At 40.2% G+C, this 57,348-nt stretch carries 66 protein-coding genes, 1 pseudogene and 1 other annotated feature (1 of these 68 only partly in view); of the genes and pseudogenes, 52 read left to right on the top strand and 15 right to left on the bottom strand.

All coding sequences use genetic code 11. The features are described from left to right. The 9 genes from V7L95_RS00335 to V7L95_RS00295 all read left to right on the top strand — a co-directional run. On the top strand, positions 1-899 hold the 3' portion of the coding sequence (locus V7L95_RS00335; RefSeq protein ID WP_017358099.1) for an acetyl-CoA C-acyltransferase. The gene continues 190 nt to the left of window position 1, outside the view; only the last 899 of its 1,089 coding nucleotides appear in the window; its start codon lies beyond the left edge, outside the window; the stop codon is at positions 897-899. 73 nt (positions 900-972) lie between these two features. Beyond that, the gene (mltG, locus tag V7L95_RS00330; protein ID WP_017358098.1) at positions 973-2,055 is read left to right on the top strand and encodes an endolytic transglycosylase MltG; all 1,083 of its coding nucleotides are present in this window, start codon (positions 973-975) and stop codon (positions 2,053-2,055) included. A 212-nt stretch (positions 2,056-2,267) separates the two neighbouring features. Next, a complete protein-coding gene (locus V7L95_RS00325; protein WP_008342672.1) occupies positions 2,268-2,933 on the top strand; it encodes an O-methyltransferase in 666 nt (221 codons plus the stop codon). Beyond that, positions 2,930-3,859 carry a peptidase U32 family protein gene (locus V7L95_RS00320; RefSeq protein WP_007501439.1) on the top strand — a complete coding sequence of 310 codons (930 nt, stop codon included), beginning with the start codon at positions 2,930-2,932 and terminating at the stop codon, positions 3,857-3,859. Before V7L95_RS00325 ends, V7L95_RS00320 begins: the two co-directional genes overlap by 4 nt. Positions 3,860-3,879: 20 nt before the next feature. Next, positions 3,880-5,148: a U32 family peptidase gene (locus tag V7L95_RS00315; protein ID WP_017358097.1), complete on the top strand. Its 1,269-nt coding sequence runs from the start codon at positions 3,880-3,882 to the stop codon at positions 5,146-5,148. Positions 5,149-5,155: 7 nt separating this feature from the next. Next, positions 5,156-5,788, top strand: a complete 633-nt coding sequence (udk, locus tag V7L95_RS00310) for a uridine kinase (RefSeq protein ID WP_007501435.1) — start codon at positions 5,156-5,158, stop codon at positions 5,786-5,788. 650 nt (positions 5,789-6,438) lie between these two features. Continuing rightward, the gene (greA, locus tag V7L95_RS00305) at positions 6,439-6,912 is read left to right on the top strand and encodes a transcription elongation factor GreA (RefSeq protein WP_007501433.1); all 474 of its coding nucleotides are present in this window, start codon (positions 6,439-6,441) and stop codon (positions 6,910-6,912) included. Between the two features lie 50 nt (positions 6,913-6,962). Continuing rightward, positions 6,963-8,705, top strand: a complete 1,743-nt coding sequence (locus V7L95_RS00300) for a penicillin-binding protein 2 (RefSeq protein ID WP_017358096.1) — start codon at positions 6,963-6,965, stop codon at positions 8,703-8,705. A 67-nt stretch (positions 8,706-8,772) separates the two neighbouring features. After that, a complete protein-coding gene (locus V7L95_RS00295; RefSeq protein ID WP_017358095.1) occupies positions 8,773-9,438 on the top strand; it encodes a YrrS family protein in 666 nt (221 codons plus the stop codon). Between the two features lie 141 nt (positions 9,439-9,579). Here V7L95_RS00295 and V7L95_RS00290 read toward each other — a convergent pair whose 3' ends face one another. Continuing rightward, positions 9,580-9,786 carry a YrzA family protein gene (locus V7L95_RS00290; protein ID WP_026050117.1) on the bottom strand — a complete coding sequence of 69 codons (207 nt, stop codon included), beginning with the start codon at positions 9,784-9,786 and terminating at the stop codon, positions 9,580-9,582. Between the two features lie 187 nt (positions 9,787-9,973). On the opposite strand from V7L95_RS00290, the gene V7L95_RS00285 reads away from it, so the two are divergent. From V7L95_RS00285 to V7L95_RS00255, 7 genes are all read left to right on the top strand, one after another. Further along, positions 9,974-10,615, top strand: coding sequence for a class I SAM-dependent methyltransferase (locus tag V7L95_RS00285; protein WP_017358093.1), 642 nt, complete (start codon positions 9,974-9,976; stop codon positions 10,613-10,615). Positions 10,616-10,630: 15 nt separating this feature from the next. Further along, positions 10,631-11,326, top strand: coding sequence for a 5'-methylthioadenosine/S-adenosylhomocysteine nucleosidase (mtnN, locus tag V7L95_RS00280; protein ID WP_007501428.1), 696 nt, complete (start codon positions 10,631-10,633; stop codon positions 11,324-11,326). A 46-nt stretch (positions 11,327-11,372) separates the two neighbouring features. Continuing rightward, positions 11,373-12,296 carry a cysteine synthase family protein gene (locus V7L95_RS00275; RefSeq protein WP_007501427.1) on the top strand — a complete coding sequence of 308 codons (924 nt, stop codon included), beginning with the start codon at positions 11,373-11,375 and terminating at the stop codon, positions 12,294-12,296. Between the two features lies 1 nt (position 12,297). Next, the gene (locus V7L95_RS00270) at positions 12,298-13,446 is read left to right on the top strand and encodes a bifunctional cystathionine gamma-lyase/homocysteine desulfhydrase (RefSeq protein ID WP_017358092.1); all 1,149 of its coding nucleotides are present in this window, start codon (positions 12,298-12,300) and stop codon (positions 13,444-13,446) included. Positions 13,447-13,518: 72 nt separating this feature from the next. Next, entirely contained in the window at positions 13,519-13,749 is a 231-nt protein-coding gene (locus V7L95_RS00265; RefSeq protein ID WP_340967761.1) for a YrhC family protein, read from the top strand. A 445-nt stretch (positions 13,750-14,194) separates the two neighbouring features. Continuing rightward, complete coding sequence (locus tag V7L95_RS00260; protein WP_008342648.1) at positions 14,195-14,329, top strand: YrzI family small protein; 135 nt, start codon at positions 14,195-14,197, stop codon at positions 14,327-14,329. 165 nt (positions 14,330-14,494) lie between these two features. Further along, positions 14,495-14,650, top strand: a complete 156-nt coding sequence (locus tag V7L95_RS00255; RefSeq protein WP_223255651.1) for a hypothetical protein — start codon at positions 14,495-14,497, stop codon at positions 14,648-14,650. Positions 14,651-14,693: 43 nt separating this feature from the next. On the opposite strand, the pseudogene V7L95_RS00250 reads toward V7L95_RS00255, so the two are convergent. After that, positions 14,694-14,768, bottom strand: a pseudogene (locus tag V7L95_RS00250) (YjcZ family sporulation protein); the annotation flags it as partial. Between the two features lie 318 nt (positions 14,769-15,086). Here V7L95_RS00250 and V7L95_RS00245 point away from each other — a divergent pair. Next, a complete protein-coding gene (locus tag V7L95_RS00245) occupies positions 15,087-15,689 on the top strand; it encodes a methyltransferase domain-containing protein (protein ID WP_017358090.1) in 603 nt (200 codons plus the stop codon). 428 nt (positions 15,690-16,117) lie between these two features. Then, entirely contained in the window at positions 16,118-17,332 is a 1,215-nt protein-coding gene (gene fdhA, locus V7L95_RS00240; RefSeq protein WP_017358089.1) for a formaldehyde dehydrogenase, glutathione-independent, read from the top strand. 98 nt (positions 17,333-17,430) lie between these two features. Here the strand turns inward: fdhA and V7L95_RS00235 are convergent, their stop codons facing one another. Further along, positions 17,431-18,324: a LysR family transcriptional regulator gene (locus V7L95_RS00235; RefSeq protein WP_017358088.1), complete on the bottom strand. Its 894-nt coding sequence runs from the start codon at positions 18,322-18,324 to the stop codon at positions 17,431-17,433. 130 nt (positions 18,325-18,454) lie between these two features. On the opposite strand from V7L95_RS00235, the gene V7L95_RS00230 reads away from it, so the two are divergent. The 6 genes from V7L95_RS00230 (at position 18,455) to V7L95_RS00205 (ending at position 25,700) form a co-directional block, all read left to right on the top strand. Beyond that, entirely contained in the window at positions 18,455-19,897 is a 1,443-nt protein-coding gene (locus V7L95_RS00230) for an alanine/glycine:cation symporter family protein (protein ID WP_251185780.1), read from the top strand. Continuing rightward, entirely contained in the window at positions 19,894-21,051 is a 1,158-nt protein-coding gene (locus V7L95_RS00225) for an iron-containing alcohol dehydrogenase (protein ID WP_017358086.1), read from the top strand. Before V7L95_RS00230 ends, V7L95_RS00225 begins: the two co-directional genes overlap by 4 nt. Before the next feature lie 234 nt (positions 21,052-21,285). Continuing rightward, positions 21,286-22,035 carry a glucose 1-dehydrogenase gene (locus V7L95_RS00220; protein ID WP_017358085.1) on the top strand — a complete coding sequence of 250 codons (750 nt, stop codon included), beginning with the start codon at positions 21,286-21,288 and terminating at the stop codon, positions 22,033-22,035. Between the two features lie 78 nt (positions 22,036-22,113). After that, positions 22,114-22,354: a binding site (T-box leader), on the top strand. A 55-nt stretch (positions 22,355-22,409) separates the two neighbouring features. Then, on the top strand, positions 22,410-23,630 hold the full coding sequence (locus V7L95_RS00215; RefSeq protein WP_017358083.1) for an MFS transporter: 1,221 nt from the start codon (positions 22,410-22,412) through the stop codon (positions 23,628-23,630). Between the two features lie 70 nt (positions 23,631-23,700). Then, positions 23,701-24,741, top strand: coding sequence for a 2,3-butanediol dehydrogenase (locus V7L95_RS00210; RefSeq protein ID WP_017358082.1), 1,041 nt, complete (start codon positions 23,701-23,703; stop codon positions 24,739-24,741). Positions 24,742-24,869: 128 nt separating this feature from the next. Then, positions 24,870-25,700, top strand: a complete 831-nt coding sequence (locus V7L95_RS00205) for a manganese catalase family protein (protein ID WP_007501404.1) — start codon at positions 24,870-24,872, stop codon at positions 25,698-25,700. 35 nt (positions 25,701-25,735) lie between these two features. Here V7L95_RS00205 and V7L95_RS00200 read toward each other — a convergent pair whose 3' ends face one another. From V7L95_RS00200 to V7L95_RS00185, 4 genes are read right to left on the bottom strand one after another with little or no spacing between them, the layout of a single operon-like run. Beyond that, the gene (locus V7L95_RS00200) at positions 25,736-26,449 is read right to left on the bottom strand and encodes an amino acid ABC transporter permease (protein ID WP_008342619.1); all 714 of its coding nucleotides are present in this window, start codon (positions 26,447-26,449) and stop codon (positions 25,736-25,738) included. 12 nt (positions 26,450-26,461) lie between these two features. Further along, positions 26,462-27,160: an amino acid ABC transporter permease gene (locus V7L95_RS00195; RefSeq protein WP_008342617.1), complete on the bottom strand. Its 699-nt coding sequence runs from the start codon at positions 27,158-27,160 to the stop codon at positions 26,462-26,464. Beyond that, entirely contained in the window at positions 27,157-28,017 is an 861-nt protein-coding gene (locus V7L95_RS00190; RefSeq protein ID WP_017358081.1) for an amino acid ABC transporter substrate-binding protein, read from the bottom strand. Before V7L95_RS00190 ends, V7L95_RS00195 begins: the two co-directional genes overlap by 4 nt. Next, a complete protein-coding gene (locus V7L95_RS00185) occupies positions 28,014-28,802 on the bottom strand; it encodes an amino acid ABC transporter ATP-binding protein (protein WP_285850567.1) in 789 nt (262 codons plus the stop codon). The genes V7L95_RS00190 and V7L95_RS00185 overlap by 4 nt, the downstream gene beginning before the upstream one ends. A 120-nt stretch (positions 28,803-28,922) precedes the next feature. Here V7L95_RS00185 and V7L95_RS00180 point away from each other — a divergent pair, with 120 nt between their 5' ends. The 20 genes from V7L95_RS00180 (at position 28,923) to V7L95_RS00085 (ending at position 42,581) form a co-directional block, all read left to right on the top strand. Beyond that, positions 28,923-30,092, top strand: a complete 1,170-nt coding sequence (locus V7L95_RS00180; RefSeq protein WP_017358079.1) for an acyl-CoA dehydrogenase family protein — start codon at positions 28,923-28,925, stop codon at positions 30,090-30,092. Positions 30,093-30,190: 98 nt separating this feature from the next. Then, positions 30,191-30,997, top strand: a complete 807-nt coding sequence (gene blaBPU / locus V7L95_RS00175; RefSeq protein ID WP_285850613.1) for a BPU family class D beta-lactamase — start codon at positions 30,191-30,193, stop codon at positions 30,995-30,997. Between the two features lie 262 nt (positions 30,998-31,259). Further along, positions 31,260-31,916 (top strand): hypothetical protein, encoded by a 657-nt coding sequence (locus V7L95_RS00170; RefSeq protein ID WP_017358076.1) that lies wholly within the window; start codon positions 31,260-31,262, stop codon positions 31,914-31,916. Between the two features lie 51 nt (positions 31,917-31,967). Then, on the top strand, positions 31,968-32,726 hold the full coding sequence (locus V7L95_RS00165; RefSeq protein WP_017358075.1) for an Imm26 family immunity protein: 759 nt from the start codon (positions 31,968-31,970) through the stop codon (positions 32,724-32,726). Positions 32,727-32,773: 47 nt separating this feature from the next. Continuing rightward, positions 32,774-33,016 carry a DNA-binding protein gene (locus tag V7L95_RS00160; protein WP_017358074.1) on the top strand — a complete coding sequence of 81 codons (243 nt, stop codon included), beginning with the start codon at positions 32,774-32,776 and terminating at the stop codon, positions 33,014-33,016. Between the two features lie 65 nt (positions 33,017-33,081). Continuing rightward, positions 33,082-33,465, top strand: a complete 384-nt coding sequence (locus V7L95_RS00155; RefSeq protein WP_017358073.1) for a DUF2750 domain-containing protein — start codon at positions 33,082-33,084, stop codon at positions 33,463-33,465. Positions 33,466-33,489: 24 nt separating this feature from the next. After that, a complete protein-coding gene (locus V7L95_RS00150; protein WP_041090861.1) occupies positions 33,490-34,119 on the top strand; it encodes a hypothetical protein in 630 nt (209 codons plus the stop codon). A gap of 56 nt (positions 34,120-34,175) precedes the next feature. After that, positions 34,176-34,784: a hypothetical protein gene (locus V7L95_RS00145; RefSeq protein ID WP_136944785.1), complete on the top strand. Its 609-nt coding sequence runs from the start codon at positions 34,176-34,178 to the stop codon at positions 34,782-34,784. Between the two features lie 23 nt (positions 34,785-34,807). Then, positions 34,808-35,491, top strand: coding sequence for a hypothetical protein (locus V7L95_RS00140; RefSeq protein ID WP_340967748.1), 684 nt, complete (start codon positions 34,808-34,810; stop codon positions 35,489-35,491). Positions 35,492-35,530: 39 nt separating this feature from the next. Next, a complete protein-coding gene (locus V7L95_RS00135; protein WP_017358069.1) occupies positions 35,531-36,007 on the top strand; it encodes a hypothetical protein in 477 nt (158 codons plus the stop codon). A 47-nt stretch (positions 36,008-36,054) separates the two neighbouring features. Further along, a complete protein-coding gene (locus V7L95_RS00130) occupies positions 36,055-36,453 on the top strand; it encodes a hypothetical protein (protein WP_017358068.1) in 399 nt (132 codons plus the stop codon). Positions 36,454-36,681: 228 nt separating this feature from the next. Continuing rightward, complete coding sequence (locus tag V7L95_RS00125; RefSeq protein ID WP_265785379.1) at positions 36,682-36,858, top strand: YxiJ family protein; 177 nt, start codon at positions 36,682-36,684, stop codon at positions 36,856-36,858. Positions 36,859-36,876: 18 nt separating this feature from the next. Then, positions 36,877-37,254 (top strand): hypothetical protein, encoded by a 378-nt coding sequence (locus V7L95_RS00120; RefSeq protein ID WP_008342582.1) that lies wholly within the window; start codon positions 36,877-36,879, stop codon positions 37,252-37,254. A 53-nt stretch (positions 37,255-37,307) separates the two neighbouring features. Beyond that, positions 37,308-38,177 (top strand): alpha/beta hydrolase, encoded by an 870-nt coding sequence (locus V7L95_RS00115; RefSeq protein WP_035390910.1) that lies wholly within the window; start codon positions 37,308-37,310, stop codon positions 38,175-38,177. Positions 38,178-38,266: 89 nt separating this feature from the next. Next, on the top strand, positions 38,267-38,605 hold the full coding sequence (locus V7L95_RS00110) for a winged helix-turn-helix transcriptional regulator (RefSeq protein WP_034646559.1): 339 nt from the start codon (positions 38,267-38,269) through the stop codon (positions 38,603-38,605). 338 nt (positions 38,606-38,943) lie between these two features. Next, positions 38,944-39,576: a 3-hexulose-6-phosphate synthase gene (gene hxlA, locus V7L95_RS00105; RefSeq protein ID WP_024718772.1), complete on the top strand. Its 633-nt coding sequence runs from the start codon at positions 38,944-38,946 to the stop codon at positions 39,574-39,576. Then, entirely contained in the window at positions 39,573-40,130 is a 558-nt protein-coding gene (gene hxlB, locus V7L95_RS00100) for a 6-phospho-3-hexuloisomerase (protein WP_052321112.1), read from the top strand. Before hxlA ends, hxlB begins: the two co-directional genes overlap by 4 nt. A gap of 148 nt (positions 40,131-40,278) precedes the next feature. Next, entirely contained in the window at positions 40,279-41,004 is a 726-nt protein-coding gene (locus tag V7L95_RS00095) for a DsbA family oxidoreductase (protein ID WP_144610320.1), read from the top strand. A gap of 94 nt (positions 41,005-41,098) precedes the next feature. Next, on the top strand, positions 41,099-41,554 hold the full coding sequence (locus V7L95_RS00090) for a MarR family transcriptional regulator (protein ID WP_340969079.1): 456 nt from the start codon (positions 41,099-41,101) through the stop codon (positions 41,552-41,554). A gap of 10 nt (positions 41,555-41,564) precedes the next feature. Then, a complete protein-coding gene (locus V7L95_RS00085) occupies positions 41,565-42,581 on the top strand; it encodes a serine hydrolase (RefSeq protein ID WP_186365186.1) in 1,017 nt (338 codons plus the stop codon). A gap of 5 nt (positions 42,582-42,586) precedes the next feature. Here the strand turns inward: V7L95_RS00085 and V7L95_RS00080 are convergent, their stop codons facing one another. After that, complete coding sequence (locus V7L95_RS00080; RefSeq protein ID WP_017358061.1) at positions 42,587-43,699, bottom strand: GntR family transcriptional regulator; 1,113 nt, start codon at positions 43,697-43,699, stop codon at positions 42,587-42,589. A 272-nt stretch (positions 43,700-43,971) separates the two neighbouring features. Between V7L95_RS00080 and V7L95_RS00075 the strand changes: the two genes are divergently transcribed. The 4 genes from V7L95_RS00075 to V7L95_RS00060 all read left to right on the top strand — a co-directional run bounded on the left by V7L95_RS00075 (position 43,972) and on the right by V7L95_RS00060 (position 49,159). Continuing rightward, complete coding sequence (locus tag V7L95_RS00075; RefSeq protein ID WP_019743624.1) at positions 43,972-45,597, top strand: FGGY-family carbohydrate kinase; 1,626 nt, start codon at positions 43,972-43,974, stop codon at positions 45,595-45,597. Then, positions 45,591-46,295, top strand: a complete 705-nt coding sequence (locus tag V7L95_RS00070; RefSeq protein WP_017358058.1) for an L-ribulose-5-phosphate 4-epimerase — start codon at positions 45,591-45,593, stop codon at positions 46,293-46,295. Before V7L95_RS00075 ends, V7L95_RS00070 begins: the two co-directional genes overlap by 7 nt. A 17-nt stretch (positions 46,296-46,312) precedes the next feature. Beyond that, the gene (araA, locus tag V7L95_RS00065) at positions 46,313-47,734 is read left to right on the top strand and encodes an L-arabinose isomerase (protein WP_017358057.1); all 1,422 of its coding nucleotides are present in this window, start codon (positions 46,313-46,315) and stop codon (positions 47,732-47,734) included. An 84-nt stretch (positions 47,735-47,818) separates the two neighbouring features. Continuing rightward, a complete protein-coding gene (locus V7L95_RS00060) occupies positions 47,819-49,159 on the top strand; it encodes a sugar porter family MFS transporter (protein ID WP_007501378.1) in 1,341 nt (446 codons plus the stop codon). A gap of 36 nt (positions 49,160-49,195) precedes the next feature. Here the strand turns inward: V7L95_RS00060 and V7L95_RS00055 are convergent, their stop codons facing one another. Both V7L95_RS00055 and V7L95_RS00050 read right to left on the bottom strand, forming a co-directional pair. Then, positions 49,196-49,417, bottom strand: coding sequence for a hypothetical protein (locus V7L95_RS00055; protein ID WP_224558471.1), 222 nt, complete (start codon positions 49,415-49,417; stop codon positions 49,196-49,198). 27 nt (positions 49,418-49,444) lie between these two features. Beyond that, entirely contained in the window at positions 49,445-49,762 is a 318-nt protein-coding gene (locus V7L95_RS00050; RefSeq protein ID WP_340967732.1) for a hypothetical protein, read from the bottom strand. 183 nt (positions 49,763-49,945) lie between these two features. Between V7L95_RS00050 and V7L95_RS00045 the strand changes: the two genes are divergently transcribed. Next, the gene (locus V7L95_RS00045) at positions 49,946-50,239 is read left to right on the top strand and encodes a CotD family spore coat protein (RefSeq protein WP_017358055.1); all 294 of its coding nucleotides are present in this window, start codon (positions 49,946-49,948) and stop codon (positions 50,237-50,239) included. A 52-nt stretch (positions 50,240-50,291) separates the two neighbouring features. Here the strand turns inward: V7L95_RS00045 and V7L95_RS00040 are convergent, their stop codons facing one another. The 5 genes from V7L95_RS00040 to V7L95_RS00020 form a co-directional block, all read right to left on the bottom strand. Then, positions 50,292-50,960, bottom strand: a complete 669-nt coding sequence (locus V7L95_RS00040) for an ABC transporter ATP-binding protein (RefSeq protein WP_017358054.1) — start codon at positions 50,958-50,960, stop codon at positions 50,292-50,294. After that, a complete protein-coding gene (locus V7L95_RS00035) occupies positions 50,953-51,498 on the bottom strand; it encodes a hypothetical protein (RefSeq protein ID WP_017358053.1) in 546 nt (181 codons plus the stop codon). Before V7L95_RS00035 ends, V7L95_RS00040 begins: the two co-directional genes overlap by 8 nt. A gap of 21 nt (positions 51,499-51,519) precedes the next feature. Continuing rightward, entirely contained in the window at positions 51,520-52,020 is a 501-nt protein-coding gene (locus tag V7L95_RS00030; protein ID WP_017358052.1) for a stage II sporulation protein M, read from the bottom strand. A gap of 1 nt (position 52,021) precedes the next feature. Then, on the bottom strand, positions 52,022-53,560 hold the full coding sequence (locus tag V7L95_RS00025; RefSeq protein WP_234932479.1) for a hypothetical protein: 1,539 nt from the start codon (positions 53,558-53,560) through the stop codon (positions 52,022-52,024). Between the two features lie 299 nt (positions 53,561-53,859). Further along, positions 53,860-54,186 carry an uberolysin/carnocyclin family circular bacteriocin gene (locus V7L95_RS00020; RefSeq protein ID WP_017358050.1) on the bottom strand — a complete coding sequence of 109 codons (327 nt, stop codon included), beginning with the start codon at positions 54,184-54,186 and terminating at the stop codon, positions 53,860-53,862. A gap of 288 nt (positions 54,187-54,474) precedes the next feature. Between V7L95_RS00020 and V7L95_RS00015 the strand changes: the two genes are divergently transcribed. The 3 genes from V7L95_RS00015 to V7L95_RS00005 all read left to right on the top strand — a co-directional run bounded on the left by V7L95_RS00015 (position 54,475) and on the right by V7L95_RS00005 (position 57,152). Next, complete coding sequence (locus V7L95_RS00015; protein WP_017358049.1) at positions 54,475-55,077, top strand: GNAT family N-acetyltransferase; 603 nt, start codon at positions 54,475-54,477, stop codon at positions 55,075-55,077. Further along, on the top strand, positions 55,031-55,585 hold the full coding sequence (locus V7L95_RS00010; protein ID WP_017358048.1) for a hypothetical protein: 555 nt from the start codon (positions 55,031-55,033) through the stop codon (positions 55,583-55,585). The genes V7L95_RS00015 and V7L95_RS00010 overlap by 47 nt, the downstream gene beginning before the upstream one ends. Before the next feature lie 154 nt (positions 55,586-55,739). Beyond that, positions 55,740-57,152, top strand: coding sequence for a polysaccharide deacetylase family protein (locus V7L95_RS00005; RefSeq protein WP_017358047.1), 1,413 nt, complete (start codon positions 55,740-55,742; stop codon positions 57,150-57,152). Positions 57,153-57,348 lie beyond the last annotated feature (196 nt).

Here is a 57,348-nt window from a genome sequence, read left to right as displayed (position 1 = left end):
AAGCAGGGCTTTCATTACATATTCCGGGTATGACCATTGATAGGCAGTGTGCTTCCGGTCTTGAAGCCATTAGAACAGCGTGCATCATGATTCAGTCGGGGGAGGGATCAATATATATCGCTGGTGGAACGGAAAGCATTTCTCGGTCACCAATGAAAGAAAGGGCCCGCTTTTCTCCAGAGTGGATAGGGGACCCTCATATGGGGGAAGCGGCAGAGCTGACGGCGTCGAGATTTTCAGTTGCGAGACAAGAGCAAGATGACTATGCACTTTTAAGCTGGGAACGAAGTATAACCGCATTCAAGCAAGGAACGTATTCAGAAGAAATTGTTCCGATTAGCGGGATGAGTACAGATGAAGCGGCAGCTAAAATAAGACCGATTGCAAGCTTGATAAAGCGGGCAAAACCTGTCTTTTTACCAGGCAAAGGTACTGTGACTGTGACCAATAGCTGTAAAGAAGCAGATGGTGCAGCTGCCGTCGTTGTGATGGAAAGAGCGGAAGCGGAGGCAAAAGGCTTCAGCCCTATGCTGCGGTATATCGGGAGTGCCGTGACCGCTATGGACCCGCATTATCCTGCTGCTTCACCAATTGATGCAATCAAGAAACTTTTACATAAAGAACAAGTGAAGTTAGAAGATGTTGCACTTTTTGAAATCAATGAAGCGTTTGCGCTCAAAGTAGTGCTCATTGCCCGGACACTAGGTATTCCTTATGACCGTATTAATAAAAGAGGCGGTGCGCTTTGTCTTGGGCATCCATATAGCGCCTCGGGAGCTGCTATGATGGTGAGACTGTTTTACGAAGCCCGCGCCTTACCGAATGGAAGCTATGTCATGGCTGCAATTGGCAGTGGAGGCGGTGTCGGTTTAGCCACACTATGGCAAGTTCTGTCATGACATGCATGAGCAAGTAATTGCCGAACTCCGTCGAATCATGTACTATAAAAGCTAGATGTGAGGAGGGCCATGCATGTTTTCAGAACAAAAGAAACGACCATTTTTTAAACGAAAAATGGGGATCGTCCTGTTATCTGTACTTGCTGTGATCATCATTGCAGCATTATCAGGTTTTTTATATGTAAAATCAGCACTCGGGCCGGTCGATCAAAAAAGCAAACAAACCATTAATATTCATATTCCAAATGGGACATCTGTCAGTGGAATTGCGAGCATTTTAAAAGAAAATGAACTGATTTCAAATGACACGATTTTCACTTACTATGCAAAGTACAAAAAAGCATCAGGCTTTAAAGCGGGCTATTTTCATCTCAAACAAACAATGGATGCGGATCAGCTGATTCAAAAGCTGACATCTGGCGGGACAGACTACGCATTTCAGCTTGTGATACCTGAAGGGAAACAGTTGTCTGATATTGCAGCCATTATTGCAAACCAGACGAATTTTTCAGCGAAAGAAGTTGAAGCGAAGCTGGATGATCCAGCCTTTATTAAAAAATTGATGAAAAAATACCCGAAAACGGTGACATCACAAGTGAACGGGAAACAGGTCAAGCATCCGTTAGAGGGATATTTATTCCCGGCGACGTATCCGTTTTATCGTGAGGATGAATCACTTGAAGCAATCATTGACACGATGATTAAACAAACAGATCAATATGTGAAAACGTACGAAAAGGACATGAAAAAGAGAAAGATGTCCATCCATGATGTCCTAACGATGGCATCCCTAATAGAAATGGAAGCTACCGAAAAAACAGACCGGTCAAAAATCTCAAGTGTGTTTTATAACCGGTTGAAAAAGGACATGCCGCTTCAAACAGATCCAACCGTTCTTTATGCGCTTGGCGAGCATAAGTCCCGTGTTTATTACAAAGATTTAAAAGTGAAATCACCTTATAATACGTATACAAACAAAGGGCTGCCGCCTGGACCTATTGCCAATGCTGGAGAATCTTCTTGGAAAGCAGCACTCCATCCAGAGAAAACAGATTTTGTTTACTTCCTAGCAAAGAAAAATGGCGAAGTCGTCTTTACGAAAACGTTAAATGAGCACAACAAAGCAAAAGCGAAATACATCACAGGCAGCAACTAACGCCCATGTGAGAGGAAAAAGACTGTAGACAATGGTGAAATTGCCTGCAGTTTTTTTCGTTGTTATATCCATTTTATAGGTTCGCAATTACCACATCTTTGTGGTAAAATATATCGGGTTGTTTTTACTTAGATGAACGAAAGATTGACGAGAAAGAGAGCTGCAGCAGGCAGGACTCTTCTTTTTCAGGTCATGAAGGAGCTAGACATATAATGACAATCGAAGATGATCAAATAAATGATTATATTGAAGATTTAATTGAGCCGAGTCCTGATGCCATCGCTCAATTAGAGGAGTATGCGAAAGAGCATCATGTGCCAATCATGGAAAAGGTGAGCATTGAACTGTTATTGCAGCTGCTTTCTTTGAAAAAACCGAAGAAGATTCTTGAGGTTGGGACAGCGATTGGCTATTCAGCGATTCGAATGGCTGAAGCTCTGCCAGATGCTGAAATCTATACGATTGAGCGAAATGCAAAACGTTATGAGGAAGCGACACGGAATATTGAAGAATTACATTTCAAAGATAGAATTCACGTGTTTTTTGGCGATGCGATCGAATCAGCTAAAACGGTTCAGACGATGGCGCCCTATGATGTGATCTTCATTGATGCGGCAAAAGGCCAGTATCAACGCTTTTTTGAGCTGTTTGAACCGATGCTGTCCGATGATGGAATGATTATTACAGACAACGTATTATTTAAAGGCTTAGTTGCGACAAATTATGAAGAAGAAATTGAAGATAAACGAAAAAAACAATTAATAGGCAAAATTGATCGATACAATCAATGGCTGATGTCAAATCCTGACTACCAAACGTGTATCATTCCGGTTGGAGATGGGATCGCTATTAGTACAAAAAGAGGTGACCAATCATGAAAAAACCAGAATTGCTTGTGACACCAAGCAAGGTGTCGGATGTACTGCCGCTCATTGAAGCGGGTGCTGACGCATTTTTAATAGGTGAACAAACATATGGAATCCGTCTTGCAGGTGAATTTTCAAGAGAAGATGTGAAACAAACGGTTCAAATCGCGCATGCACATCACAAAAAAGTATATGTCGCCATGAATGCGATTTTTCATAATGACCGTGTGGCACTGCTTGGAGATTATTTAACCTTTCTCGATGGGTTAAACGTGGATGGTGTCGTTTTTGGAGATCCGGCAGTGATCATGGCCGCAAAAGAAACAGGTGTCAACTTGAATTTGCACTGGAGTACAGAAACAACTGGGACAAACTATTACACTTGTAACTACTGGGGCAGAAAAGGCGCAACACGTGCTGTTCTTGCCAAAGAACTCAATATGGATAGTGTGATTGATATCAAAGAAAACGCTGAAGTGGAGATTGAAATTCAAGTCCACGGCATGACTTGTATGTTTCAATCGAAACGGACACTTGTTGGCAACTATTTTGAATATCAAGGCAAACAAATGGACGTGGAAGGAAGAAATATGGAAGAAGGTCTATTCCTTCACGACCAGGAGCGTCAAAACAAATATCCTATTTTTGAGGATGAAAATGGCACACACATTATGAGTCCAAATGATGTATGTATGATTGATGAATTAGAAGAATTTGTCGACGCAGGCATTGACTCATTTAAAATTGACGGAATTTTAAAGTCACTTTCTTATATGACAGAGGTGACATCCCTCTATCGAAAAGCCATTGATTTACTAGTGACTGATAAGGAAGCCTATGAAGATCAGAAAGATGAATGGGTGGAGCGTATTGAAGAGATCCAGCCTGTCAACCGCTCAATCGATACAGGATTTTTCTTTAAAGAAACGGTTTATTAAGATAAAAGGAGGCAGAGGAAATGGCACTTTTAAAAGATGGAATTTCTGAAGTGATCGATGGAAAACGTGTCATTACAAAAAAACCAGAACTGCTAGCGCCAGCAGGAAACTTAGAAAAACTAAAAATTGCTGTGCATTATGGAGCAGACGCTGTTTTTATTGGTGGGAAAGAATTTGGACTTCGTTCAAATGCAGATAACTTTTCAATTGAAGAAATGGCAGAAGGTGTTGCATTTGCGAACAAATACGGTGCTCGCATTTATGTGACAACGAATATTTTCGCCCACAACGAAAACATGGACGGGCTGGAAGAATATCTTCAAGGGATTGAAGGAGCGGGTGTAGCGGGAATTATTGTCGCTGATCCACTCATCATCGAAACATGCAAACGAGTAGCTCCAAAGCTTGAAGTCCACTTAAGCACACAGCAGTCTCTTTCAAATTGGAAAGCGGTGCAGTTTTGGAAGGAAGAGGGGCTTGAGCGTGTGGTCCTTGCACGTGAAACAAGCGCCCTAGAGATTAAAGAAATGAAAGAAAAAGTGGATATTGAAATCGAAACGTTCATTCACGGGGCGATGTGTATTGCTTATTCTGGCCGCTGCGTGCTCAGTAACCATATGACAGCGAGAGATTCAAACCGCGGGGGCTGCTGCCAATCTTGCCGCTGGGATTATGATCTTTATAAACTAGAAGGCTCTGAGGAAGCACCTTTATTCGGTGAAGAAGACGCACCATTTGCGATGAGTCCAAAAGATTTAAAACTCATCGAATCCATACCGCAAATGATCGAAATGGGAATTGATAGCTTAAAGATCGAAGGACGAATGAAGTCCATTCATTATGTAGCAACAGTTGTCAGTGTCTATCGTAAAGTCATTGATGCTTACTGTGCGGATCCAGACAATTTCGTCATTCAACAAGAATGGCTCGATGAATTAGACAAATGTGCCAACCGTGACACGGCTCCTGCCTTTTTTGAAGGTGTACCAGGAACGGATGAACAAATGTTTGGCATTCACGGAAAGAAAACGACCTTTGATTTCGTCGGACTTGTACTTCATTATGATGAACAAGAACAAATTGTCACATTACAGCAGCGTAATTTCTTTAAAGCTGGCGACGAAGTTGAATTTTTCGGTCCAGAAATCGAAAATTTCACATGCAAGATTGAGACGATTTGGGACGAAAAAGGGAACGAACTCGATGCCGCTCGTCATCCACTGCAAATTGTGAAATTTAAGCTTGATCAAAAAGTATACCCTAGCAACATGATGAGAAAGGGGAAATAACCGGCACATGGGGAAAAAACCAGTGGTGATTGGAATCGCTGGCGGCTCGGGTTCAGGTAAAACGAGCGTCACCAATTCCATTTACGAAAAATTTAAAGGACATTCAATCCTCATGCTTCAGCAAGATTTATATTATAAAAATCAAAGTCATATGCCATTTGAAGAGCGCCTGCTGACCAATTATGATCATCCGCTTGCTTTTGACAATGACCTGATGATTGAGCATGTAGAAGCGCTGCTAAAGTACGAGTCCATTGAAAAACCAATTTATGATTTTAAACTAAACACACGTTCAGAAGAGACGGTACATGTTGAACCCAAAGATGTCATCATCGTTGAAGGAATCTTTGCTCTTGAAAACGAACGTCTAAGAAACTTAATGGATATTAAACTGTATGTGGATACAGATGCAGATCTTCGGATCATTCGCCGTATTTTACGTGATACGAAAGAAAGAGGCAGATCGATTGATTCCGTGATTGAACAATATGTATCTGTCGTCAGACCGATGCACAATCAATTCATTGAACCGTCAAAACGATACGCCGATATCATCATCCCAGAAGGCGGACAAAACCATGTGGCCATTGACCTCATGGTGACAAAAATTCAAACGATTCTTCAAAACCGTGGAGAGTAAATGGTGGAGAAGTAAGACCTTTACGTTGTAAAGGTCTTTTCAACATGATAGAAAAGTTGTACAGTCAATATTTTACTGATGGCTAGTCCAAAATTATCGGTGAGCATTGTAAGAAGCAGCCCCCTGAATAAAAGATTTGATATGATAGGAAAACAATGCTGCGAAATGAAAACAGGAAAATCATGCTGGGATGCTGAAAGTTTCAGTTATTCCTGCTTTGTAAAAGTATATTAAAAAAACGACAAACAAATCATCACAAATTTTCAAACAATTCTTGATCAAAATGCAATTTTGTAATAATATAGCATAGACATATCGTACACTGACCATATTATGTATTGGAAGATGGAGAATGGATAAGCTATTCTTCTACATATGATCGAAATGGCCGAACGAGGTACAGGAGCTTCCTGTGCCTTTCCACAGTTTGTGCGATGAAGATAATACATCATCATGAGACCGCTGCTGTTCCTGCCTAATAAAAAGGCATAATAGTTGCATCTAAAAGGGACGCCATGTAAGATGGACTTTTACGAATATGGGACAGAAGGAATGAGGGCCGGAATATGTCCTCATTCTTGTATATTTCAGTCGTCACTCACATGCAGAAAGCTTGTATGATGAGGATTAATAGAAGGAGTGAATGATTCATGGCACAAGAGAAAGTATTTCCAATGACAGAAGAAGGAAAGCGCAAATTAGAAGAAGAGCTTGAATATTTGAAAACGGTTAAACGTAAAGAGGTTGTAGAGCGTATTAAAATCGCTAGAAGTTTTGGAGACCTCTCTGAAAACTCGGAATATGATTCTGCTAAAGAAGAGCAAGCGTTTGTAGAAGGTCGTATTACAACGCTTGATAATATGATTCGTAATGCCAAAATTATTGAAGATGAAGGTAACTCAAATATTGTTTCACTCGGTAAAACGGTGACATTCGTTGAATTACCGGACGGTGAAGAAGAGTCTTATACGATTGTAGGAAGTGCAGAAGCTGATCCGTTTGAAGGCAAAATTTCAAACGATTCACCAATTGCAAAAAGTCTTTTAGGCAAACAAGTAGACGACAAAGTCACTGTTCAAACACCTGGCGGAGAAATGTTCGTCCAAATTGTAAAAATTTCATAATTACGTTTATACGATAAACACCTCGTCCACAATAGGGACGAGGTGTTTTTATGCTGAAAACAAGAAGAATCCAATGGACAGGTGTCATTATTTTTATCTTATTGCTCGGTCTCCTATTTAGACTAGCGGAAATTCAGTTGTTTTTCACAGAATCTTTTTCAAAGCTTGATATTAATTTGATCCAAGAAAGTGTCAGGCAGCGGACAGAAGAAGTAGTCATTTCAGACGGACGCGGCGAATTTTTAGATCGAAACGGCGAGGCACTTCTCACAAAAGAAGAGCCTGCGGTCATCATATTTCCTTTCCTGCAATATGACCTCCCTCACTTAAAACAAACCGCTTCTATACTTGAGATGGAAGAGGATGAACTGAAAAGCCAGCTGACAGAAACGAAGAAACCACTCATTTTAAAAGATGATATCACGAAAAAAAAGCTGAAAGACATCAATGATATGAAATATTCAGGTGTTTACGGCGTATATATGAAAGAGAAGGACAAAAAAAGACTTGCCCTCCACACATTAGGTTTCACAAGCGAGAATCCAGAACTCTTGAGAAAACGTTATCCGGACAAAAAAGAGCTTTCGATTCGCACTGAGATCGGTACATTTGGTTTGGAAAGTACATTTGACGAATTTCTATTACCAGAGCAAGACACAAAATTGTTATATCATGTGGACGGAAGGGGAAACCCTTTGTTTGGGATGGACGTCAAATATACAGCAGAAGCTCATTCGTTTTATCCGCTGCAAGTGCAGACAACTATGGACGAAGACATGCAGAGGGAAATGGAGAATGTTCTCAAAGCGCAAGGTGTTGAAAAAGGCGGAGCGGTTCTGCTCGACATTCAAAATAGCAGTGTGCTGGCGATGGCGAGTGTTCCAAATGTGACCAGCAAAAACCGGCATGAGGCAAGAAATTACATGCTGACCGCAATGGCTCCCGGTTCTGTATTTAAAACGGTCGTACTTGCCGCAGCGATTGAAAAAAACTTGAACCAGCCACAAACGATGTATGATTGTCGAAAGAATTTATATGGAGAGCCAGAAGGAAAGCAGGAAGTACTGAATCTGTCTGAAAGCTTTGCGCAAAGCTGTAATTATACATTTGCGACACTCGCTGAGCAGCTCATCCAAACAGATGATCAAATCCTTGAAAAGACAGCTTCAAAGCTTGGGCTTGTGGATCGAGCCGGCTGGGAAGGGGATGTATACCATAAGCAACAATTCAAACAGTTTGATCGTGAAGAAACAGGCAGTGTGTGGGGAGATAAAAGAGACAAGCATGTCAAAAAAGCCATTGCGCAAACGGCAATTGGTCAAAAAAATGTCAAAACAACTCCCTTACAAATTGCCAATATGATGGCAACGATTGCAAGGGGCGGAGAACGAAAAGAAGTGAGGATTGCAGATAAAGTGCTGTATCAAAACGGCACAACGATGCTATCCTTTCAAAACAAACGACCTGATGGTGACAGTATTGACCGCTATACAGCTCAAACCTTGCAAAAGTACTTAAGGCAGGTGGTGACCTCTGACAAAGGAACAGGAAGAAGATTTCAAGACCTGCCGTTCCATATAGCAGGGAAATCAGGCACTGCCCAAACCGGCAGCAAAGATAAACAGGGGAATCCACTTTATCACAAGTGGTTTGCCGGATATTTTCCGGCAGAAAAACCAAAATACGCTCTGGTTGTTGTTCACCTTGATGAGGCAAGTGGCCGGGCTAAGACAAATGAAGCGTTTTATGATATTGTAAAAAAGGTCAATGAAATTGAAAAGAAACAGACATAGAACATCCCTTCATGTCATGTTAGAATAGTAACGACTTAGGGAACAGAGGCAAAGGAGTGCAGAGATTTTGAGTAGAAATTCTCGATTTGAACATCGTGATAAGCGCAGAAAGGCGAATATGGTGCTTAACATATTAATTGGTATCGTTGTGGTGCTTATTTTGGTTGTCGCATCGAGTTTGTTAATTTTTAATAAACCGAAAGATACAAATGTAGCAGACGAACCATCAAAAACAGCACCTGCATCGAGTGAAAATAAACAAAACTCAGAAGAAGATGTGAAAGATCAAAAGAAAGACACATCAGATGATGCGGATGCGAAAAAAGACGATTCATCTGACAAAAAAGACGATACAAAGAAAACAGATGATGAAGAAAAGCCAAACAAAGATGCGTTAAAAGACGCCACAGAAACAGATGGCGGTAAAACAAGTGACGTAGACAAAACATATGAAAACGATAACTGGGAGCCTGTAGGAACAGAGCAATCGGGATCACATACAGCAACCTATGATGCTAACTCAAAAGACTGGAAAGAAATGATCAAAGCCATGTCCTATGCGACAGGAATCTCAGAAGATCAAATGACTGTTATTTGGTTAGGGAATAACGGAGGACCTCAAGATGCAAAAGGAACCATCCGTGATAAATCAACAGGTGAACGCTACCGTGTAGAAATTACGTGGGTGGATGAAAAAGGCTGGAAACCTGTGAAGGTTGAAAAATTAAAATAAAATAAAAAAGATGCATGCAAAAAGGCTAAAATGAACCTCATTTTAGCCTTTTTCTTCTTTTCAGCGTGATAGAAAACCTTTGCAGTCTAGGAAGGACTAGCACCGGCGCACAGACCTGACTGCCTACACGCTGATCTTTTTTTATGAGATATTCGCTTTAAAATGAACAACCGCTGTATACAAAATCTTATCATCAATGACAGTTGTTTGATGACTCACAGAATGAACAGTCAGCAAGATCGCCTGATTATGTTCAATTTGTTTTTGGATCTTTTGTTCAAGTTCTTTTAAAGACGTTGCTTCAAAAAATTCAATTTTGTCCTTTAAAAAATCCAGTTGAAAATCCATTTCATTCATCCCTCCATGCTCTAGATTCATCATAATCTCTCCCATTCAAAAGGGCAAATATTTTTCTACCCCGCCCAGTATTTTTTAGTAGGAAAGAATCAGAAGATGTGGTAGGATAGGAACTGTTCGACGGAATAAAACATACTATACGGATAGGAATAAATAGATAAAGTGGAGGGAAAGAAAAATGGGACGTGAGTTTCTTTCTTTATTTGATCATTGGGCTGAATCTTATGATGACACTGTAAGTGGTCATGACGAGCAGTATAAAGAAGTGTTTCGCCGGTATCCGGCCATTCTAAAAGAGATTACTCGCCGTGCAGGTCAACATGTCATTGAGTTTGGAAGCGGCACAGGAAACCTAACGGCGGCACTGCTTCAAGCAGATAAGAAAGTGTTTGGCGTTGAACCTTCAGAGGCCATGAAGAAAGCGGCTCTTCAAAAAGGAATACCAAATGTGTTTCATGACGGGGATTTTTTATCGTTTCCATCTCCACCTTTTGAGCCAGATACGATCGTCAGTTCATATGCTTTCCATCATTTAACGGACGAAGAAAAAAAACAAGCCATCCACACCTATGGCAACATCCTTCCCTCAGGTGGTAAAATAGTCTTTGCTGATACAATGTTTCAAAATCAAGCAGCACATCAAGCTGCAACGAACAAAGCGAAAGCCGCTGGATTCGATCAGCTTGCAGAGGATTTAGAAACGGAATACTATCCATCCATAGGTGTGTTAAAGCAAATCTTTGAAGAAGAAGGTTTTAGCACATCTTTTCATCAGATGAATGATTTTGTGTGGATCGTAGAAGCGAAGAAAAGGGAATGAAAGGATGTTTTTGATTTGAAAATCGCAGTGATAGGTGCAATGGAAGAAGAAGTGACGATTTTAAGAGACCAACTAAAGAATGCCACACAAGAAAACATCGCTGGGTGTGAATTTACAACAGGTGTTTATGAAGATAAAGAAGTGATTTTATTAAAATCAGGGATTGGAAAAGTGAATGCAGCGGTCAGCACAACACTTCTGCTTGACCGCTTTCAGCCAGATTATGTGATCAATACAGGATCAGCTGGCGGTTTCCATCACTCATTAAATGTAGGTGATATTGTCATCTCTACTGATGTGAGACATCATGATGTGGACGTGACGATCTTTGATTACGAATATGGACAAGTGCCAGGATTACCAGCTGCTTTCATCGCAGATGATCAGCTTGTGAAGCTGGCAGAGGAATCTGCTTCAGAAATCGATCATATTCAAGTGGCAAAAGGAACGATTGCAACAGGAGATTCATTTATGGATGATCCTGGTCGTGTCGCGTTTGTGAGAGAGAAATTTCCAGAGCTGTATGCAGTGGAAATGGAGGCAGCAGCAGTTGCGCAAGTTTGCCATCTATTTGAAACGCCATTTGTGGTCGTTCGAGCGTTGTCAGATATTGCTGGGAAAGAATCCAATATCTCTTTTGATCAATTTCTAGAGCAAGCAGCGATTCACTCAACAGACCTTGTCCTGCGTATGATAAAGCAAACACAATAAAAGAAGGGGTTTACCCCTTCTTTTCCATACAAAGGAAGGGATTTATATGGCTGTCATACATGATATTACGGAATTAATTGGCCACACACCGCTTTTAAAACTGTCAGGGATGGGTGTGCCGGCAGGTGTTGATGTTTATGCAAAACTTGAAATGATGAACCCAGGCGGAAGTATTAAGGATCGCTTAGGTGATATGCTGATTAAAGAAGCGCTGGCATCGGGCAAACTGCGCCCAGGCGGAACCATTATTGAAGCAACTGCAGGAAACACAGGCATCGGGCTTGCGCTAAGTGCAAGAAAACATCAATTGCATCCGATCTTCTGTGTACCAGAACATTTTAGTCAAGAGAAACAACAGCTCATGAAGGCGCTTGGTGCAGAAATTATTCATACACCAAGAAAAGATGGGATGAAGGGTGCGATTGATCGAGCCCTTGAACTAGAGGCAAGCCTTGACAATGCGTATTGCGTCTTACAATTTAAAAACCAAGTAAATCCATTGACTTACTATAAAACACTCGGGCCAGAAATATGGTCTGACCTCCAGGGTAACATAGACGTGTTTGTAGCAGGAGCGGGCTCTGGCGGAACGTTTCAAGGCTGTGCTGCCTATTTAAAAGAGCAAAAAGAAGCGCTAAAAACAGTGATCGTGGAACCAGAAGGATCTATTTTAAATGGCGGAAAGCCGGGGCCGCATAGAACGGAAGGAATTGGCCTTGAATTTATTCCAGATTATATGGAATCGACTTTATTTGACGAGATTTATACAGTCAGTGACGATGATGCATTCCGAATGGTGAAAGAAGCAGCTGAAAAGGAAGGTGTTCTGATCGGAAGCTCGTCTGGAGCCGCTCTATTTGCCGCTTTAGAGGAAGCGAAAAAGGCATCACCTGGGACAGTGATCGTCACCATTTTTCCTGATAGCAGTGAGCGTTATCTAAGTAAAGGTATTTATGAGGGAGGAAAATAAAATGAAGCCAAAAACAATGATGATTCATAGTGGAATCACTGGTGATGAAAAAACAGGAGCCGTGTCTGTTCCTATTTACCAAGTCAGCACCTATAAGCAGCCTAAAGCAGGCGAGCACACTGGATATGAATATTCCAGAACTGCGAATCCAACAAGAACAGCACTGGAAACAGTCATTCGTGATCTTGAAGGCGGGGCAAACGGCTATGCATTCGGTTCAGGGATGGCTGCAATTACAGCTGTGATGATGCTGTTTAACAGCGGAGATCATATCGTACTGACTGACGACGTGTACGGCGGAACCTATCGTGTGATGACAAAGGTGCTCAACCGGATTGGCATTAAAGCCACATTTGTAGACACAAGTGATCCTGAAGCAGTGAAAAAAGCAATTTTACCAGAAACAAAAGCCGTCTATATTGAATCACCAACCAATCCATTGCTGAAAATGACCGATCTACAAGCCATTAGCCGGATCACAAAAGAAGCTGGCATCTGGATGATTGTCGATAATACGTTTTTTACCCCATATTTTCAAAAGCCGATTTCATATGGGGCTGACATTGTCTTGCACAGTGCCACAAAATATTTAGGCGGCCATAGTGATGTGGTGGGCGGACTTGTCGTGACAGCTACTGAAGAGCTTGGTGAAGAACTGCACTTTGTTCAAAACTCTACAGGCGGTATTCTTGGACCGCAAGATGCGTGGCTTCTAATGCGAGGGATGAAAACGCTCGGACTAAGAATGGAAGCACATCAACAAAACGCGCAGAAAATCGCTGAGTTTTTAGAACAACATCCTGCGATTACACGTGTCTATTACCCAGGTTTAAGCGCTCACCCAGGTCATGAGCTTGCAAAAACTCAAGCAACAGGCTTTGGCGGTATGATTTCTTTTGATATTGGAAAAGAAGAAAACGTCGACGTGTTTTTAAGCCAATTGAAATTGTTTACAATCGCAGAAAGCCTAGGGGCGGTTGAAAGTTTAATCTCTGTTCCTGCTCGCATGACCCATGCATCCATTCCAAAAGAGCGCAGAGAAGAGCTTGGCATCACAGATGGTTTAATCCGTATTTCTGTCGGTATTGAAGATATTGATGACTTATTACATGATATTGAACAAGGGCTCGACGCAGTAACGAATGGATAGATTTACATGCCCCCCGCTTTCTCTCACTATGGTAAGCTATCAATAGACATTGATAACGGGAAGGTGAATCAAGTGAAGACAAAGTGGGATGGTTTAGTGACAGATTACAAGCAATACGCTTTTATTTTGCTTGCTGTCAGCACCTTTTTATATATTGGTACGATTTTACCGAATCAGCACATAGAAGCATCACCAAAAATGCTGATGCTGGCAGTTGATTGTGTTTTCCTATTGGCTGCTTTCCTTTGCGTGAAACGTGCGATCTTTTTTCAAAAAAAGCTACAAGAACTAGATGAAGATTAAGTCGAAAAGTCTCCTCATGTGATGAGGAGACTTTTTTAAATTGCACTGGATAATCGGACAAGAATCACTGTGGAAATTTAGTCAAACACACAAAAATCATCTAATTTACTAAAAACAGGTTTACAAAATGGTGCTTGCTGGATATACTTACAAAGTAATTAAAAACGTAAAGGAGGCTGAAGAATATGTTATTCGTATCTACTTGTGATCAATTCAACAACCAATTTCATCATGTCATCAGCCTGTGGAAGAGCTCGTGTCCTTCCTTTACCTTTTACGGTTCACGCTACAAAACTGTTTAAGTAAACGAGGATTTCACGTATCATCCATCGCAGGTTAGAAGACACTGTCTTTTGATCTGCATTTTTGTGTGCCCGCAGGTCAACTGATAAAGAAGATCTGCGGGCTATTTCGCGTGCTGCGAACTGAAGGGAGGTGAGCGTATATGACAATCCATTTATTTTTTATTACTTTGACGATCCAACGTAAATACAAAGACATTGAAACGGTTCTTTATGAACAACAAGTCGAAACATTTTATGAAGAAATGAAGCAGAAACAACTAAAGTACATGAACTAAAAAGGACAATAAAAACATGAAAAGGAGGAGATTGACATGTTTATGATGCTTGCAATGCTTGATTGTTATACAAGGGAGAAGGACCAGGTTTAGACACGCTCCACATTGATCACCTGCACATATGATAACCGTAAAAGGAGATTGTGAGGTGATCAATGAATGTCGATGTCACCATATATGAGGTTTCCATCAGTGGGGCACGGATATGCGTCTATTCCGCATTCTTTAAAGCACGGATACGGCAATCCATACAGAATGCAAAGAGAGCAAGAAGAAATGCTAAGACGCTATATGTACAATTATCCAACCTATTGGTATTAAAGAAAAGGAGCAGGAAACGTTATCGTTTCCTGCTCCTTTTACATTAGCAAATCCAGCTTGCACCGATGATGATTAACAAAATGAACAGTACAACAAGCAATGCGAATCCGCCTGCAAAACCGCCACCGTAGCCACCGCAGTAGCCTCCAGAATAACCGCCAAAGCCCATAATCTAGCACCACCTTTATCTAATCAAGATACATTCATAAAATATGCAGCTCATGCGGAAAACGAAATCAATCTGAGCACAATTAATGAAAATGCCTATTTGTTTAAATATTTTTCATGACGTGCGAAACATTTTCAGAAAAGGTGCCGTCTAATAAAAGACAAAGAAATTAGGACTAGGTCTTAACTTTTGTTAGGCGAGAGCCGATATGAAAAGTAAGAAAATTCGTAAATAGTTTTATTTACTGGTGCAAAGCAGGTGTTGACATTGATTCAAAGCTGGATTGGAAAACAAATGAGGGAACCAAAGGGCTTGTTCTCAAAATGGGTTGCCCGCTATATGGAAAAAAATCATCATAATATCAATCAATGGACGATTCAACTCTTAAATATACAAGAAAACGACCGGATCTTAGAAATTGGTACTGGAAGAGGTATGACATTATCTAAAGTAGCGGAAAAACTTGATCGAGGGAAAGTATATGGAATCGATGCTTCGCGTCATATGGTAAAATACGCGAAAAGAAAACATAAGAGGCTTGTCGAGCAGGAAAAAGCCGTTATCACACTTGGAAGAGCTGAGCAATTACCTTTTGAAGACAGATCATTCAATAAATTGTTCACAGTGCAGACCATCTATTACTTGCCAGATATCGAACAAGTTATGAAAGAGGTATATCGTGTTCTTCAAGTGGATGGAGAAGTATTCTTATCTTTTCAAAAGCAGGAACTAATGAAGGAACAAAAACGCTCACAGTCTCTTTCAACGTACAGTGAAGAAGACATCAGCTGTCTTTTTTCAGCGTATCACTTTAGAGACGTCTCTGTTTACCATTATGATACATACATCTGTATCAAAGCCTTAAAATGATGATGAAAATATTTCCCAGGTAATGAACAAGCAATTAAAAAAGGCTCTTCGTCAGAGGAGCCTTTTTGCATGCGATGAAATGGACCATTCGTCAATAAAAAAGACTCTTCACAAGAAGAGTCTTTTGCATTCATTTCATATGTAGGGGCCAGCCAGGTGTGTAAGGAATGATAGTATATATAAGGAATTTGTTTGTCGATTAAGGATACCTGTCTGGCTTATTCCTTATATCGACAATGTTCTGCAAATGTTTAGCTTTTTTTTCAATATTTTCTTTTTTATTTGACTGGAAAGTACATTTTTCTCTCCTAGATAGACATTTGTCACTTACTTTTTGAGTCAATGTGCGGTTAAAAGAAGGAAAAAGCCCGAGAAAGAGAGAATTTTGGAGAGACTTCATTTTTAAACAAAAAGGGAGGAATGAAAACATGTCGGGAAACAAAGGTGTCGTTTACAAAGGAGCAGGAAATGTAGCAGTTGAGGATATTGGATACCCTGATTTGGTTTTAAGAGATGGCCCTGGTGTACCTAAAGCCAATGTTGGACGTAAGTGTGAGCATGGCGTCATTTTAAAAGTGGTGACAACAAACATTTGCGGGAGCGACCAGCACATGGTAAGAGGGCGTACAACTGCGCCTGAAGGACTTGTCCTTGGTCATGAAATTACTGGTGAAGTCGTTGAAGTTGGACGAGATGTAGAGTTTATCCAAAAGGGTGATCTCGTATCAGTTCCATTTAATATTGCCTGTGGTCGCTGCGTTATGTGTAAAGAACAAAAAACCCATGTGTGTTTAAATGTGAACCCCGATCGACCTGGCTCAGCTTATGGATATGTAGATATGGGCGGATGGGTTGGCGGCCAATCGGAGTACGTCATGGTGCCATATGCTGATTTCCAGCTACTCAAATTTCCGGACAAAGATCAGGCGATGGAAAAAATACTTGATTTGACGATGCTTTCTGATATATTCCCGACAGGTTTTCATGGTGCTTATACGGCTGGCGTAAAGCCGGGCTCTACCGTCTATATTGCTGGTGCAGGGCCAGTAGGTCTTGCAGCAGCGCATTCCGCTCAGCTCCTTGGCGCATCTGCTGTCATCGTCGGCGATCTTAATGAACAAAGGCTCGAGCAGGCGAGAAGCTTTGGCTGCGAAACGATTAATTTACGAAAACATGATCGAATCGGTGAACAAATGACTAACATCCTTGGAGAGCCAGAAGTCGACTGTGCGGTCGATTGTGTCGGCTTTGAAGCTTCGGGTCATGGAGATCAAGGAGAAGCACCAGCCACCGTTTTAAATACAATTATGGATATTACCAAAGTTGGCGGTAAACTTGGAATTCCAGGACTTTACGTCACAGAAGATCCAGGTGCTGTGGATGAAGATGCAAAAGTTGGATCTCTGAAAGTGCGAATTGGACTTGGCTGGGCCAAAGCCCATACCTTTGTGACAGGCCAAACCCCTGTCATGCAATATCACCGCAGCTTGATGAAATCTATTTTAAGCGGAAGGGCACAAATCGCCAAAGCCGTTAATGCAACCGTCATATCCCTTGATCAAGCTCCTAAAGGATATAGCGATTTTGATTCGGGTGTGGCGAAGAAATTTGTGATTGACCCGCATGGCATGATTTCTAAATAATGATCCATCGAAAAAAACTTACAGGATTTTTCCTGTAAGTTTTTTTGTTTGTTACATATAAAAAGATGAAGCTTTTCTGCTACATTCCATGTCAATTGTTAGTCGTGCCTGAGTATATATTCCTCTGTTAAATCAACAAACGCCTTCAAAGCAGGAGACATCCATTTATTTTTATGCCAGAATAGTTGGATTTTCGTTGTGAGACAGGGTCCCATCCAATTGATTTTAATCATATGGCCTTCTGTTATTTCTCTTTTTATAGAAATTTCGGGAAGTACAGCAATTCCTAAACCAGCCATTACACATTTTTTTATGGCTTCTACATCTGCTAGTTCTAGTTTACTTCTCGGTTTTGCTCCTGCCTGTGTCAAAGAGTGTTCGAAGGCATAACGATAATCGCAGTCTTCGGTTAACAACAATCTTTGCTCGTCTAAATCGATAGGATATACTTTTTGTTTTTTGCTCAATGGATTTGTTGGACAGCATACAATCGCCATCGGTTCATCTTTTAATTCTTTTACAATTAAATGTGAGGATACGACAGGATTCATCGATAATAGGGCGACATCAATTTGTCCTTCCAGTAATAGATTTAAAACATCCTTTTCAGCTATTCCGGGACGGAAAATCAGTTCTACTTTAGGATACGTTGTTTGAAAGTCCGTTAAAATATGAGGAAGTCGATAGGTACATTGTGTTTCAGATGCACATATTCTCAAAATGCCGCTTGGCTCACTCATCCCGCCAACAGCCTCTAATGCTTCTCCTGTTAAACCTAAAATCTTATCCGTATAATCTTGAAACTTCATGCCAGCTTCAGTTAAAATGACCCTTTTTCCAAGCCTTTCAAAAAGAGGGGTTCCTAACTCTTCTTCTAATGCAGCGATATTTGCTGTGATACTTGATTGAGCATAGCCAAGTATTTGTGCTGTTTTTGTAAAGTTTAATACTTTTGATGCTGTTTGGAACATCATCAGTTGCTTTATTTCCAACGTCAATCCCTCCTAAATCGGATGAGCCGATTGATGCAATCAGAAAACTTCTATAGATAGATCATAACATTTTTACTATGATAAAAGTAGGCGCTTTCATTATTTAGAATGTTCGGATTTTATAGGGGGGATGGCTTTGTTTGAAACGATTGTCAATTCAATAAATGACTTTTTATGGACATATATTTTAGTCGTTATGTTAATAGGGATTGGAATCTACTTTACGGTGAGAATGAAGTTTATGCAAATTGTCTTACTAAAAGAGATCTTCCGTTCTATTTTTGAAAAAGCCCCAAAAATAAAAGGGAGTCAAGACATTTCTTCAATGCAAGCTTTCTTTATCGGAGCAGCGACGAGGATTGGAACTGGAAATATGGCAGGTGTTGCTATTGCCATCACAGTTGGTGGTCCTGGAGCTATTTTTTGGATGTGGTTTGCAGCAGTTTTAGGGGGAGCTTCTGCATTTGTCGAAAGCACACTCGCTCAAATATATAAAGTGAGAACAAGTGATGGTTTTAAAGGGGGGCCAGGCTATTATATACAAAAGCAATTTGGACTGAAATGGCCAAGTAGGATCTTTGCCTTTTCTGTTATTCTTAGTTTTGGCTTAATTTTTAATGCAGTACAAACGAACACCATCACAAATGCCTTTCGATATTCATTTGGTATCAGTCCAATTGGCATGGGGGTATTCGTAACCATTCTTACAGCTTTCATCATTTTTGGTGGTGTAAAGAGAATTGCCCGCTTTACCCAAATCATTGTGCCAATCATGTCCTCGTTTTATATTATCTTAGCACTTTATGTGATTGTGACAAATATCGCAGATGTACCCGCAGCATTAGCAAGTATTATGAAAAGTGCGTTTGGATTAGAGCAAATGGTTGGAGGCGGAATCGGCGCTGCAATAATGAACGGTGTCAAACGCGGTTTATTTTCCAATGAAGCAGGAATGGGAAGTGCACCAAATGCCGCTGCTGCTGCCCATGTTTCACACCCAGTAAAACAAGGGTTTGTTCAATTATTAGGCGTATTTTTTGATACATTAGTTGTTTGTAGTTGTACAGCATTTATTATTATGCTATCAACAGTAGAAACAGCAGGTGATTTGTCAGGTATTGAAATTACTCAAGCTGCAATGGCGCAGCATTTCGGTTCTTGGGCTAGTATTTTCTTAGCATTTGCGATCTTTACTTTTGCATTTAGCTCTATTGTAGGTGGCTATTATTACGGTGAAGCCAATATCGGTTTTATTCATCACAGTGTATCCGCGCTATTCGTGTATCGAATCACTGTTTTAATGATGATCATGTTTGGTGCTCTCGCCAACTTACAAATCGTTTGGACGTTAGCGGACTTGTCGATGGCGATTATGGCTATTGTTAACTTGGTTGCCATTGCGATTTTAGGCAAATTTGCTTTTGCGGCTCTAAATGATTACATGGGACAAAGAAAGGTAGGAAAGAACCCTGTTTTTTACGCTTCTACCATTCCTGGTTTAAAAGGAATAGAATGGTGGGGAGCAGAAAAACAAGCGATTAAATCAACAAATGAAGGGGTAGAAAATCAATGATAAATTTTGAATATGATTGTCATACGAAAATGATCATGGGGGCGGGGAAATCTAAAGATATTGCCTCTATTGTAGAGGACATTGTATTGCCTAGTGCTACAATTATGATTGTAACTGACCCTGGTGTAAAAAGCGCAGGATTGGTGACGCCTATTGAAGCCTATTTGCAAGAAGCTGGTTATTCCGTTGTCGTCTTTGATCAAGTATCTCCAAACCCTAGAGATCATGAATGTCTAACGGGTGCAGAGCTCTTTAGAAAAGTACAAGCATCAGCGGTTATTGCGATTGGTGGAGGAAGCCCAATGGATACGGCAAAAGCCATTGCTTTATTAGGTCCAAATGGCGGTAATCCTGAAGAGTATATAGCAGGCAAGAAAGCGTACACAAATGTATCACCCTTAATTTGTATTCCAACCACGGCTGGAACTGGCTCTGAGGTGACCCGTTCATCTGTGATTACGTTAGCTGCTTCACATAAAAAAATCACCTTAAAACATGCCTTGCTTCGACCAACTATTGCGATTTTGGATCCTGCTCTTACTTCTACGGTGCCAAAAAGTATAACAGCGGCAACAGGTGTTGATGCACTGGTCCATGCGATTGAAGGCTATACATGTAAAGAAACAAACCCTATTTCAAAGGCGATGGGGGCAAGCGCAATGAAAACCATTGTGACCTATTTACCGAAGGCGTATGAAGACGGTTCTGATTTAGAAGCAAGATACAAAATGCAGGAAGGCAGTTTACTCGCTGGCTTATGCTTCGGTTCCGCTGATGTAGCAGCTGTGCATTGTTTAGCCGAAGCGCTCGGTAGTCTTTATGATACGCCTCATGGTATCGCAAATGCTGTGTTTTTACCTTATGTCATACAATTTAATGCAGCTGAAAACAAATCATTGCACATAGAGCTTGCAAACATCATGGGCTTTGCAGATAAAACGGATGCAGATGATGTGGCGATTCAAAAATTAATGGATGGTATGTATACATTCACAAAGAATTTAGGTATTCCATCACTAAAAGAATTATCTTATGTAAAAGTAGAAGATTTTGAAAAAATGGCTGAACTAGCAGAACAAAACAACTCTACAAAAAGCAATGTTCGTGCCATTACGAAAGCGGACTACTTAGACATGCTAAAGGCTGCTTTTTAAAATACAGAAAAAGAGACGAATAGAATGACTGAAATATAAACACGAACTTTCCTTTCCCAGACTTTCAAACGACTATGTAGTCAATATGAAGCCGGCAGTTTGAATCAAATATACCACCCTCCTAATGTATGATTTAGGTGGTGGTTTTTCTATGTCCCATTTGACTAGGTATCGTGTATATATGAGTGGTATGATAGACGACAACATCTCATGAGAGAAAGGATAGGATAAACGATGAATTTTCACAATAAAACAGTCGTTATCACTGGCGCAGCAAATGGAATTGGTGAGTCGATCGCGTATGGCTATGTGAAAGAAGGGGCGCGTGTTGTGCTTGCGGATATTGACGAAGAGAAGGGCAAGCGCTTGGAAGATCAGCTGAAAAAGGAGTCCTTTGAGGCTTTTTTTAAAAAAACGGATGTGAAACAAGAGAAGGATATTCAAGACATCATGTCGGCTGCCGTGGCTCGTTATCAAACGATCGATATTCTCATCAATAATGCAGGGGTTATGTGTACAAAATCGCCTTATGAGCTAACGGTTGATGAGTTTGATCATGTGCTGCATACAAACCTACGAGGTGCTTTTTTATGTGCAAGGGAAGCGGCACGTTATATAAAAGAGAATCAATCAGGCGGTTCTATCGTTAATATCTCATCCACTCGCGCGACCATGTCAGAACCAGATACAGAAGCGTATGCTGCATCAAAAGGCGGGATATCAGCACTTACTCATGCGCTGGCTGTTTCCTTTAGTCAGGATCATATAACAGTAAACAGCATTTCCCCTGGGTGGATTGAAACGAAGGATGAGAAAAATTTGCGAGAAATTGACCATCAGCAGCATCTTTCCAATCGAGTAGGAACGCCAAAGGATATTGTCAAAGCTTGTTTTTATTTAACAGATGAAGACAATCAATTTGTGACAGGAACCGATTTGGTTGTTGATGGCGGCATGACTAGGAAAATGATTTATGCGGATTAACATGAAAAAAACATTGACGCCTTGACGGAGGCGCAGTACAATATGTAACAATTCAACTGAAGATCGTGATGAAAAAAAGATAAAGCGCAAATAGAGAAGAGTATGTAATGGCTGCCTCACACAGAGAACTCCGTGAAGCTGAGAAGGAGCTGGGAAGCGTTACAGAACCAAGCCTCTTAGCTCTGCACCGGATTCATTGTGATGGTGGTGCAGCGGCATTCTCCCGTTATAGAGAAGGGTTAGCGATAACCTGCTGAGGTTCATCTGGTAACAGGTGAATGAACTGAGGTGGCAACGCGGAGTCAATCCCGTCCTCAAGACAGAAATGTCTTGGGGGCGGGATTTTTTTTGATGACAAAAAGGAGGGCACTACGATGAAAAAACATTGGCGGGATATGAGCATGTTACTTGGAGCGATTGGTATTGCGAACATAGGAGAATGGATTTATATGATTGCTCTCCACCTGCTGATTTTTCAGGAAACGGGCTCCGTTCTTGCTGTAACAGCCGTCTATATGTTAAGACCTGTCTCGGCTCTTTTAACAAATAGCTGGTCTGGTAGTTTAGTAGATAGACTGAATCAGCGGAATGTCATGATCAGTTTAGATCTATGCCGGGCCGTTCTGATTGCTTGTTTACCCTTTGCCTTATTTTCAGGCCACTTATTGATCGTATATGTGATGCTATTTCTCATTCATATGGCACAAGCCATGTTTCATCCAGCTTCGATGGTGTATATGACAGCACTAATCCCGGCGGATAAACGAAAACGGTTTAATGCCATTCGATCCTTGCTGCAGTCTGGTGGATTTTTACTCGGACCCGCCGTAGCAGGGCTGCTTTTTCTCATTGGTACACCAGTCCTTTCAATTTATGTAAATGCAATCTGCCTTTTGATATCTGCTGTTTTGACGATGTGTTTACCGATTTTGTCAAAAGCAGACGGGGCACAAAAGGGCTTTTCTCTCTCGGTATTAAAGGAAGATGCAAAACTTGTCTTTCATTTCAGTCTCACATCCCGTCAAGTGATGGCCGTGTATTTATTATTTAGTGCTGCCATCACGGTGCTGCCGACTGCAATTGACTCACTTGAAGCAGCTTTTGCAAAGGAAGTGCTGATGTTGTCCAATACCGAATATGGGTTTCTTGTCAGTGTAGCTGGAGCAGGGATTATCTTAGGGGCATGTCTCAATACGGTCATTGTCGAAAGGCTGCCTATTTCAGTGATGCTTGGTGCGGGGAGTTTGTTTGTGGCTTTTGGATACTTGATCTATGCTTTTTCGAACACATTGACTGTCGCAGCAGCTGGCTTTTTTGTTCTCGCTTTCTTTTTAGCATTTGCAAACACCGGTTTTATGACTTTTTATCAAACGAATATCCCGGTAGAGGTCATGGGGAGAGTGGCAAGTTTTTATGCGTTATGTGAAGCAGTTCTGACGATGATCATGACAGGAATATGCGGCGTATTGGCGCATATGTTATCGATACGTACTTCTGTCATAATTGGCTGCCTATGTATGCTTCTTATTTGTCTGTTGCTATGTTTTGTCATTTTTCGTCCATTGACTGTCAAAAAAATAGTGCATCTTACTTAGAAAATTAAAAAAATTATGTTATCATTATTTAAGTAAGTTAATTAAATTGATGAGAAAAGGAGTCTTACAAATGAAAGCACTACGCTGGCACGATCAAAAGGACATTCGACTAGAGGAAATTGACGAACCAACAGTTGCTCCAGGAAAAGTGAAACTGAAAGTAAAATGGTGCGGCATTTGTGGTAGTGATTTACATGAATATTTAGGCGGACCGATCTTCATTCCTGTGAATGAACCTCATCCACTTACAAAAGAAAAAGCACCCATTACACTGGGACACGAGTTCTCTGGTGAAGTTGTAGAAGTTGGAGAAGGCGTGAGTAATTACAAAGTAGGCGATCGAGTGGTTGTTGAACCTATTTTTGCAACTCACGGGCACCAAGGTGCTTACAACTTAGATGAAAACATGGGCTTCTTAGGACTTGCTGGTGGCGGTGGAGGATTCTCTGAATATGTATCTGTCGATGAAGAATTACTTCATTTGTTACCAGACGAAATTTCATATGAGCAAGGTGCACTTGTTGAACCTTCTGCAGTTGCTTTATATGCGGTTCGTTCTAGTAAAGTGCAAGCTGGGGATACAGCAGCTGTGTTTGGCTGTGGACCAATCGGTTTACTTGTCATTGAAGCATTAAAAGCAGCTGGTGCTACTGACATTTATGCAGTGGAATTATCAAAAGAGCGCCAAGAAAAAGCAAAAGAACTTGGAGCGATCATTGTAGATCCTTCTCAGTATGAAGATGTTGTTCAAGAAATCGCACGCCGGACAAATGGTGGAGTCGATGTTTCTTTTGAAGTGACAGGTGTACCTGTTGTATTGAAGCAAGCAATCCAATCAACTAGAATTTCAGGTGAAACAGTCATTGTAAGCATTTGGGAAAAAGGCGCAGAAATTATGCCGAATGACATTGTCATTAAAGAACGTACAGTCAAAGGAATCATCGGCTATAGAGACGTATTTCCATCTGTATTAAACTTAATGAGAAAAGGCTATTTCTCTGCAGATACACTCGTCACGAAGAAAATTAAGCTGGACGATGTGATCGAAGATGGCTTCCATGCATTAATCAATGAAAAAGATCAAGTGAAAATTTTAGTCAGTGCTGAATAAGTAGGACGATAAAGAGAATGGCAGATGCCGTTCTCTTTTTTTTATAAGAGCATGCGATTTTTCATAAAGAGGGAATCGGCTGAATAGTGATAAGTGCAAAGATGTTTATAAATAAAGGAGATGACATCATGTTTTATCACATTAAAGAACTGCAATATGAAGCAAAGCCCTCTAAGCCGGACCCTCTTTATGCGAAAAAATTACAAGAGGTGTTAGGCGGTCAATATGGAGAAATCAGCGTGATGATGCAATATTTATTTCAAGGGTTTAACTGCCGAGCGGATCAAAAATATAAAGACTTGCTCCATGACATTGGAACGGAGGAAATCGGTCATGTCGAAATGCTGGCAACGATGATTGCTCGATTACTTGATAATGCCCCAGTTAAAGAACAAGAAGAAGCGTATCAAAGTGATCCAGCACTTGCAGCCGTCATGGGCGGAATGAATCCTCAACATGCAATTGTTGCAGGCTTAGGGGCAATGGCAGCAGATAGTCAAGGGTATCCGTGGAATGCAAAATATATCATTGCAAGTGGAAATTTAATGGCTGACTTCCGGGCAAATTTGAACGCGGAGTCACAAGGCAGACTTCAGGTTACACGGCTTTATGAAATGACCGATGACCGCGGAGTGAAGGATATGCTCTCCTTTCTCATTGCTCGTGATACATATCATCAAAATATGTGGCTGGCTGCAATTAAGGAATTGGAAGAACGAGAAGGGGATGTCGTTGTTCCAACCACCTTCCCGCGCTCACTGGAAAAACAGCAAGTATCCTATGATTTGTTTAACTTCTCAAGAGGAGAAGAAAGCAAAGAAGGCAGATGGGCACATGGCCGAAGTATGGATGGAAAGGGAGAATTCAGATATATTTCTGCTCCTGTCGTGTTCGGCTCTGCGCCTAAACTCAAACCAGCACCGAAAGAACTATATAACACACCGAAAAAAGGAGAATAAAAAAGTCGATCAGGGTTTGTGCCTGATCGACTTTTTTAACGTCCAAGAGATTTTCCGTACACGCTGACTCGTTTCTCTAACAAAGCAAAAGCGAGTTCAAAGAAAATACTAAGCATCCAATAGATCAAAGCAGAGACAAGATACGTTTCTAAAAACTTGTAGCCATCATTTGCAATGATGCGCGAGATTCCCATGATTTCCAGTACACCAATTGTAAACGAAAGGGATGTGGCTTTTAACAGCTGAATGAGCTGATTCCCTAGGTTTGGCAGGGCAACCACAAACGCTTGCGGTAAAATAATGCGAATCATCGCCTGTCTGGTGGTCATGCCAACGATTTTCGCCGCTTCAAGCTGCCCTCTGTCTACTGCAAGAAGTGCGCTGCGGACCACTTCTGTTAAATGTGCGGCTGAATGCAGGCTGAAGGTGATAAGGGCAACGGTAAGCGGGGAGACCATATCCGGGTGAAAGGTCAACCCAAAAGTGCTATTCATTTTGGTCAGAACAAATGGAATGCCATAAAAGAAAGCAAACAACTGAACAATGAGAGGTGTTCCTCTAAAAAATGAGACATAGAGCGTGACAAGCTGGCGGAGCACAGGGATACGAAAGAGGCGAATGAAAGCAAAAACAGATCCAATCAAAAGGCTCACAGCCATAGAAACAAGTGCAATCAATAAGGTAAAGGGAACGCCTTTTAGAATATGTGGTATTTGGTCAATCGCAAATGATATATCAATGGTTTGCATCAAATCGCCTCCTTAGCGTGACAGGCTGGTGCGGCCTTTCACAAATTTTCTTTCCAGTAGCATCGTGATCAGTTCAATACTGATGCAAATCAGCCAATACACAATTGCAATGATGACGTACACTTCAAACATCCCTATCCCGTAGTTATTACCTAGGATGATTTTGACCTGTCCCATCATATCAATGAGTCCGATTGTAAATGCAATGGCAGTATCTTTCACGAGATCAATGGTGTAATTTCCGAGGTTCGGAAGTGCAATGAGAAAGGCTTGTGGAATAATGATCCTCATTAATGCCTGAGTATCTGTCATCCCAACAATGTAAGCTGCTTCAAGCTGATCTTTCCCAACAGAAGAATATGCACTGCGAAAGACTTCAGATAAATAAGCGCCCGTATGTAACGAGAATGTGATCATCACAAATAACACACGATCCCAATGATTGATTTGAATTCCGGCCATGAGTAAAAGCTGAGGCAGGCCAAAATAAATCAGAAATAACTGAACAATGAGCGGCGTACTTCGTGTAAATGACAAATAAATGACCGCCAATTGTTTCAGCACTGGAATTTGTTTGATTCGAATGCAAGCAAACAGCAATCCGATGATGATGGCAAAAAACAATGACACCACAATCATAAGAAATGTGAGTGGCAGACGATCAACCACTTGTAAAAAGATTCTCAGCCAATCTCCAGCTGTAAACGTCATGGCGCTTCCTTCCTTTCTTCATATTGATAGCCTTGCTCTGATATATAGTCAATATCTTGAAAGAAATCAACGCCAAACCATTTCTTCGCAAGGTCAGGTAATGTTCCGTCTTCTATCATCTCTTGTGTCACTCGGTCCAATTGTGATGCTAGTTTCTTTTGACTAGGCTGTAAGACAAGATAAATAGGTTCCTTTGAGACAATGCCGCCCACTTTGACTTTCAGGTGAAGATGTTTTTGTATCGTATCAAAGGTTGAAATATTCATAAAAGCCGCATCGGACCGTCCACTTTCGACTCGTTTTAAATTGAGTTCGTTTGAAGGGCTTTCAATGGTCGTGAGCGGAATTTTCGGATCATTTTCTTCATTATATTGATTTAATATGGAACGAAGGCCGCCGCTAGGACTGACGGGAGCGAGCTTTTTTGATGTCATATCGTCTAGAGATTGAATATCTTGCTCTGATTCATTCACAATTAAACCTGTCATCGAATAGCCGTATGGAACCTTAGGATAAAGAAAGCGTTTTTCACGTTCAGGATTACTAAAAAACCAATTAGCCGCCATTTCAAATTTCCCAGCGCCGATCCCAATTAAATTGGATTCTTCCTCGCCGAAGATATAATCAAAATGAATGTGTGGCAAACGTTTCTCGACTTCATTTAAATAATCGATGTTATAGCCAATCGGTTCGTTGCGGTCATTTGTGGCTAAAAAAGGCGGATTGACTTCTGCGCTTAGTGCGACTTTGACAATTTGTCTGCCATCATCTGTTGTCGTTTTCACACTGCTGCAGCCAATGAGAGAGAGGAGAAACAGAAGGATACTAGCGGCAGTGAATAAAGTCTTGCGCTTCATCTGTCTTCCTCCAATCCTTGCCACATCCCGCGATGAATTCTTGATAAAAATTGTTTCGTCCGTTCATGCTGAGGCTTCATCAGGACGTTTTCTGGGGAGCCTTTCTCAACGATTTCCCCATCTGCCATAAAGATCACTGTATCCGCTACATCCTTTGCAAACGAGATTTCATGCGTCACAATGACCATCGTCATTCCTTGGCTCGCAATATCTTTCATCATTTCAAGGATTTCTCCGACCATCTCTGGGTCCAGTGCGGACGTTGGTTCATCAAACAAAAGCACCGCAGGATTCATGGCAAGCGCACGGGCAATTCCGATACGCTGCTGTTGACCGCCGGATAATTCACTTGGAAACGCATCTTTTTTATGAAGCAGCCCAATTCGCGTTAACAATTGCTCTCCGATTTTTTCCGCATCTTTTTTAGACATGTTTTGAGACACAATCAATCCTTCTGTGATGTTTTCAAGTGCTCGTTTATTTTGAAACAAGTGATAATGCTGAAACACCATAGACGATTGCTGTCTGAGTTTTAGAAGATCTTTTTTTCGATATTGTTCAAATTGAATCGTGGCTTCTCCAACTGTCAGCGTTCCTTTGTCTGGGATATCAAGGCTGTTTAAACTGCGGAGAAGGGTTGTTTTTCCTGATCCGCTCGGTCCAATAATGGCGACCACTTCACCTTCTTGTACGGTGAAATCAATTCCTTTTAACACATGAGTTGACCCATAGGATTTATGTAGATTAGTAGCAGAAATCATAAAAGCATCACGTTCCTTTGACATATGTACTTAATATTGATAAAATTTAACACATTAAATCCTATAAGTAAAGTGTGTTTTAATAATACCTATTGGATAAATCGGATATGATAGATTGCGAGAAACAGAGGAGTTGGATACGTTTTGTCTAAAGCATTATTTGTCGATACAGATTTTCAAAAAAATTGGCTAAATCAACTAGAATCCCTTCGTGAAACGATCGAACAATCTGCAAAAGAACATGATGAGGGTGCCTATTTTCCTAAACAGAATATCGAATCATTAGTAGAACTGGGCTATACAACGTTGTCTCTGCCTGTTGAGTACGGGGGCGGGGGTCAATCTGTAAAGGATATGGTTCTTTTTCAAGAAACACTAGGAAGTATGGATGGAGCAACTGCCTTATCGATCGGCTGGCACCAAGGAGTTGTTGGTGAAATTTATGAAAAGAAACTATGGAATGAGAAGCAGCTGCAATTTTTTGCTGAAGAAATCAAAAATGGGGCTCTTGTGAACCGGGCCGTCAGTGAGGCGCAGACAGGGAGTCCAACAAGAGGAGGCAAACCTGGAACAACTGCAACGAGATCAGGAGATCAATGGGTGATCAGTGGCAGGAAAACATTCACAACGATGTCACCAGCACTCACATATTTTCTTGTCGGTGTATGGATCGAAGAAAAAGAAGCGATGGGCTTCTTCTTAATTCACCGTGATACAAAAGGTGTTTCTATAGAAGAAACGTGGGATGTTGTTGGCATGAGAGGAACGGAGAGCCATGATTTAATTCTAGATCAAGTGGAAGTCCCAGATGACATGTTGGTTGAAGTGCAGAAAGGACCTCGGGGGGGTACGTTAAACCCTTGGATCGCACATATCCCTTCCTGTTATTTAGGGATTGCGCAAGCGGCAAGAGACTATGCTGTTCAATATGCCATCACCCATTCACCGAACAGTATTAGCGGAACGATTAGCGAACTGCCAAATGTCCAAACACTGATTGGCGAAATTGATTTACTACTAAAGCAAGCACGCCATGTCATCTATTCAACGACAACATTGTATGAGCAGCCAGAGAAAAGAGAGCTGTTAATCAATGAATTCGGTGCTGTGAAGCATACAGTCGTCAATCATAGTCTGCAAGTGGTCGATAAAGCCATGCGTTTAGTCGGTGCAAAAAGCTTAAGCCTTAGCTGCCCGCTTCAACGTTACTATCGAGACATTCGTGCTGGCCTTCATAACCCACCAATGGACGATATGACCATTTCGAAAATTGCAAAGCAAGCGATTGAAGAGAAAAAATTGAACGTACAATAAACAGAAAGCCGGATAAAACCGGCTTTTTTTATTTGGCAGAAAAGAGGACAAGCGTACCTTATGTCTTATCGCTCAACATGCTAAAATCGATACAAATCATGGGAAAAGGAGCGGTTTTTTTGAAGAAGCATATAAAATGGCTATTTTCCACTATTATGCTGATGGCACTTTTTATCGGCCGACCTTCATCAAGCGAAGGAACATCACCATCGTGGTCAGTAGATGAATTTTTGAAAGATCGGGAAGGCACATTTGTGATTCAAGAAGTAAAAGAAAAATCACCATGGGTGTATAACAAAAAAAGAGCGAACAAGCGCTTTGCACCACAATCAACGTTTAAAATAGCAAATGCCTTAATCGGACTTCAAACTGGCGCAGTTAAAGATGAATACGACATCAAATATTGGGACGGAGTAAAAAGAGAGATTGATAACTGGAATAAGGACCATACACTGGGCTCTGGCATGAGAGATTCAGTCGTCTGGTATTATCAAGCCATGGCGCGTGATATCGGGGAAGAACGCATGGGCCATTGGATAAAAGCCATTCATTATGGGAATCAAGACATATCTGGCGGAATCGATCAATTTTGGCTAAGCAGTACGCTGCGCATTTCACCAGTAGAACAAGTCCATTTCCTTAAACAGCTATATGAAGAAAGTCTCCCATTTGACCTATCTGTTATGAGAACCGTCAAGCGAATGATGATACAAGAAGAAGAGAAACACGCCACGCTATACGGAAAAACAGGCTCCGGATCAGGCATCGGCTGGTACGCAGGCTTCATCAAACATGAAAACAAAACCTACATCTTCACCACAAATATCGAAGGCACCGGAATAGAAGCAAAAGAAATTACCTATCGTATTTTGAAAAAATATCATTTGGTAGAAGCATCCGTTTAGGATGCTTTTTTGTATGCGAAAAAGGGGATATATTGATAAGTTGATGATATATGGGTTAGTTTAAAAGTATGGTATATTTATAGAAAAATATTGAAATTGATTAGAAACAAAAAATCTCTTCTTAAGCAATTACATAGGAAGTACAAGAGTTGGAATTATGAACAAAATAAAATTGAATGTTTTGACCAAAGAATTTAACTCAGATATCGGAAAAGATACGACAAATAAGGTGATTAAAATCTCATTAGGAGGCTTATAAGAAGTGTATTTGAAAAATATACAATTAATGTCAGATGACGATCGTGGGAACTTAGCCAGCCAATCCCTTTGTATGACTGAAATGTTTTTATACGAATTAGAAAAGAAATTTCAAACGAAAGATTGTGAGGCTATTGTTTTGATATGTGGGCCTTTTAAAGACTACAAATTAATTAGTACTTCAAAAGATGAACCAGACATCTTATTTATAAAAAATACGTACGAGCTGGAAGTACCCTTCCGTTACAGTGAATTTGAAAATGCAACAAATAAGAAAAAGATCTTAGCAGATACTTTGGAAAAAGCGATACTCTATCTTTGTGAACTGAAGAATTGGGACAGTCAGCTAGTCAAAGCAACATTTAAGAAAATGAAGGAGAAGGAATATAAAGCGGAGATTAAAGGGAGAACAAAACTAAGTCCCGATAAAAAAAGAAAAGCTTACCCAGTTATCGAATTAGATTTAAAACAGTTTACTCTTTATCTTGTAGTTGAAGATAATAAAAGAAATATCTTAGATAAAAAATTAATTGCTGAAACCTATACTTACTTAGAAGAAATTTCTTATCATATGAGAGAGCTTAAATGGTTAACGGATCACGAAGTGACACTTTTCAAACGTGCAAATAAAACAGTTTATACAAGTATATATTTATCGTGATAAATCAAAATGAGAAAATAAAGAACCCAATATATAAGGAGGGTTTTCCAAATGGGCTTTTGGGAAGAAGAACATAAGAAAAAGAACATCATAATTGGTGATGATGGATTAGATATTTTTGAAGAAGCGATTGAACAATTTTATGAAATGACTGAGGAACATTTGAAGAGAAAGCCAACGATTGATGAGATGCTTTTGACAATTATGATGGCTTTAAACAATGGAGGTAGTCACTATTTTGATGATTTAAACGACAAAGAAGTAACGGATATTAAAATAACAACTAAAAAAGTAAAAACTTTAAGTAAAGTAGAACCAGGAGCTATATTTGAACTCCCATTAAAAGAAGTTGGGAAATTGAGCTATGCTTTGATCATTTCGGGTGAGGGGAAAAATCAATATGATGATATTTTAATCCAATACTATGATTTGTTTGTTGATGAAAGAATAGAAAAAAATGAGTTAAAACAATTGATGAAAAAAGAGAATGGACTATTTGTTGCAAATACAGGTCTGACAGGCTTTTTAAATGGTTCATGGAAAGTCATCACAAAAATAAATCAAGATTTTATAAAAGAAGAGGATCTTCAAAATCTGAAATTCGTGGAATACCGAGATGGAAATTATTACGTAAGCAAGGGGAAAGAAGGTCACAATGCACCTGTTATGGACTTAGAGGTTGCTGACCCAAAAACGGCTAAAATGATATTTAACCCGATTGGTATGCTTGGCGAATACACTATTATAAGCATTCTTTCATTATATTTTAAAGGTATGTCAATGGAGGATATTATTAAATATGAAATATAGGCAGTTTACAGCGTAAAATGAGTTTTGAGAAAGGAATGGTGTAATAAATGGCTGAACCAAAAATGCTAGACTGTTTAAATAAAATACGAAATGTCTTAAAGGGGACGATCACAAGAGAACAAGTGTCTGATTGGGCTGGAATTTACGTTTCTGCAGACGATCCAGAAATAGACGATGATCAAGTTTGGGATATGCTGATTCTTTTAAGTGGAATTGATTTGAAAGATTCACCTAATTCTTACTTACATCCTGTAGATGATTTGAATGACTGGTTAGAAGAATACAAATAGTTCCTATATATGAGCTTGCTAAATTCTTATGGTTAAGCCCATTTATATATAAAAGGAGTGACGCAATGTCCATGCATCCGAAAGAATTAGAAACCACCATGCAATTACCTGCGAAAAAGCGTTATGACTATTTCATCAAAAAGATTGTTGATTTTGAAGAGGTTTGGTCATTAAGAAACGAGAAGGGATGGGTGATGTCAGAGGATGATTATCGTGTACCGCAGCTTCATTTTTGGCCGACAGAGGATTATGCCGCTTATTGTGCGATCGATCAATGGGAAAAAACAGTGCCAGAAATGATTGATTTAGACGATTTTATAGAAGAGTGGCTGCCGGGAATGTTAGCAGATGGAATCAATCCGTCCATTTTCTATAATCGAAATAATTCGGTGTCAATTGAAATTCAAACATTAAAAGAAGATATAGAGGAAGAATTAAAAAACTACTAGTTCGACAAGAGTGGAGGTAGTTGTTTGAAACGGCTTGAAGACTTATTTATTCGTTCAGAAAAAGAGTTCAAATTCTATCAGAATTTAGTAGACCATGTGTTTGAAACAAATAAAGAGCTGCCACAACAAGTTTTTCGTAAGACATTTGATTGTTTTTTGTTTCAAGAGTTTGATTGGGCATTGAGTGATGATATTTTACCAACCATAAAAGAGTTATCAACTGTTACACAAGATAGAGAATTTTTGACTGCAGTCCTTCAACCAGATCCAATTGATTATTATTTGAAGGAATTTGGTTATTATCATTGGCTGAAAGCGAGTGTGAACATTTCAGGTGAGGATTATGTAAATGCACTATGGATGCACCCAAAAGGTTCCATAGCGGATAATATAATTACGAATTCGAATATAGTTGTCTGGTTAGCTCATTCTTTGCAGTGGGCGATTTGGGCAGATAGAGATATGGAAATTTGTATCATAGGAATGGTATCAACAAAAGATTCTGTGAAAAATAGGTTATTAAAAGAAGGGTGGAAACCAATGGATCACCCTGTTTTAGCAAATTGGTTTGAAGGATTATTGAAGGATCAAAAAACATTCAATGATTATTACACTCAAATGCTCTCTCATTATGCGTCATGTTACAAGCGGTGAAATGGATTATTAATGACTGATGATAGACTTACCCGAAGATATGAAAGGAGCATAAAGTGAAACATTTGTTTATATCCGATCCAAAAGAATTTGAACATGTTCTATCGTTTGTTCATTCGCTCATTCACAGTACGAAGACATTCCCTGATCAAGTGTTGAAAACGAAAACCCCTCATTATTTATTCGAAGAATTCCATTGGTTGTTATCAGATGATGGTTGGGAAATGTTAAAAGGTTTAGCTTTGAATCATCATGATGACTATATACTCATGGCTGTATTAGATGAGCAGAAGAGCATGGATGATTATTATCATGATTTTGGTTATTATCCTTGGGTGAAAGTACCGTTAAACCTTACTCCAAGTGATTACCTCGATCTCTTAACGGATTATCCGATAGAGAGTGTAAATGATAGCATAATGGATATTGCTTCACGTGTGATATGGGTTTCTCCTTCTGCGAAATGGATCATTTATGGCGACAGAGGTTATGAGATAGGAGTACTAGCGATTCTTCAATTAGAACAAATGAATAAACAATTGTTAAAAACGTGGAGAACTTTAGATGAGATTGTATTAGGCTGGATTTCAGTTGTATTTCCGAATCAAAAACTTCCTGATGATTTTAAAAAAGAACTGATTCGAAATTATACAAACGTAGAATGAAATAACTTCATAAGGAGGAAGACATGAATCAAATAGACAATGTGTTATCTATACTAGATGAGTCTTTTCTAAATAAAGAGTTTCCATTATTAGGTAATGGGAACTTTGATTTTGCCAAAGGGAAGCTTTCTCTATTTACTAGAGAGGAAAATTGGCTGATCACGATTCAATTATTCAGTTTATCGAAGGTAGGACCGTCTATTGATTTTTTTGCGATTGGTCATGATTTGAAGAATGGATCAATCAATTTTCTACTGGATGAGCTTTTTGATTTCGTGGATCATCATCATGAAATAATAGATGATGATGAGATAGAACATGGGTTCACAAAGCATCCTTTACGGATTAGATTAAATGGAGACTATTTTCATGTTCAAATACCAGAGTCATGCCAAGCTGATGTAACAGAGGAAAATGAATGGATTACTTTGTTAAGAGAAATGGCCAAACATCAAGATTTGCTGGATAGTTTATGGATGACAGATCAAGAACAATTTGACATCGTTCAGCATGTATATGATAAACCGCTCTACACAACTGAATCATGGTTTCATCCAGAAACGCATAGCCAACTCCCTAGTCAATCTCCTTTTTTTCAATCGGTTGCGAAGAGTTTGATCTATCAAGATCCAACATGCATTGTAAATATAAACACGAACACTGACTGGAGATTATGGTCAGATTTTGATACTGTGGAATATTTTTAGTTTCGTCTGATGTTTTAAATCGGTGAGGTGGAGCAAGTAATGAGAATCGTATTAGCAAAAGAGGAAAATCTATTCGAAGTAAATGAATTAATAAAGAAAATCAATTTAAACGTAGAAGAGTATCATTGGGTCATAAGTGATGTGACACTCCCAATGCTTCATGATCGGAATAATCAATCTCATTCAGAAGTCATGCCGGATTATACGGATTTTTTATTTCTGAAGGGTGAACATTTCAAAAAATTCTTACATGACTATTCTTATTCTTTTATTTTCGCTGTTTTGACCGCATTGCCTCGTCATATAGATCATTTGAATATTATTTCAATACCTCAAATTGAAGATAATGAACGATATTGGAACGTAAATTATACACCCGTTATCCCTCAAGCCGTGTTTGAAATCGGATTTTTTGATTCGACAGATGTTATTTTTACAGGAGATCAGAAAATCTTAAGCGAATTTCGAAAAAAAGCGGACTTTATTTCATTTGAAGAATATTTACAAACTCCGTGACACGATAAGAATAGAGTTCATCCTGAAAAAATAGGAGAGTGAATGAGATGTTTAATAGTGTACAAAAATGGATCGATTATCTAGATGGGGGTTGTAATGTACTCGGAGTCACATTTGATTTGTTTCATAAAGAATTAATACTGAGCGTAAAAGTATCAGAATTAAATAAAGTTACTCAACATGAAATACGATTTATGAATATGGCGAGTCTTTATTATAATGGGGGTGAAGGTAATGATAGATTTGAAGAATTGATACAAGAAGAGATGAATTGGCAAATTTTTGAATGTAGTTACCATCCTAATGGGATAGGGGACCTTAAAAATGTACTTCTTGAAGAATTTGATTCAAATGCAAATTTTCTATTTAACATCAATGGGATGTTACTCGCAATAGAATCGAAAAACGTATGTTTCGATTCACAAGAATTTATTTGCAGTGTATAGGAAGATCTCATTAGCGTCTAAATAAGAATTAAAAACAATGAGAGATTGGGGAAAATCCATGAAAATCAGCCGAGATAAACAAGGTTTATTCGATGATTTAAAACAACGTTATCAATACTTATTAGATTCATCTTATCCAGATGAAATCGTCTCTTTTGAAGCAGAAACTAGTATATTTTCAGATGACTTTTATTTTTTTTTTCACTTGTTGCAGGTAGCCTAAGTTATGTGATCGATCATAAACGAATACCGAAAAAACAGTTAAACGTGCTGCGTCAGTCATTTGAAGAGCAATATCCCCAAATCAAATCGTATCAACAGATCCTTGAATCATATCCTTTACTGCACTCCTATGTTCAATACCATGAAGAAACAAGAAAACAAATCATTGCACTTCTACAATAACCTCTTGGAGGACAAACGATGACATGGTTTTTAGATGAAAAAGTCCAGAAACAAATCCCTGATTTCAATATCAACCATCTAAAGCAAATCAATGAATTTCACTACTTTAAAGAGTATAATGAACATTACGACTTGATCAACTGTATTCATCTACACATCCCATACGAATCTGCAACCCATAAAGCAGACATTCATCTGAAATTTACCAACGTCTCTTCTGTTCAAATCAAAGATTTGGAGTTAACAAACGATTCCTCTCTTTTTTTGAACATTCAACTTTTGGATAGAGGCTGGGAATATTTGAATTACTTTGTCGAAGATTATGAAGAACAGTATTTTTCTTTTTATTGTGAAACGATTCAAGTCATACAAGTCGTTTCAAATGAATCGGGCTAGTCTCTCTACATATGTGCGAATCATGCTTCCCCATCCCAATATAGAAAGGTGCAATGACATTGAATCGAATCATGAAATGGCTCTTATTTGCAGCAGTCATCGCTGGCTTATTGGTATGCGCATTCTTTGTGTTCCGTTTCAACCAGCCTAAGCCGACGACAAACATCCATTATGCAGACACACAAAATAAACAGCAAACATTGGATATATATATGCCAAAGGGAAAAGATGAAGACAAAAAGAAGAAGCATCCAGTCATGATCTATCTCCATGGCGGCGGCTGGACAGGCGGCGATAAGAATAGAGTCGCTTCAAAGGCCGATTATTTTACGGGTCAAGGGTATGTGTTTGTTTCAATGAATTACAGGCTTCACCCTGATGCCAACTTCGAGCAGATGGCAGATGATACGGCAAGCGCTATTAAATGGGTCAAGGATCATGCAGATGAATATCAAATCGATTCGTCAAAAATCAATGTCATGGGTCACTCAGCGGGCGGTCATTTGACGGCATTGGTTGCTACAGATTCGACTTACTTAAAACGTGTGGGGCTGTCGCCAAAAACGATCAATTCTATCGTGATTTTAGATGGACCGTTAAACATCAATCAATTTATACAAGCCATTCCATCGTACAAAAAAGTCTTTGGCAAACAAGAGGAAAACTGGACAAAAGCATCACCGGTCACTTATATGAATCAAACGAATGTACCGCCTGTTTATTTGGTCACAGGCTGGGAAAATCCTGAGGTGTACCGATTTGCAGAAAAACTGAATCATGAGAAAGGCTCACGGTTTGTGTTTCGGGTTCATTCGCTGAGCCACAGTGATTTAAATAAATGGTTTGGATCTGACAGAGCGCCAAAAGAAGCGCAAGAGATGACAAAGGCTGTGATGGCTTTCGTCAAAAAACAAAATCAATAATAAAGACTGTATGCTAGGGCAATCCATTTTGCCGCAGTATATGATAAAGTGGTTTGAGATTAAAGGAGTGTATGTCGTTGTCATCAAGAATGGAAAATAAAGTGTTCAATTGCGAAAAAGAGCTGACGCTGAATATTATTGGCGGGAAGTGGAAAATGCTGATCTTATGGCACCTTGGCAGAGAAGGGACAAAACGGTTTGGTGAGTTAAAGTCGTTAATGCCTGGGATTACGCAAAGAATGCTTGTCAATCAGCTAAGAGAATTAGAGGAAGATCACATTGTGCACCGGGAGGTTTATCCCGTCGTTCCGCCAAAGGTTGAGTACTCTCTCACAGAACTTGGAGAAAGCTTAATGCCAATTTTAGAGGCGATGTATGATTGGGGAAAACAATATCTCGACAGCAATTTTTTAAAGGATGATAAATAGAAAGACGATAGATGTAGACAAAGAGCTAAAATCATTTTATTTTAGCTCTTTGTTTTCTTTTCAGCGTGACTTGAAAACCTTTGCAGTTTAGGAAGGACGAGTACTGGAGCGGCATCACAACACAGACTTGACACCGAATGCGAGGATTTGTCAGTACGTTTAGATACTGGTCGAAAAGACAGTGTCTTTTTTGTAACCATATGCGAAAAAGTATAGTATGTAAAAAAAAAGTGCGTACTTGGATTGCTTCCATCCTGTTGTTATACTCATTTCATCGTTTAAGAAGCCCTATTCACGGAGCTCTTGAAGATGAGATGAAAAAACGGGAGTGAACGTTCATGAAATTACAATTAGCGTTAGATTTAGTGAATATACCAGAAGCGATCGAGCTGATCAAAGAAGTAGAAGCGTCTATTGATGTGGTGGAAATTGGGACACCTGTTGTGATCAACGAAGGACTTCGTGCTGTAAAAGAAGTCAAACAGGCGTTTCCGAATTTACGTGTGCTGGCGGATCTCAAAATTATGGATGCTGCCGGTTATGAAGTGCAGCAGGCATCCGAGGCTGGAGCGGATATTGTGACTATTCTTGCGGCGGCGGAAGATATGTCTATCCAAGGAGCGGTGAAGGAAGCAAAAGCAAGAGGGAAACAAATTTTAGTCGATATGATTGGGATCAAAGATATCGCCGGCCGCGCGAAAGAGCTTGATGAGCTTGGGGTAGATTATATTTGTGTGCACACAGGCTATGACCTGCAAGCGGTTGGTCAAAACTCATTTGCTGACCTCATGACCATAAAACAAGTGGTCAAACAGGCAAAAACAGCGATTGCAGGCGGTATTAAGCTTGATACATTGCCTGAAGTCGTCAAATTAAACCCTGATTTGATTATTGTCGGCGGCGGCATAGCGAGCCAAGACAATAAAGCAGAAGTGGCTGCGCAAATGAAGCAGTTGATTGCACAATCATGAAAACAAGTGACTATGTGAGAGCGATTCTAAGCGAGCTTTCTGAGCACTCGCCCGCGATTCAAGACGAACAAGCAGAGCAGCTTGTCAAAAGCATTTTAGCGGCTCGAAAGGTCTTCGTCGCAGGGGCTGGCAGGTCTGGTTTGATGGGAAAATCGTTTGCGATGAGACTCACGCATATTGGTCTCGAAGCTTATGTGATCGGTGAAACGAATACGCCTGCTTTTACATCTGAGGATTTATTGATTGTAGGGAGCGGTTCTGGCCGAACAGAGACGCTGCTTGTGCTCGCGAAAAAGGCAAGGGCGATTGGCGGAAGCGTGGCGTCGTTCACACTTTCAACTGAGTCACCTATAGCTGATCTATCGGATGAAGTCATCTTACTGTCAGGTGCGCCAAAGGATCAACATGAAGGAAACCATCATACGATTCAGCCGATGGGCTCATTATTTGAGCAAACTTTGCTTCTTATGTACGATGCGGTCATCTTGAGATTGATGGAAATGAAAGAGCTCGACACCCATAAAATGTACGGTCACCATGCGAATTTAGAATAGCCGTGATGAAAACCTTTCCTTTTTTGAAGAAAAGGTTTTTTTAATACATGGTACTTAAAAAGAAGGATCACTTGACATAAAGGATAAGATGTAACTATAATAGTTACATCTCGAAAGAAAAAACGTAAGCAACGGAAGGAAGATGAAGATGAAAGTGCAAATTTGGTCAGATATCGCCTGTCCTTTTTGTTATATAGGGAAAAAACAGTTGGAAACAGCGCTTGAGCAATTCCCTCATAAAGAACAGGTAGAAGTAGAGTTTAAAAGCTTTGAGCTTGATCCGAATGCACCTGTTGCAGTGGATTATGATGTGCATGATATGCTTGTCAAAAAATATGGCATGAGCCGTAGCCGGGCCATCGCGATGAATGAACAGGTGAAACAGGCGGGCAAGGAGAAAGGAATCGATTTTCAATTCGATCCACTCGTTTTGACAAACACCTTTGATGCCCACCAGCTCGCACAATATGCTGGAAAAATGGGAAAAGGCGATCTCGTCATGAGTGAGCTGTTTCAAGCGTATTTTACAGATGGAAAGCATGTTGGTGATCGTCAAACCCTTTTAGATATTGCAGAAAAAGCAGGCCTTGATCAGAACGAAGTACAAAAGGTTCTAGACGGGCAAGAATTTGCAGACGCTGTGCGAGAAGACGAAAAAGAAGCAAGACAGCTCGGGATTTCTGCTGTGCCTTTTTTCTTGATCAATGATCAATATTCGGTTGCTGGTGCACAGCCAGCAGATACGTTCCTTCGTGCACTTGAAACGGCTTGGACAGAAGAGGCAGCGCAAACGGAGAAAGCGGCTGATGCTTCATTTGAAGAAGCATGTGCAGATGGCGTATGTGCAGTACCTTCACCTAAAGAAGAAGTATAATCGGCATTTTCCCTATCTTTGATAAAAGATAGGGATTTTTGTTGATTAATAATTAATATACCTTTATACTTAAGTTATCTTAATTATGAAGGTGATGACAGTGACATCCAAAACAACGATGATCCAAGAATTAAACCAAATCGAAGCGCGTATCCATCAAAAGCTCCGATTAGAGTTTGAAGAGTTATTTGTAGATGAGCTAACTGATAAGCAGCATATTGTCCTTGATTTCGTAGAGCGAACAGGGGGAAGCTCACCTATTCAAATTGCTCAGCAACTAGGCATCACCCAAAGTGCTGTGAGCCAGTTATTAAACACGCTTGAAAAAAAAGAATGGATTCGCCGCAGCATCAACCCGCAAAATCGTCGGGAATTGCACGTTGAACTTTCTGAAAAGGCAAAGACGTACTTGGAGAATATGAGAAAGATAGAACTTGCGATCATTGAAAAATACTTTTCAAAATTAAGCCTCGAAGAGATCAACACATTGACATCCATTTATACAAAGCTAGATCAATTGATTGTAGATCAAAATGAAGGGGAAGGATGATGATCCATTGATGATGCTCAAACAAGAAGTACAGCGAATTGCCTCTTCTTATACGGAGAAAAAGAAACAGGCACTGCTTGTGATCGGACTGATTCATCAAGGAGAAAGACATGTTTTTCATTTCGGAGATCACCCCATACGGCAGCGCGTCCAGCCTGAGGAGGTCATTTTTGAAATCGGCTCTATTTCAAAAGTCTTTACGACAAGTATATTGGCAAGCATGATTCAAAAAGGGCAGATGAAGCTAGACGATTCCATTTCACTGTATTGTCCTGAAATAAGAAAGAATCACCCCATTCAAATAGAACAGCTAGCAATTCATACGTCTGGACTTCCTTCATATCGTTTTCTCAGAGATTTACAACTAAGGTTCCTTCCAAAAGTGAGAAGAGATATGTACTGTCAATACTCCCTTGATGAATTAATGAAACTGTTACACTCGAAAAAATGGAATGAGCGAAAAGAATACCCATCTCGTTACTCCAATGTAGGGATGGGACTCCTCGGGTTGATCATGGGATGGTCTCTTCACAAAACATATGAAGAGCTGCTGACTGAATATATCGTGGATGAGCTGAAACTATCGAACACCTTTATTACGATCAAGGAGGATGTCCAAGAGAAGATGATCCTCGGTCATCAAGAGAATGGAAAAGAGGTTCCTCCGCTTCAGATGCATGACTATCAAGGGGCTGGTGCGATTCGGTCGACGGTCACTGATTTGCTTTCATTTCTCTCTGCACACATGAGTGCAGACGCCGCTTCTCCATGGAAAATGACCCACGAGCCAAAGGTGAAGATAGGGAAAAACATGTCAATGGGACTCGGGTGGGTCATAGATGATACGGGATTGATTTGCCATAATGGTGCAACTTCTGGTTTCTCCAGCTTCATGGGCTTCCGCCCGCATTCAAAAACAGGAGTGGTCGTCTTGTCTAACTATCGCAATCGTATCACGCAAGACTCTCCCGACCGAATTGCCTATGATGTGATGAATATGCTTGAACAGGAGCCTAAAGTCAAATGAGCCTTCTATGAAGAGGGCTCATTTTTTCTTACGTTTAGCGCTTTAATCGTTTCACCAGGAACGAGTTCAGGCTCATAAAATGTTCGATCAGGCAGGTTCTTTTTCCCTTGTACTTGTTTAATCATCCAGTCTGCCGCATCTCGTCCCATTTGCTCTTGAGGGTGTGTCAGCGTTGTCAGTTTCACATGGGCATTTTTTTGGGCAATATACGAGTTATCCTGTCCAATAATGGAAAGATCATCTGGAATAGATAAACCTATTTCACTACATACATTTGCTACTTCTAACCCGACTTCATCGTTATAGCAAACAAGGGCGGTTAGCTCATGCTGGTGCGCTTGTAAAAAGGTTTTGATATGATCCCCCAAATACTGCTTCGATTCTGTATCGAAAAAAAGAATATGCTCTGGTAGGAAATTGAGCTTCGCTTCACCGAGTGCCTGAATATAGCCTTTCATTCGATATTTTCCTTGTAAATCATCTGTTTTTGAAATCAGTCCAATGTGCTGATGCCCAGAGGTGATCAGCTCCTTTGTCGCTAAATAGCTGGACTTTACATCATCCAAACAAAGGAAGGGAACTTCTAACTGCTCATAGTAGGCATTGATCATTATAAGCGGGACATCCTGCTCTTTAAAGGATAGGTAGTACGAAATGTTTGGATTATATAAATTGCTTTTTGTCGGTTCGACAATTAATCCGTCCACACCAAAGGACAGCATCATTTCAAGCGCTTTTTTCTCTTGCTCCACATCGTTATTTGTACTCGCCAGTAACAAAGAATAGTTCTCTTCATTTAATCGGCTTTCGATGCCCCGAATGATCGACGGGAAAATGTAATCGGATATGTATGTGGTGATGACGCCAATCGTTTTCATATGAGCATGTCCAGCAGGTTTTGTTTGATATTGATTGGTGACAAATGTGCCTGAGCCTTTTTCACTTCTTAAAAAACCTTCACTCGATAAATCCAAGATGGCTTTTCGCACCGTATGCCGGCTTACTTGATACATCTCTTGCAAGCTTGATTCGGTTGGAATACGCTCCCCGATCCGGTAATCCCCTGTCAGTATTTTGCTTTTTATATCATCCATAATGATCTGGTACTTCTTTTTCATCGTTTCACTTCTTTCACAGTTGATCCTCTACTCGGGTTGAGAAGAACTTGTATGGACATATTTTAACATGGTTGCTCAATCAAAAACAGGCGCTTACAGTGTCTATCGTCTGTTCCTTGGAGAATATGAAAGTTTTTGTCTAATTGTGTATGCACAACTATATTTATTATTGACATATGTACGTACAAATATTATATTGTTTTTGTGCACAGGTAAAGATGAATCAAATGAAAAAGATATTTGAAACCGCTATCATCTTGGAGGTGAACAAAATGAATCGTGAAAAGACGGCCAAAGCCATTAGAGAAGGCAGGACATCTTTGGGCATTGAATTTGGTTCGACACGAATTAAAGCGATTTTAATAGATGAAGAGTTTCAGCCAATTGCGCAAGGTGCATTTGAATGGGAAAGTTCTCTTCAAGAAGGAATATGGACGTACAATTTAATTGAGATCATTACAGGTCTTCAAGTGGCGTACCGTCAGATGAAAGAACAGGCTGCACAATTGTATGGGGTGACGATTCAAACCATTGGCTCCATCGGGATATCTGCGATGATGCATGGCTATGTTGCCTGTCATCATACAGGAGAAGTCCTCGTCCCGTTTCGAACGTGGCGGAATGGAACAACGACCGAGGCGAGTCAAAAGCTAACAGATGTATTCCAATTTCATATTCCAGAAAGATGGAGTATCGCTCACTTATACCAAGCGATACTAGGAGAGGAAAAACATTTGTCCCGGTTAGAGTATGTGACCACTTTGTCTGGCTACATTCACTGGCTGTTAACAGGGAAGCAGGTCATCGGAATTGGCGATGCGTCGGGAATGTTCCCCATTGATGAAAAAACGAAGGATTACAACGAAGTGATGCTTCATCAATTTGAAGCATTGATTGCAGAAAAAGGCTATCCGTGGAAGCTTCGTCATCTTTTGCCGCGCATCTATTTAGCAGGCGAAGAAGCTGGTGTGTTAACAGCAGCTGGAGCAGCGATTTTAGACCAAGGCAAACAGTTGCAGCCAGGTATCCCTTTTTGCCCACCAGAGGGTGATGCAGGAACAGGGATGGTCGCAACAAACAGTGTGGAAAAGAGAACTGGGAATATTTCAGTTGGGACATCTGTATTTGCCATGATTGTGTTAGAGCATCATCTAAAAGGTGTGTACCCAGAAGTGGATCTTGTCACGACACCAGATGGCCTGCCAGTCGCGATGGTTCATGCCAACAATTGTACAAGTGACCTTAACGCTTGGATGAATGTATTCAGAGAAGCGTTTGAAGCAATGGGTCAGCCAGTTGAAACAGAAAGATTATACGAAACCCTATTAAATCAAGCTTTAGAAGCAGATCATGATGGGGGCGGGCTTTTAAGCTATGGCTATTATTCTGGTGAAAATATTACGAGACTAAAAGAAGGAAGACCCCTTTTTGTTAGATCTCCTCAAAGCCGGTTTACCCTTGCTAATTTCATTCGGACACATCTCTTCTCTGCATTTGGCGCAATGAAAATCGGGATGGATCGGTTAAAAGCACATGAACAAGTCAAGATTGATCGTTTACTAGGACATGGCGGTTTATTTAAAACACCAGTAGTTGGACAAAAAATGGTCGCTGCTGCACTTGGGACACCTGTATCCGTCGTATCAACGGCTGGAGAAGGCGGTGCGTTTGGGATGGCGGTCCTTGCTTCGTATATGCTCAATCACCAGCAGCAAACACTGAGCCATTTTCTCAAGCATCAAGTATTTGCCCATACATTAGAAGAGCTTATTGATCCTGATCCACTGGATGTTAAAGGTTTTGAGGAATTTATAAAGCGCTATCAAGAAGGACTCCCGATAGAAAAAGCGGCAGTAGAACATTTGACGCCACAGAAAGGAGCGGCACCTGTATGTTAGAGCGGTTAAAAGAAGAAGTGTTTCAAGCGAATCTAGATCTACCAAAGTACGGACTTGTGAAATTTACATGGGGCAATGTCAGTGCGTGCGATCGTGACAGTGGACTGTTTGTCATTAAGCCAAGCGGCATAGCATATGACAAATTATCAGCAAAAGACATGGTCGTGGTCGATTTTGACGGTCAAGTGGTCGAGGGAGAATTCAATCCTTCTTCCGATACTGCTACACATGCTGTTCTTTACAAACACTTTGAGGAAATTGGCGGCATTTCACATAGCCATTCAATGTGGGCAACGGTATGGGCGCAAGCTGGACTTGATTTACCAGCAATGGGCACAACACATGCAGATACATTTTACGGACCTGTTCCGTGCGCTCGATTTCTCACAGAAGAAGAGGTGAATCGCGGGTATGAGGTGGAAACAGGACACTTGATCATTGAAACGTTTGAGAAAAGACAGATAGATATCATGGCGGTTCCTGGTATTTTGCTACAAGGTCATGGTCCCTTTACGTGGGGAAAAGATGCGAAAAGTGCGGTAACGAACAGTGTCATTTTAGATGAAGTAGCGAAAATGAACCTGTTTGCAAAGCAATTGAACGAATATGCGGAGCCTCTTCCGCAGGTGATTTTAGATAAACATTATTTAAGAAAACATGGAACACATGCGTATTACGGACAAAAACCTTCAAGATAAAGAAAAGAGGGATTTCTATGTTAACAAGTCAGAAGAAAGAATGTTGGTTTGTCGTCGGGTCACAGCACTTATATGGGGACGAGGCACTGAAGCAAGTGAAGGCAGATGCGCAAAAGATAACAGATGCCTTAAATGAGAGCGGTTTGCTGCCTTATCCAATTATTCTGCAGGAACTGGCGGTCAGTGCGGATCAAATCACACAGCTGATGAAAGAGGTCAACTATCGTGATGAGGTCATCGGTGTGATGACTTGGATGCATACGTTTTCTCCAGCAAAAATGTGGATACGTGGTACGTCTCTTTTGCAAAAGCCTCTTTTGCATCTCGTCACGCAATACTATGAAAACATTCCGTGGGACACGATTGATATGGACTATATGAATCTCCATCAATCGGCACATGGAGACAGAGAGTACGGCTATATCAATGCACGTTTAAATAAGCAAAACCAAATCGTTGCAGGTCATTGGTCGAAGCAGGAGGTGAAGCAGCAAATCGCTGATTGGATGGACGTTGCGGCTGCCTATCATGAGAGCTTCCACATTAAAGTGGCTCGGTTTGGTGACAATATGCGCCACGTTGCGGTGACAGAAGGAGATAAAATTGAAGCGCAGATCCAGCTGGGATGGACCGTTGATTACTTTGGAATTGGCGATCTTGTGAACTATGTAAATGCTGTGGAAGAAGCAGAAGTTGATGCTCTGTTTGCTGAGTACTTAACGTTATATGACGTGGATTATGGGAGCTATTCGACAGAAGAATGGGAACAAAGTGTGAAAGTGCAGGCACGATATGAAATTGCCATCAAACGTTTTTTAGATGAAGGCGGCTACAATGCCTTTACGACAAACTTTGAAGATTTACATGGCATGAAGCAGCTTCCGGGTTTAGCCGTTCAGAGGCTGATGGCAAAGGGATATGGCTTTGCGGGTGAAGGGGATTGGAAAACCGCCGCACTGGATCGTTTATTAAAGGTGATGAGCCATCATCAATCGACTGGTTTTATGGAAGATTACACATATGAAATGACTGCTGGTCAGGAAGCAGTGCTGCAATCTCATATGCTAGAAGTAGATCCAGCGCTTGCACATACAAAACCTGTCATTGTCGTGTCTCCGCTAGGCATTGGAAACCGGGAAGACCCAGCACGTCTTGTGTTTGATGGAAAAGCAGGCGAGGGCGTTGTTGTCTCCATTGCTGATTTTGGAACACATTTCAAATGGCTGATTCAAGAAGTGGAAGCCTTTGAGCCGCAGGAAGCAGCACCTCAATTACCGGTAGCACGAGTCCTCTGGAAAATCAAACCGAACTTTCAAGATGGCATCAAAGCATGGATTAAGCACGGCGGAGGTCATCATACAGTCGTATCTCTCAATTTAACGGTTGATCAAATTGTTCATTTTGCAAAGCTTGTGAATGCAGAATATGTGGTTTTATAAAGAAGGGTGAAATGCATTCTACTGTGAAAGGTAGAATGGCAGGGAGAAATGAAAGCGGTTTATTAAGTGAGGGGGGTCATCCACTTGGAGAAAAAAGTATCAAGTAAATTTATCTTCTTTTTCGGGTCCTTTGCAGGTATCTTATTTGGATATGATATTGGTATTATCGCAGGGGCAGAAGGGCACATTCAGGAAGAATTTCAGCTCAGCCCGTTATGGCTTGGCATCGTCGTTTCTTCATTAATGGGCGGGGCGATCATTGGTTCCATTTTAAGCGGTCTGATGGGGGATAAGTTTGGCCGCAGAAAGCTCATTTTGGTGTCATCGATTATCTTTTTTGTCGGTGCGCTTGGCTCAGCCATTGCACCAGAAGAAATCTCATTAACCATTGCCCGGATTTTCTTAGGAACAGCTGTAGGGACAGCCTCATCGCTCGTGCCTGCTTACATGTCTGAAATCGCGCCAGCTAAAATTCGCGGGAAATTGTCCGGCCTGAATCAGCTGATGATTGTGAGTGGATTATTGCTTAGCTATATCGTCGCATTTGTGTTTGAACCAATTCCAGACAGCTGGCGCTGGATGCTGGGAAGTGCTGCTTTATTTGCGATCGTGCTTTATATTGGCATGCTGAAACTTCCTGAATCTCCAAGATATTTAATTAAACACGGAATGGCTCATAAGGCACGTGAAGTATTAGGATCACTTCGTTCATCACGTGAAGAGATTGAAGCAGAAATGCAAGAAATTTTAGAAGTGGCAAAAGAAGAACGCTCAGGCATTCGTGAATTATTTCAAAAGAAATTCCGTATGGCTCTCTTTATTGGGGTCGGAATGGCGACACTCCAGCAAATACAGGGGGCGAACTCCATTGTGTATTATGCAACGAGTATCGCAAGAAATGTAGGTCTTGCTCCGCAAGTTGCCGCAGGTTTTACCGTCATTGTTGGTGTCATATTTGTTGTGACGACCGTAATCTTTTTACAATTCGTCGACCGGTTCGACCGCCGAACGATTCTCACAGTTGGGGGAACGGGGATGGCCCTGTCTTTCTTTGCACCAGCGGCATTAGGTGCGCTCGGAGTGAGTGAAGGCATATTAAACTGGGTCACATTGATTTCACTTTGCTGCTTTATTTTGTGCTATGCCTTCTCATGGGCACCGATCACATGGATTATCATTGGTGAAATTTTCCCACTTTCTGTTAGGGGTATTGGAGCGGGCATTTCCTCTGCCTTTAACTGGACGGGATCATTAGCAGTTGGCCTTGTGTTCCCAATCTTGGCTGACCAATTCAGCTTTGGCGTGATTTTCTCCTCATTTGGGGTCATCTGCTTAATTGGCCTGTTGTTCACGCGCTTTGTCTTAGTCGAAACAAAAGGAAGAAGCCTAGAGCAAATCGAAACTGATATGGCTGCACGAGTCTAAAAGAAACCATCTATCCTGTGTGGATAGATGGCTTTTTTAATCAAGTATTTGTTTCAGTTCATCTGGCAGTAAATCCATTAATTGATCAGATGAGGATACGTCCAGCACTTCAAGAAGTGCATAATATTTTGCATAAATTTCACTCAGCTGATCAGGATGATTTGCTTCATATCGATTCAAATGCAATTGCGTCAGTTCAAGTGCAATGTCCAGTTTGTTTCGTTCGATGGTTTGTGTTGTGTTGATCAAATCGTTCACCTCTTATTTTAAAGTTATTGAAAAATGTTACGGTGCAGTTCCGCAGCTGACCTTATATTCATGGTCTTCTACCTTTTTTGAATAACAGACGGAAGGCGTCATTCCCGTCTCACTTTTCCAAGCCTGCCAATACACATCATAAAGCTGACCATATTGAGGGTCTACATCGTCCTTTTTTTGCAAAATAGCAAAATAGCTTTGGTAAGGGTAGCCTTCTTGATAAATGGCATGCCGTATCGCTCCTCTCTCGGTCGCATTTGTAAAAGCCATAGGCGACAGCAAGGGAAGGGTGATGATCACGACGAGCAGAATGAAAAATGAAAAAAGCTTATGTCTTGTTTTCATCAATGAATGTCCTTTCCTTCACAAGAGATCATTTGTATAATATGTTAAAATTGTCCTATTGTAAAGAAAGAGACGACTAGATCACAAGCGGATTTTATCAAAAATAGACAAGCATCTAATCACTAATCGCGCCTCTTACATACGATAGAGTGTAAGTGAAAGACAACTTGAAGGGGTGTTGAGATGAGCCGGAATCGATTAGACAATTTTTTCTTTGGGCCTCGCAGAGGGAATCATGGAGAAGTTGAAACGGTTGTATCCCCTACACGTCAAATTGTCAACACGACAACAAATGTACAAACGATCAGAAAAATTCATCCAACTCATATCACAAACGTCAATAAAAACATCAAAAGAATTGAAAACTACTACCCTGTGACGCAATCTACTCGAAATGAGTATATTGTGGAAGAATATGACTGTGGCAGTGATATCAAGAATCCTTGCTGCCGCCCGGTCAAACGCTGTAAGTGGTAGTCTAATGGTAAAAAGAAGTGAGGCATCCTGTGATGGGATGCCTTTTGTATGTTCAACGCTCTATTTCATTTAGTTGTCCGTGATCAAGCTCGAAAAAACGATTTCCTAATTCTGAATAAAGGTAGCGCTGATGGCTTGTAAATAAAACACATTGATCAGAGAATTCTTCTTTTAATAAAGAAATAGACTGCATTTGAGATGCCTCATCAAGAGATGTAAAAGGTTCATCAAGAATGATTAGCTCTGGTGATCTGGCTGCCATACAATTAAAGAAAAGCTTATATCTCATACCTAGTGAATATTGTTTGACAGGCATCTTAAGTGCATGAGTTAAATCAAATGCATCACAAAGCGAGAGAAAGGTCTTTTTGTATACCTCTTTTTCTGACTGATTCATTTTCCATAGTGACTGTATAAGAGTCATATGCTCAATACCAGTCAGCGCATCATAAACCAAAGGCTTATCTGGAATGTACGCGACCAACCCTTTAAAAAGAGCTGACCTAGGATGATGCTGTTCGTTGAGTAAAATCGTTTCGGATACTGAAGGAAGCAGACCTGCGATGATCTTTAAAAGTGTCGATTTACCGCTGCCGTTTTTCCCGATAATACAAGCACGATCACCTTCTTTCAGATGAAAGGATACTTGATCAAGGAGGGGAGAGCTTTCTTCAGTTGTTTCATAACGAAAAGATAGCTGAGACACTTGCAAACTAGCCATTGATAAATCCTCCAATAACAAAAACAGTGGTCACCAGCATATACAAGATGACGGTCGCGAGGGCGGCTTTTTTTGATCCTTCAGCATAATAAATGATCCCATCATATAGGATGCGTAAAAGGTACAAGTTGATCAAAAAAGAAATCGCTTGGATGATGATAAAATAATGATCTAAATCGAGTACCATCACACAATAGATCGCTGCGCTATTCACTAATAGAAGCAACGCATTATAAAGCAAGATGACAAAATACATTTTGCGCAAAATAAACGTTTTATGAAAAAAGTACATATAAATCGAAGTAACGACAGTACCAAGAAAATTCAATATGAAATAAAGCGGGATTGTCAGTAAAAAGATAAACACAATGCTGGCTAATTGTTTTCCAGCAGATAAAGGCTCCTCTACTAACAAATCAATGATAAAAAATGTTAAAAAAACAGTCGAAACAAATAAAGATAGTAAGACAAGACCTACAATGGTTTTGATCGATTGATGTTGATTGAAAAATTGTTTAGGGCGTAGAAGTAGCTCCATAGAACCACATTCTCCTTTCTTCTAAGATAGATGTACATGGCTGACATATTCCTCTAAAAGAGAGGCAATCAACAAGAGCACTACAGCGGAAAAGATTAACTGAACCACAGTCCGAGTCAGCTTTCTTACATCAATGGCCTTACCTTTCATAAACCGGTAAAGATAAATGAATGGAAAAGCACTGACGATTGAAAAGAGGATCAAACCAAGAATCTCAACAAAAGCATGCGGCATGAGGCCAGTGAATAACTGCTTCACTTCATGATGGGCTATCAAAAACTGAATGAGTTTTCCGATGATATAGCCATTATAAAAAAGAATGCCAGCAGACATAATGCCGCCAGTAAAAGCCCCGATACCTAGAATGGCAAGCCCAACCTGTAAATTGTTTGAAAAAATAGAGAGAAAAAACATGTCTTCATCCTTTTTTAAATAAGGAATCTGATCATAAGGAAGGAGACTTCCAATGAGCAAAGCTGCAATAAATACACCGGCGTAAAAATAGCCGAGACGTAGAATCAATCTATTCTCCGATAGAAAATATCTTATTTTTTTCAACATACTCAATTCCTTTATTAATGGTCTTGCGGCATAATATCCAGCAAATCACTGAAACGATCGCAAAATATATAGCGAACAGCACGTTTACGAGCCCTGAGGATTGCTGCAATATAGGGAGAAAAGAGGTCAAAATCAAATAGTACATAAAAGGCAGTACAAGAAAGTTTCTGGCAAATGCCTGACCTTTATCGATGATCTCTAGTTCCTCATTTGTTGTGCCTATTTCATGCTCATGAATAAAATTGAATTTCGTTGTGAATGGAAACAAGTACAGTTGGATTAAAGGAAAAATGAAAAAGCCAATCCCTAATGCCACCAGTTGAATGAGCATCTGAACATGAAACAGTTGATACACAGTCATGATAGATAGATTAATGAATAGTAAACAGAGTGCTGGTATGGAAAATAAACAATAAAATAACTGGATTTTTGATAAGAAAAACTGCAATAGAGATATTTGAGAAAGCTCGTAAAGCCAAATGTTCTTTTTTTCAGCACTTAAAGTGAAAATAGAAGGTGTCAGCATTCTCATCTCATAAGATTGATTCGCTAGTATCATAATATTGAGTGTGAATAGCAGCTGAATTTGCAAGGCTTGATGATCGATGATCGAGATCAATCCGGTAAAAACACCAATATAAAAGAAGGCTTCATATGACATGAACATATAATTAAAAAATTCTTTAGATAAGAGCCACCTTTTTTCTTTCAGCAGCTTGATGTCTTTTTGGATCAACACATTTTGTCTAAACAGCGAACCCTGAATTTTATGCAGTACTTGAAAGTACCAATAAAATAAATCCCGAAAATGCTTTGAGCTTTGGTCTTGATCTTTTTCCGTTGGAATCCATCGAACAGGACTTCTCATGACAAGCGCACTACCTAGTATCACAACAATCAATGTAATAGGTGAATTAAAAAGGGCTTGAAATTGTAGAAAAACAGAGCCATCTGAAAATAAAGCATGATGCATTTGCTGAAGATCATGTTGATATAAAGAGATCAGCTTGTTTGAAAGAGTGATCCAAAACGAATCCTCTGCAAGCGATGAGATCGATTGAAATAGTTGCTGGAAGGTGTGATAAAAAGGGAAAATGATGTTTAATATGAGAACCCTTCCGAAAAAGAAAAAAAGCAAAGCGATGCTTGCAAAAAAGAGGACACGAATGGCCCCGATTTTTTTTACGACGATGTTATAAATATAAGCACCGAATATCTTATTGCTGATGATAAATAGGAAGATACTTGTCAGCATCACATTGACATGTTTTAACCAGAATGCCAGATCGTGTGTTTGAACAATATCATATTGGAACAAAAAATAGATCAAATAAGTGCTCAAACTCGTAAACACAAGCCAAATCAATTCAGAAAACAGAAGCGTTTGAAAAAGTTGTCTAGAGGAAACAGGTGCTAGCTGTATCAATTCTTTAAAAGGAAGAAGATGAGTTCTTCTATAAGATTCAATTCCTTTGACGATAGAAAATAAAAATAAAAACATCACAAAAGCACTTTCCCATTCTATTTGATAGACGGGGGAGTAAAGAAATGAAGAAATCACGAATACAATCATGCATCCGAATATGATATCAAGAATACAAGAAAAAAATATGTACTGTTTTGAAGAAAACGACTTGAGAAATGGAATTTTTCGTATAACGAACTGAGCGATATTAGAATACTGTTGCTCCAGTCTAATGGATAGAAGTAGTGATAATAATGGATATAACATCTTCTCACCTGCACAAAAATTTAAATAGAAGGAGAACAGAGTCTCCTTCTATTGAGTCGTTAAATAAATTACCAAGCGATAACGGCTTTACGGCCTTTTTTCTTAATTTCGTTTTTAAGGTATTGACGAATTGTCTCTTTACCAGCCGCAGCAATAAGAGAAAGACCGCCTGAACCTACAGCAGTTAAAATGGAGACAATTGTAGTGACAGCTCCACCCGCTTCAACCACATTAAGAACTACAGCGGCAACACTGCCTGGAATACCAAATTCTTTTGCTAGATCAGCAACTGGCAGTACTTGTAGCGAGAAGGAAAAAAGAGCTAGCATAAGGAATCCTACTGCTAAAGCACCAAAAAGAACATGTAGTTTGATTTCATTTCTTGTTTCTGTCATATCAAATTCCTCCCTTTTTTGTCTTTTTATTACTATTCTATCTTATGATATGTTTTTGTTCATATCAATCCTTTTTTTTCTTTTTTTTCATGAATTAGTTATAGGTTAATATAAAATAAGTGAAAAGATAAGTGAGAAAAGAATCGTTTTGGATAGGAAATATCGAGTGAACATGATCAAAATGACCTTGTTTTCACAAAAACGAAAGAGAGCCTAAAAGTCTATAAGAAATGTGCTATATGTAAATGAACCAATATTCTTTGATCAAAAGCGCCTTTCAAGATAAAATTGGAAGTATCAATTCATTCTGATGGAGGCGATTTTCTGAATATTCGATTGTTAACACCAGAAGATGCTCAAGAATATGCGAACTTGAGATTAGAAGCACTCCGATTAAATCCAGAGAGTTTTGCTATGAGTTACGAGGAAGAGAAGCTAGATACGAAGAATAAATATAAGGCTCGTTTTGCCTCTACACAATCTATGTGGACATTCGGTGCCTTTCATCAAGGTCAGCTGGTCGGCTCGGTTACACTCATACAAGAAACCTTGCAGAAATTAAAGCACCGTGCCAATGTGGCAGCGATGTATGTAACGGCTAATGGACGCGGAAAAGGAATAGGGAAGGCGCTCCTGACAAAATTACTTTCTTTTGCACGCGAAAAAAAAGACATCGAACAAATATATTTAACAGTGGTCACAACAAATGACCCAGCCAAATATCTTTACATGTCTGTTGGATTTAAGTCGTATGCGGTAGAGGAAAAAGCACTAAAAATAAATGGTGCATATGTAGATGAGGAAAAAATGATGCTATGTTTATCATCGTTTGGAGGGGATATAAATGAGCCAGCCAGTCATGCGCATCACATTGGCAGCCGGACCAAATAGTGAGCTGGAATCCTTTGCGCTTCGTGCAGCACTTGAAAACTTTGGCGCAAAAGTCGATATGCATTGGATAGGCAGACCGAATGACCTGATTAATGTTTTATCCGGGAGGAATAGAGGCGAGACGGATTTCATTCTTTTATCCTTTCACGGAGAAGAAGGAGCGTTTCTCATGCCGGAGTTAGGAGAAGATGTATACGAAGAGGGTGAGCCGAGAGGTGCTGCTTTTGGTGCGGATGACATAAAGCGGTATGCTTCGTTAAATGGAGTCCACATTATATGTACAGGCTGTACACTAGGCGAAAAAAAGGTGGCAGAAGCTTTTTTAGAAACAGGGGCGATATCCTATACAGCGCCCGATGACTACATTGATGGAAATGCGTCATTTATTTTTGTTCTCACCATGCTGTATGAGCTGGTGAACAACTCAAAGACAGTCAGAGCAGCTTTTGACCAGGCACGCTCTATTGATGAAGAAACAAAGTTATTCCAACTGTATATGCAAAAATAAGGGCTGAGCAATCAAGCCCTTTTTATATGTCTCTCGTAAAATATGTCGAAAATGTGACAAGTGTGTTTTTTGCAAACTAAAAAGGGGCTTCGAAAAGTCTATCCTACAAACACACGCCATTTAGACAGGACGGCATCACGAGAGGAGAATCATTGTGTCAATCAAAGGGAAAGTCATTCTTGTTCTATGCGGACTTGCGATTGTCATCGGAATCGCTGGATTTTATCATAATCAGCAAGCAAGCGGGACAGAGAGAAAAAAAGTAGAACAAGATGCGAGCTACAAACAAGTTGAAATTGTCACACTTGTGAATGACGGGAAATTCATGAGATATGCTGTCAACTATCCGCTGTTTCATCAAGAAAAACTAGATCAGGAGATCAAAAGATTTGCAGAGACAGCGTTAGAAAAGTTTAAAACATCATTTAGTCAAGCGAGTGATGTCAATGAAGAAAAACGATACGAATTAAACATCGATTATGAGATCATTCATTATGCCAAGCAAACCGTCGCAATCAAATTCAATACATATGAAGTGAAGGGCGGAAAGCAAGGCGTCAATCAAACGAAGGTGATGAACTTTGATTTCAAGAAACAGACATTTTTATCAATCAACGATATCTTTCTATCAAAGAAGGACAATCTTCAAAAATTATCTCATATGACTTTTGAGGAATTAAAAAAAGATCGAACGCTAGCTGAAAATCAGCCGCTGCTCAAACAGGGAACGTCTCCTGTGGCGAAGAATTATCAGTATTTTGCCATCAAGGATCGCTATATCGAATTCTACTTTCCAAGAGGACAAATCGCTCCAAATCATCAAGGCCCTCAAGTGTTAGCGATTAAGAAAACACTACTGACAGGAATATTAAAACCTGAATATATTAAGAAAGAATTGAACAAAAACGAGAAAAAAGAACCGATTCCAACAAGAAAGATTGTGAAATTGCCAAAACCATCCACATTTCATCCAAATCAAAAAGCCATTGCACTCACATTTGATGATGGGCCCAATCCATCAACGACCTCAAAAATTTTAACAGCATTAAAAGAGAACAAAGGACATGCTACATTTTTTGTATTAGGCAGCAGGGTTCAGTATTATCCCGATATGTTAAGTGAAATCAGAAAGGGTGGAAATGAAATTGGAAACCACTCCTATAACCACCCTTTGCTCACAAGACTTCCTTTAAAACAAGCGGTCAAACAAGTAGAAGACACGCAACAAATCATTGAAAAAGCGAGCGGGTTCACACCGACTCATTTTAGACCGCCATATGGAGGGACAAACGGGCAAATCAACGAAGCTCTTCACATGAAAGTGACCCTTTGGGATGTGGATTCTGAAGACTGGAAATATCGAAACAGCCAATACGTCGCGGACTACATTCTAGCCCATGCATCTAGCGGTGAAACGGTCTTAATGCACGACATCTATGACACCTCAGCCAACGCAGCCGTCACGATTATCAAAGAACTCACCAAACAAGGATATCAATTATTGACGGTGTCTGAGCTTGAGCAGTGGAAGGAAGCGCGTGAGAAGAGAAGTGAGTCGAATAGGTAATACCCCTTTTGGTGTGAATCTTAGTGGATTCGCATCTTTTTTAGGCAGGTCATGAAAATAAAGGGAAAATCTGTTATGGTGAATATGAAGGGGGACTTCAAGTGGTATTGATAAGATTTATAAGTCTCGTTATGCTGACAGTGGTTGGTTTGGCTTTTGTCATAAACAATGTACCTGGTTTGATGTTGCCCATCTA

It is taken from the genome of Bacillus sp. PPSBB_11, assembly GCF_038023285.1.
GTDB lineage: Bacteria > Bacillota > Bacilli > Bacillales > Bacillaceae > Bacillus > Bacillus altitudinis.
Note: the sequence above shows the minus strand (reverse complement) of the source record. Positions and strands in the feature narration are given on the sequence as shown.

Coding starts and splice junctions, on each gene's coding strand:
- mltG (WP_017358098.1), top strand. CDS start 973: ATGTTTTCAGAACAAAAGAAACGACCATTTTTTAAACGAAAAATGGGG.
- V7L95_RS00325 (WP_008342672.1), top strand. CDS start 2,268: ATGACAATCGAAGATGATCAAATAAATGATTATATTGAAGATTTAATT.
- V7L95_RS00320 (WP_007501439.1), top strand. CDS start 2,930: ATGAAAAAACCAGAATTGCTTGTGACACCAAGCAAGGTGTCGGATGTA.
- V7L95_RS00315 (WP_017358097.1), top strand. CDS start 3,880: ATGGCACTTTTAAAAGATGGAATTTCTGAAGTGATCGATGGAAAACGT.
- udk (WP_007501435.1), top strand. CDS start 5,156: ATGGGGAAAAAACCAGTGGTGATTGGAATCGCTGGCGGCTCGGGTTCA.
- greA (WP_007501433.1), top strand. CDS start 6,439: ATGGCACAAGAGAAAGTATTTCCAATGACAGAAGAAGGAAAGCGCAAA.
- V7L95_RS00300 (WP_017358096.1), top strand. CDS start 6,963: ATGCTGAAAACAAGAAGAATCCAATGGACAGGTGTCATTATTTTTATC.
- V7L95_RS00290 (WP_026050117.1), bottom strand. CDS start 9,786: ATGGATTTTCAACTGGATTTTTTAAAGGACAAAATTGAATTTTTTGAA.
- V7L95_RS00285 (WP_017358093.1), top strand. CDS start 9,974: ATGGGACGTGAGTTTCTTTCTTTATTTGATCATTGGGCTGAATCTTAT.
- V7L95_RS00275 (WP_007501427.1), top strand. CDS start 11,373: ATGGCTGTCATACATGATATTACGGAATTAATTGGCCACACACCGCTT.
- V7L95_RS00270 (WP_017358092.1), top strand. CDS start 12,298: ATGAAGCCAAAAACAATGATGATTCATAGTGGAATCACTGGTGATGAA.
- V7L95_RS00260 (WP_008342648.1), top strand. CDS start 14,195: ATGACAATCCATTTATTTTTTATTACTTTGACGATCCAACGTAAATAC.
- V7L95_RS00255 (WP_223255651.1), top strand. CDS start 14,495: ATGTCACCATATATGAGGTTTCCATCAGTGGGGCACGGATATGCGTCT.
- fdhA (WP_017358089.1), top strand. CDS start 16,118: ATGTCGGGAAACAAAGGTGTCGTTTACAAAGGAGCAGGAAATGTAGCA.
- V7L95_RS00230 (WP_251185780.1), top strand. CDS start 18,455: ATGGCTTTGTTTGAAACGATTGTCAATTCAATAAATGACTTTTTATGG.
- V7L95_RS00225 (WP_017358086.1), top strand. CDS start 19,894: ATGATAAATTTTGAATATGATTGTCATACGAAAATGATCATGGGGGCG.
- V7L95_RS00220 (WP_017358085.1), top strand. CDS start 21,286: ATGAATTTTCACAATAAAACAGTCGTTATCACTGGCGCAGCAAATGGA.
- V7L95_RS00215 (WP_017358083.1), top strand. CDS start 22,410: ATGAAAAAACATTGGCGGGATATGAGCATGTTACTTGGAGCGATTGGT.
- V7L95_RS00210 (WP_017358082.1), top strand. CDS start 23,701: ATGAAAGCACTACGCTGGCACGATCAAAAGGACATTCGACTAGAGGAA.
- V7L95_RS00205 (WP_007501404.1), top strand. CDS start 24,870: ATGTTTTATCACATTAAAGAACTGCAATATGAAGCAAAGCCCTCTAAG.
- V7L95_RS00200 (WP_008342619.1), bottom strand. CDS start 26,449: ATGCAAACCATTGATATATCATTTGCGATTGACCAAATACCACATATT.
- V7L95_RS00195 (WP_008342617.1), bottom strand. CDS start 27,160: ATGACGTTTACAGCTGGAGATTGGCTGAGAATCTTTTTACAAGTGGTT.
- V7L95_RS00190 (WP_017358081.1), bottom strand. CDS start 28,017: ATGAAGCGCAAGACTTTATTCACTGCCGCTAGTATCCTTCTGTTTCTC.
- V7L95_RS00185 (WP_285850567.1), bottom strand. CDS start 28,802: ATGTCAAAGGAACGTGATGCTTTTATGATTTCTGCTACTAATCTACAT.
- blaBPU (WP_285850613.1), top strand. CDS start 30,191: ATGGGAAAAGGAGCGGTTTTTTTGAAGAAGCATATAAAATGGCTATTT.
- V7L95_RS00165 (WP_017358075.1), top strand. CDS start 31,968: ATGGGCTTTTGGGAAGAAGAACATAAGAAAAAGAACATCATAATTGGT.
- V7L95_RS00160 (WP_017358074.1), top strand. CDS start 32,774: ATGGCTGAACCAAAAATGCTAGACTGTTTAAATAAAATACGAAATGTC.
- V7L95_RS00155 (WP_017358073.1), top strand. CDS start 33,082: ATGTCCATGCATCCGAAAGAATTAGAAACCACCATGCAATTACCTGCG.
- V7L95_RS00140 (WP_340967748.1), top strand. CDS start 34,808: ATGAATCAAATAGACAATGTGTTATCTATACTAGATGAGTCTTTTCTA.
- V7L95_RS00135 (WP_017358069.1), top strand. CDS start 35,531: ATGAGAATCGTATTAGCAAAAGAGGAAAATCTATTCGAAGTAAATGAA.
- V7L95_RS00130 (WP_017358068.1), top strand. CDS start 36,055: ATGTTTAATAGTGTACAAAAATGGATCGATTATCTAGATGGGGGTTGT.
- V7L95_RS00120 (WP_008342582.1), top strand. CDS start 36,877: ATGACATGGTTTTTAGATGAAAAAGTCCAGAAACAAATCCCTGATTTC.
- V7L95_RS00115 (WP_035390910.1), top strand. CDS start 37,308: ATGACATTGAATCGAATCATGAAATGGCTCTTATTTGCAGCAGTCATC.
- V7L95_RS00110 (WP_034646559.1), top strand. CDS start 38,267: ATGGAAAATAAAGTGTTCAATTGCGAAAAAGAGCTGACGCTGAATATT.
- hxlA (WP_024718772.1), top strand. CDS start 38,944: ATGAAATTACAATTAGCGTTAGATTTAGTGAATATACCAGAAGCGATC.
- hxlB (WP_052321112.1), top strand. CDS start 39,573: ATGAAAACAAGTGACTATGTGAGAGCGATTCTAAGCGAGCTTTCTGAG.
- V7L95_RS00095 (WP_144610320.1), top strand. CDS start 40,279: ATGAAAGTGCAAATTTGGTCAGATATCGCCTGTCCTTTTTGTTATATA.
- V7L95_RS00090 (WP_340969079.1), top strand. CDS start 41,099: ATGACAGTGACATCCAAAACAACGATGATCCAAGAATTAAACCAAATC.
- V7L95_RS00085 (WP_186365186.1), top strand. CDS start 41,565: ATGATGCTCAAACAAGAAGTACAGCGAATTGCCTCTTCTTATACGGAG.
- V7L95_RS00080 (WP_017358061.1), bottom strand. CDS start 43,699: ATGAAAAAGAAGTACCAGATCATTATGGATGATATAAAAAGCAAAATA.
- V7L95_RS00075 (WP_019743624.1), top strand. CDS start 43,972: ATGAATCGTGAAAAGACGGCCAAAGCCATTAGAGAAGGCAGGACATCT.
- V7L95_RS00070 (WP_017358058.1), top strand. CDS start 45,591: ATGTTAGAGCGGTTAAAAGAAGAAGTGTTTCAAGCGAATCTAGATCTA.
- araA (WP_017358057.1), top strand. CDS start 46,313: ATGTTAACAAGTCAGAAGAAAGAATGTTGGTTTGTCGTCGGGTCACAG.
- V7L95_RS00050 (WP_340967732.1), bottom strand. CDS start 49,762: ATGAAAACAAGACATAAGCTTTTTTCATTTTTCATTCTGCTCGTCGTG.
- V7L95_RS00045 (WP_017358055.1), top strand. CDS start 49,946: ATGAGCCGGAATCGATTAGACAATTTTTTCTTTGGGCCTCGCAGAGGG.
- V7L95_RS00040 (WP_017358054.1), bottom strand. CDS start 50,960: ATGGCTAGTTTGCAAGTGTCTCAGCTATCTTTTCGTTATGAAACAACT.
- V7L95_RS00035 (WP_017358053.1), bottom strand. CDS start 51,498: ATGGAGCTACTTCTACGCCCTAAACAATTTTTCAATCAACATCAATCG.
- V7L95_RS00025 (WP_234932479.1), bottom strand. CDS start 53,560: ATGTTTTTATTTTTATTTTCTATCGTCAAAGGAATTGAATCTTATAGA.
- V7L95_RS00020 (WP_017358050.1), bottom strand. CDS start 54,186: ATGACAGAAACAAGAAATGAAATCAAACTACATGTTCTTTTTGGTGCT.
- V7L95_RS00010 (WP_017358048.1), top strand. CDS start 55,031: ATGAGCCAGCCAGTCATGCGCATCACATTGGCAGCCGGACCAAATAGT.